The organism is Polaribacter sp. OB-PA-B3 (assembly GCF_054589375.1).
Genome location: NZ_BAAIIX010000003.1, coordinates 230,686 through 288,356, shown reverse-complemented (window position 1 = coordinate 288,356; position 57,671 = coordinate 230,686). Strand labels below are relative to the sequence as shown.

Annotated in this window: 57 protein-coding genes (1 of these 57 running past the window's edge); 40 read left to right on the top strand and 17 right to left on the bottom strand. The window is 30.3% G+C overall.

Going from position 1 to position 57,671, the window contains the following annotated elements:
* From ACYPV9_RS08475 to ACYPV9_RS08460, 4 genes are all read left to right on the top strand, one after another.
* Positions 1–318: the 3' portion of a PadR family transcriptional regulator gene (locus tag ACYPV9_RS08475; protein WP_077809719.1), read on the top strand. It extends 27 nt beyond the left edge of the window; 318 of the gene's 345 nt are visible here — the last part of the coding sequence; its start codon lies beyond the left edge, outside the window; its stop codon occupies positions 316–318.
* Positions 311–1,996, top strand: coding sequence for a PspC domain-containing protein (locus ACYPV9_RS08470; RefSeq protein WP_459742990.1), 1,686 nt, complete (start codon positions 311–313; stop codon positions 1,994–1,996). Before ACYPV9_RS08475 ends, ACYPV9_RS08470 begins: the two co-directional genes overlap by 8 nt.
* A 97-nt stretch (positions 1,997–2,093) precedes the next feature.
* Positions 2,094–2,819 (top strand): head GIN domain-containing protein, encoded by a 726-nt coding sequence (locus ACYPV9_RS08465; RefSeq protein WP_459742988.1) that lies wholly within the window; start codon positions 2,094–2,096, stop codon positions 2,817–2,819.
* A 69-nt stretch (positions 2,820–2,888) separates the two neighbouring features.
* The gene (locus ACYPV9_RS08460) at positions 2,889–3,125 is read left to right on the top strand and encodes a hypothetical protein (RefSeq protein ID WP_299064984.1); all 237 of its coding nucleotides are present in this window, start codon (positions 2,889–2,891) and stop codon (positions 3,123–3,125) included.
* A gap of 102 nt (positions 3,126–3,227) precedes the next feature.
* On the opposite strand, the gene ACYPV9_RS08455 is transcribed toward ACYPV9_RS08460, so the two are convergent.
* Entirely contained in the window at positions 3,228–4,598 is a 1,371-nt protein-coding gene (locus tag ACYPV9_RS08455; RefSeq protein WP_459742986.1) for a tetratricopeptide repeat protein, read from the bottom strand.
* 191 nt (positions 4,599–4,789) lie between these two features.
* On the opposite strand from ACYPV9_RS08455, the gene pyrR reads away from it, so the two are divergent.
* Genes pyrR through ACYPV9_RS08430 form a run of 5 tightly spaced genes read left to right on the top strand, consistent with a single transcriptional unit; the run spans position 4,790 to position 7,894 of the window.
* A complete protein-coding gene (gene pyrR, locus ACYPV9_RS08450; RefSeq protein ID WP_299064982.1) occupies positions 4,790–5,329 on the top strand; it encodes a bifunctional pyr operon transcriptional regulator/uracil phosphoribosyltransferase PyrR in 540 nt (179 codons plus the stop codon).
* A 59-nt stretch (positions 5,330–5,388) separates the two neighbouring features.
* The gene (locus ACYPV9_RS08445; RefSeq protein WP_459742984.1) at positions 5,389–6,318 is read left to right on the top strand and encodes an aspartate carbamoyltransferase catalytic subunit; all 930 of its coding nucleotides are present in this window, start codon (positions 5,389–5,391) and stop codon (positions 6,316–6,318) included.
* Position 6,319: 1 nt separating this feature from the next.
* The gene (locus tag ACYPV9_RS08440; protein ID WP_299064981.1) at positions 6,320–6,652 is read left to right on the top strand and encodes a hypothetical protein; all 333 of its coding nucleotides are present in this window, start codon (positions 6,320–6,322) and stop codon (positions 6,650–6,652) included.
* Positions 6,653–6,662: 10 nt separating this feature from the next.
* Complete coding sequence (locus tag ACYPV9_RS08435; RefSeq protein ID WP_299064980.1) at positions 6,663–6,983, top strand: T9SS type A sorting domain-containing protein; 321 nt, start codon at positions 6,663–6,665, stop codon at positions 6,981–6,983.
* The gene (locus ACYPV9_RS08430) at positions 6,980–7,894 is read left to right on the top strand and encodes a ribonuclease Z (protein ID WP_299064979.1); all 915 of its coding nucleotides are present in this window, start codon (positions 6,980–6,982) and stop codon (positions 7,892–7,894) included. The genes ACYPV9_RS08435 and ACYPV9_RS08430 overlap by 4 nt, the downstream gene beginning before the upstream one ends.
* Here ACYPV9_RS08430 and ACYPV9_RS08425 read toward each other — a convergent pair whose 3' ends face one another.
* The 3 genes from ACYPV9_RS08425 to ACYPV9_RS08415 all read right to left on the bottom strand — a co-directional run bounded on the left by ACYPV9_RS08425 (position 7,895) and on the right by ACYPV9_RS08415 (position 10,584).
* Positions 7,895–8,257, bottom strand: a complete 363-nt coding sequence (locus tag ACYPV9_RS08425) for a CoA-binding protein (RefSeq protein WP_459742982.1) — start codon at positions 8,255–8,257, stop codon at positions 7,895–7,897. It lies immediately after the preceding gene.
* A gap of 360 nt (positions 8,258–8,617) precedes the next feature.
* Positions 8,618–9,430 carry a GLPGLI family protein gene (locus ACYPV9_RS08420; protein ID WP_299064977.1) on the bottom strand — a complete coding sequence of 271 codons (813 nt, stop codon included), beginning with the start codon at positions 9,428–9,430 and terminating at the stop codon, positions 8,618–8,620.
* A gap of 146 nt (positions 9,431–9,576) precedes the next feature.
* Entirely contained in the window at positions 9,577–10,584 is a 1,008-nt protein-coding gene (locus tag ACYPV9_RS08415; protein WP_077809732.1) for a 3-oxoacyl-ACP synthase III family protein, read from the bottom strand.
* 195 nt (positions 10,585–10,779) lie between these two features.
* Between ACYPV9_RS08415 and htpG the strand changes: the two genes are divergently transcribed.
* The 7 genes from htpG (at position 10,780) to ACYPV9_RS08380 (ending at position 16,779) form a co-directional block, all read left to right on the top strand.
* The gene (htpG, locus tag ACYPV9_RS08410) at positions 10,780–12,684 is read left to right on the top strand and encodes a molecular chaperone HtpG (protein WP_299064975.1); all 1,905 of its coding nucleotides are present in this window, start codon (positions 10,780–10,782) and stop codon (positions 12,682–12,684) included.
* 275 nt (positions 12,685–12,959) lie between these two features.
* Complete coding sequence (ypfJ, locus tag ACYPV9_RS08405) at positions 12,960–13,847, top strand: KPN_02809 family neutral zinc metallopeptidase (RefSeq protein ID WP_459742979.1); 888 nt, start codon at positions 12,960–12,962, stop codon at positions 13,845–13,847.
* Positions 13,848–13,854: 7 nt separating this feature from the next.
* Positions 13,855–14,370: a GNAT family N-acetyltransferase gene (locus ACYPV9_RS08400; RefSeq protein ID WP_299064973.1), complete on the top strand. Its 516-nt coding sequence runs from the start codon at positions 13,855–13,857 to the stop codon at positions 14,368–14,370.
* A 76-nt stretch (positions 14,371–14,446) separates the two neighbouring features.
* A complete protein-coding gene (locus ACYPV9_RS08395; protein WP_459742977.1) occupies positions 14,447–15,229 on the top strand; it encodes an SDR family NAD(P)-dependent oxidoreductase in 783 nt (260 codons plus the stop codon).
* 110 nt (positions 15,230–15,339) lie between these two features.
* Positions 15,340–15,666, top strand: a complete 327-nt coding sequence (locus ACYPV9_RS08390; RefSeq protein ID WP_077809736.1) for an ArsR/SmtB family transcription factor — start codon at positions 15,340–15,342, stop codon at positions 15,664–15,666.
* Between the two features lie 11 nt (positions 15,667–15,677).
* Complete coding sequence (locus ACYPV9_RS08385) at positions 15,678–16,301, top strand: arsenate-mycothiol transferase ArsC (protein WP_459742974.1); 624 nt, start codon at positions 15,678–15,680, stop codon at positions 16,299–16,301.
* A gap of 4 nt (positions 16,302–16,305) precedes the next feature.
* Positions 16,306–16,779, top strand: a complete 474-nt coding sequence (locus ACYPV9_RS08380; protein WP_459742972.1) for a DUF6428 family protein — start codon at positions 16,306–16,308, stop codon at positions 16,777–16,779.
* A gap of 70 nt (positions 16,780–16,849) precedes the next feature.
* On the opposite strand, the gene ACYPV9_RS08375 is transcribed toward ACYPV9_RS08380, so the two are convergent.
* Both ACYPV9_RS08375 and ACYPV9_RS08370 read right to left on the bottom strand, forming a co-directional pair.
* Entirely contained in the window at positions 16,850–17,899 is a 1,050-nt protein-coding gene (locus tag ACYPV9_RS08375; RefSeq protein WP_299064969.1) for an RluA family pseudouridine synthase, read from the bottom strand.
* Positions 17,900–17,920: 21 nt separating this feature from the next.
* Entirely contained in the window at positions 17,921–18,478 is a 558-nt protein-coding gene (locus ACYPV9_RS08370) for a PASTA domain-containing protein (protein WP_299064968.1), read from the bottom strand.
* Between the two features lie 91 nt (positions 18,479–18,569).
* Between ACYPV9_RS08370 and ACYPV9_RS08365 the strand changes: the two genes are divergently transcribed.
* The 8 genes from ACYPV9_RS08365 to ACYPV9_RS08330 all read left to right on the top strand — a co-directional run bounded on the left by ACYPV9_RS08365 (position 18,570) and on the right by ACYPV9_RS08330 (position 29,931).
* Complete coding sequence (locus ACYPV9_RS08365; RefSeq protein ID WP_459742969.1) at positions 18,570–19,547, top strand: D-alanine--D-alanine ligase; 978 nt, start codon at positions 18,570–18,572, stop codon at positions 19,545–19,547.
* Positions 19,548–19,588: 41 nt separating this feature from the next.
* Positions 19,589–20,047: a pantetheine-phosphate adenylyltransferase gene (gene coaD / locus ACYPV9_RS08360; protein WP_299064966.1), complete on the top strand. Its 459-nt coding sequence runs from the start codon at positions 19,589–19,591 to the stop codon at positions 20,045–20,047.
* 6 nt (positions 20,048–20,053) lie between these two features.
* Complete coding sequence (locus ACYPV9_RS08355) at positions 20,054–21,799, top strand: M14 family metallopeptidase (protein WP_459742966.1); 1,746 nt, start codon at positions 20,054–20,056, stop codon at positions 21,797–21,799.
* A 3-nt stretch (positions 21,800–21,802) separates the two neighbouring features.
* The gene (locus ACYPV9_RS08350; protein ID WP_459742964.1) at positions 21,803–22,906 is read left to right on the top strand and encodes a lactonase family protein; all 1,104 of its coding nucleotides are present in this window, start codon (positions 21,803–21,805) and stop codon (positions 22,904–22,906) included.
* Between the two features lie 45 nt (positions 22,907–22,951).
* Positions 22,952–23,419 (top strand): (2Fe-2S)-binding protein, encoded by a 468-nt coding sequence (locus ACYPV9_RS08345; RefSeq protein ID WP_459742962.1) that lies wholly within the window; start codon positions 22,952–22,954, stop codon positions 23,417–23,419.
* Positions 23,412–25,628 carry a xanthine dehydrogenase family protein molybdopterin-binding subunit gene (locus ACYPV9_RS08340; RefSeq protein ID WP_459742960.1) on the top strand — a complete coding sequence of 739 codons (2,217 nt, stop codon included), beginning with the start codon at positions 23,412–23,414 and terminating at the stop codon, positions 25,626–25,628. The genes ACYPV9_RS08345 and ACYPV9_RS08340 overlap by 8 nt, the downstream gene beginning before the upstream one ends.
* 468 nt (positions 25,629–26,096) lie before the next feature.
* Positions 26,097–26,495 (top strand): (deoxy)nucleoside triphosphate pyrophosphohydrolase, encoded by a 399-nt coding sequence (locus ACYPV9_RS08335; protein ID WP_459742958.1) that lies wholly within the window; start codon positions 26,097–26,099, stop codon positions 26,493–26,495.
* On the top strand, positions 26,488–29,931 hold the full coding sequence (locus ACYPV9_RS08330; RefSeq protein WP_459742956.1) for a DUF3427 domain-containing protein: 3,444 nt from the start codon (positions 26,488–26,490) through the stop codon (positions 29,929–29,931). Before ACYPV9_RS08335 ends, ACYPV9_RS08330 begins: the two co-directional genes overlap by 8 nt.
* A gap of 66 nt (positions 29,932–29,997) precedes the next feature.
* Here the strand turns inward: ACYPV9_RS08330 and ACYPV9_RS08325 are convergent, their stop codons facing one another.
* Positions 29,998–31,890 carry a SulP family inorganic anion transporter gene (locus tag ACYPV9_RS08325; RefSeq protein ID WP_459742954.1) on the bottom strand — a complete coding sequence of 631 codons (1,893 nt, stop codon included), beginning with the start codon at positions 31,888–31,890 and terminating at the stop codon, positions 29,998–30,000.
* A gap of 51 nt (positions 31,891–31,941) precedes the next feature.
* Positions 31,942–32,538, bottom strand: coding sequence for an NUDIX domain-containing protein (locus ACYPV9_RS08320; RefSeq protein ID WP_299064955.1), 597 nt, complete (start codon positions 32,536–32,538; stop codon positions 31,942–31,944).
* A 7-nt stretch (positions 32,539–32,545) separates the two neighbouring features.
* Between ACYPV9_RS08320 and pyrE the strand changes: the two genes are divergently transcribed.
* Both pyrE and ACYPV9_RS08310 read left to right on the top strand, forming a co-directional pair.
* Positions 32,546–33,187: an orotate phosphoribosyltransferase gene (gene pyrE, locus ACYPV9_RS08315; protein ID WP_299064954.1), complete on the top strand. Its 642-nt coding sequence runs from the start codon at positions 32,546–32,548 to the stop codon at positions 33,185–33,187.
* Between the two features lie 15 nt (positions 33,188–33,202).
* Entirely contained in the window at positions 33,203–33,592 is a 390-nt protein-coding gene (locus tag ACYPV9_RS08310) for an SRPBCC family protein (protein ID WP_299064953.1), read from the top strand.
* Here the strand turns inward: ACYPV9_RS08310 and ACYPV9_RS08305 are convergent.
* A complete protein-coding gene (locus tag ACYPV9_RS08305; RefSeq protein WP_459742951.1) occupies positions 33,589–34,320 on the bottom strand; it encodes a biotin--[acetyl-CoA-carboxylase] ligase in 732 nt (243 codons plus the stop codon). The two genes, ACYPV9_RS08310 and ACYPV9_RS08305, sit on opposite strands and share 4 nt — an antisense overlap.
* 87 nt (positions 34,321–34,407) lie before the next feature.
* On the opposite strand from ACYPV9_RS08305, the gene rsfS reads away from it, so the two are divergent.
* From rsfS to ACYPV9_RS08260, 9 genes are all read left to right on the top strand, one after another.
* Complete coding sequence (gene rsfS / locus ACYPV9_RS08300; protein ID WP_077809750.1) at positions 34,408–34,776, top strand: ribosome silencing factor; 369 nt, start codon at positions 34,408–34,410, stop codon at positions 34,774–34,776.
* A 20-nt stretch (positions 34,777–34,796) separates the two neighbouring features.
* The gene (gene ftsH, locus ACYPV9_RS08295) at positions 34,797–36,782 is read left to right on the top strand and encodes an ATP-dependent zinc metalloprotease FtsH (protein ID WP_299064951.1); all 1,986 of its coding nucleotides are present in this window, start codon (positions 34,797–34,799) and stop codon (positions 36,780–36,782) included.
* A 21-nt stretch (positions 36,783–36,803) separates the two neighbouring features.
* Complete coding sequence (locus ACYPV9_RS08290) at positions 36,804–37,388, top strand: LUD domain-containing protein (protein ID WP_459742948.1); 585 nt, start codon at positions 36,804–36,806, stop codon at positions 37,386–37,388.
* Between the two features lies 1 nt (position 37,389).
* Complete coding sequence (locus tag ACYPV9_RS08285; RefSeq protein ID WP_459742945.1) at positions 37,390–38,184, top strand: phosphatidate cytidylyltransferase; 795 nt, start codon at positions 37,390–37,392, stop codon at positions 38,182–38,184.
* Between the two features lie 2 nt (positions 38,185–38,186).
* Positions 38,187–38,843 (top strand): phosphatidylserine decarboxylase family protein, encoded by a 657-nt coding sequence (locus ACYPV9_RS08280; RefSeq protein ID WP_299064948.1) that lies wholly within the window; start codon positions 38,187–38,189, stop codon positions 38,841–38,843.
* A 4-nt stretch (positions 38,844–38,847) separates the two neighbouring features.
* Positions 38,848–39,120, top strand: a complete 273-nt coding sequence (locus ACYPV9_RS08275; protein ID WP_299064947.1) for an acyl-CoA-binding protein — start codon at positions 38,848–38,850, stop codon at positions 39,118–39,120.
* Positions 39,117–39,731 (top strand): YceI family protein, encoded by a 615-nt coding sequence (locus ACYPV9_RS08270; RefSeq protein ID WP_459742942.1) that lies wholly within the window; start codon positions 39,117–39,119, stop codon positions 39,729–39,731. Before ACYPV9_RS08275 ends, ACYPV9_RS08270 begins: the two co-directional genes overlap by 4 nt.
* Before the next feature lie 112 nt (positions 39,732–39,843).
* Entirely contained in the window at positions 39,844–43,329 is a 3,486-nt protein-coding gene (locus ACYPV9_RS08265) for a T9SS type A sorting domain-containing protein (protein ID WP_459742940.1), read from the top strand.
* A gap of 20 nt (positions 43,330–43,349) precedes the next feature.
* A complete protein-coding gene (locus tag ACYPV9_RS08260) occupies positions 43,350–43,511 on the top strand; it encodes a hypothetical protein (RefSeq protein WP_299064944.1) in 162 nt (53 codons plus the stop codon).
* Between the two features lie 645 nt (positions 43,512–44,156).
* Here ACYPV9_RS08260 and ACYPV9_RS08255 read toward each other — a convergent pair.
* Entirely contained in the window at positions 44,157–45,032 is an 876-nt protein-coding gene (locus ACYPV9_RS08255) for a TIGR01777 family oxidoreductase (protein ID WP_459742938.1), read from the bottom strand.
* Between the two features lie 114 nt (positions 45,033–45,146).
* On the opposite strand from ACYPV9_RS08255, the gene ACYPV9_RS08250 reads away from it, so the two are divergent.
* Both ACYPV9_RS08250 and ACYPV9_RS08245 read left to right on the top strand, forming a co-directional pair.
* A complete protein-coding gene (locus ACYPV9_RS08250; RefSeq protein WP_459743058.1) occupies positions 45,147–46,271 on the top strand; it encodes a vWA domain-containing protein in 1,125 nt (374 codons plus the stop codon).
* Positions 46,272–46,348: 77 nt separating this feature from the next.
* Positions 46,349–47,815 (top strand): MoxR family ATPase, encoded by a 1,467-nt coding sequence (locus tag ACYPV9_RS08245; protein WP_459742936.1) that lies wholly within the window; start codon positions 46,349–46,351, stop codon positions 47,813–47,815.
* 35 nt (positions 47,816–47,850) lie between these two features.
* Here ACYPV9_RS08245 and ACYPV9_RS08240 read toward each other — a convergent pair whose 3' ends face one another.
* From ACYPV9_RS08240 to ACYPV9_RS08220, 5 genes are all read right to left on the bottom strand, one after another.
* The gene (locus tag ACYPV9_RS08240; RefSeq protein ID WP_299064940.1) at positions 47,851–48,339 is read right to left on the bottom strand and encodes a YdeI/OmpD-associated family protein; all 489 of its coding nucleotides are present in this window, start codon (positions 48,337–48,339) and stop codon (positions 47,851–47,853) included.
* A 1-nt stretch (position 48,340) separates the two neighbouring features.
* Positions 48,341–48,922, bottom strand: a complete 582-nt coding sequence (locus tag ACYPV9_RS08235; RefSeq protein WP_459742934.1) for a YdeI/OmpD-associated family protein — start codon at positions 48,920–48,922, stop codon at positions 48,341–48,343.
* A complete protein-coding gene (locus ACYPV9_RS08230) occupies positions 48,906–49,697 on the bottom strand; it encodes a M23 family metallopeptidase (protein ID WP_459742932.1) in 792 nt (263 codons plus the stop codon). Before ACYPV9_RS08230 ends, ACYPV9_RS08235 begins: the two co-directional genes overlap by 17 nt.
* Before the next feature lies 1 nt (position 49,698).
* On the bottom strand, positions 49,699–51,027 hold the full coding sequence (locus ACYPV9_RS08225) for a M28 family peptidase (protein ID WP_459742930.1): 1,329 nt from the start codon (positions 51,025–51,027) through the stop codon (positions 49,699–49,701).
* Positions 51,028–51,147: 120 nt separating this feature from the next.
* Positions 51,148–52,269, bottom strand: coding sequence for a DUF2914 domain-containing protein (locus ACYPV9_RS08220; protein WP_459742928.1), 1,122 nt, complete (start codon positions 52,267–52,269; stop codon positions 51,148–51,150).
* 149 nt (positions 52,270–52,418) lie between these two features.
* Between ACYPV9_RS08220 and yaaA the strand changes: the two genes are divergently transcribed.
* Positions 52,419–53,177, top strand: a complete 759-nt coding sequence (gene yaaA / locus ACYPV9_RS08215; protein WP_459742926.1) for a peroxide stress protein YaaA — start codon at positions 52,419–52,421, stop codon at positions 53,175–53,177.
* The gene (locus ACYPV9_RS08210; protein ID WP_459742924.1) at positions 53,177–53,551 is read left to right on the top strand and encodes a ribosomal maturation YjgA family protein; all 375 of its coding nucleotides are present in this window, start codon (positions 53,177–53,179) and stop codon (positions 53,549–53,551) included. The genes yaaA and ACYPV9_RS08210 overlap by 1 nt, the downstream gene beginning before the upstream one ends.
* On the opposite strand, the gene ACYPV9_RS08205 is transcribed toward ACYPV9_RS08210, so the two are convergent.
* Both ACYPV9_RS08205 and ACYPV9_RS08200 read right to left on the bottom strand, forming a co-directional pair.
* The gene (locus ACYPV9_RS08205) at positions 53,548–54,972 is read right to left on the bottom strand and encodes an L-serine ammonia-lyase (RefSeq protein ID WP_459742922.1); all 1,425 of its coding nucleotides are present in this window, start codon (positions 54,970–54,972) and stop codon (positions 53,548–53,550) included. The two genes, ACYPV9_RS08210 and ACYPV9_RS08205, sit on opposite strands and share 4 nt — an antisense overlap.
* An 89-nt stretch (positions 54,973–55,061) precedes the next feature.
* Positions 55,062–55,403 carry a DUF2853 family protein gene (locus tag ACYPV9_RS08200; RefSeq protein WP_077811369.1) on the bottom strand — a complete coding sequence of 114 codons (342 nt, stop codon included), beginning with the start codon at positions 55,401–55,403 and terminating at the stop codon, positions 55,062–55,064.
* Between the two features lie 239 nt (positions 55,404–55,642).
* Here ACYPV9_RS08200 and dnaK point away from each other — a divergent pair, with 239 nt between their 5' ends.
* Positions 55,643–57,550, top strand: coding sequence for a molecular chaperone DnaK (gene dnaK, locus ACYPV9_RS08195; protein WP_459742919.1), 1,908 nt, complete (start codon positions 55,643–55,645; stop codon positions 57,548–57,550).
* Positions 57,551–57,671 lie beyond the last annotated feature (121 nt).

Sequence of the window (57,671 nt, the reverse complement as noted above, 5' to 3'; positions counted from 1 at the left end):
ATGAGAAAAGGTGTTTTAGAGTATTGTATTTTATCCATTCTAAAAAATGGAGATGCATATACATCAGAAATACTTTCTACGCTTAAAGGTGCAGAAATGATTGTGGTTGAAGGAACCATTTATCCGTTATTAACGCGTTTAAAAAATGCAGGATTATTATCGTATAGATGGGAAGAATCAACCTCTGGACCACCAAGAAAATACTACGTTTTAACAGAAAACGGAGGCATGTTTTTAAAAGAATTAGACAAAACATGGAGTAATTTAGTAAACGCAGTTAACCAAGTAATTAGCACAAAACCAACTTCAGATGAATAAGACAATAAATATAAATTTAGGCGGATTTTTCTTCCATATAGACGAGATTGCCTACCAAAAATTAAGAAGATATCTAGAGTCTATCTCTAAATCCTTAAGTGAAGATCCGCAAGGAAAAAATGAAATCATAGCAGATATAGAAGCGCGTATAAGTGAGCTTTTATCAGAAAAAATTACCGATGCTAGACAAGTTGTTAATGAAGGTGATATAGAAGATATTATTGTAATCATGGGGCAACCAGAAGATTATGCAGAAGCAGAAGAAGCATATTCAGATTCAAGCTACTCGTATAAAAGAAATAACACCTCTGGTAAAAAATTATTTAGAGATGGTGATGATAAATTTTTAGGTGGTGTTGCATCTGGTATTGCTCATTATTTTGATATTGATGCAATATGGATACGTTTAGGTTTGTTGGCTCTTTTCTTTGGAGCAGGATTCGGAATTTTAATCTATATAATTTTATGGATTTTATTACCAGAAGCAAAAACTACAGCAGAAAAATTGCAGATGGAAGGTGAACCTGTAAATATTGATAACATCGAAAAGAAGATTAGAGAAGAGTTTTCTAATGTATCTGAAAATGTTAGAAATGTTGCAAATCAAGCATCAGAAAAATTTAAAGACGGTGCTAATGAGTTCTCTGAAAAAATGAGTCAAACTTTTTCAGCAAAGACAAAAAAAAATAATGGTTTACAAGATTTTTTAGATACAATTGGTAAAATTATACTTGGTTTTTTTAAAATTATAGGAAAATTTATAGGTGTAATATTTGTATTCTTAGGTGCAGCCATTATTTTATCTCTAATTATTGGAGGGTTTTCTGTAGGAAGTTTAGAATTCTTAAATATTGATGGTAATTTTATTAGTTATCCAGAATTCTTTTATGACGCAACTTTACCTCGTTGGTTGTTAACAGTTTCTTTATTTGTTTTAGTTGGTATTCCTTTTTTAGCCTTGTTAATTTTAGGTTTAAGAATGTTATCTAGTAATGTAAAACAAGTTAGTAAAGCAACTTCTTTATCTCTTTTAGGTTTATGGATAATTGCACTGTTAATAATCATTTTTACAGCAATAGAATTTGGAACTACACATGCTAATTATGGTAAAAATGTAGTGAGAAAAAATCTTGCAATTTCTAAACAAGATACTTTAGTTGTAAAAATGAAAAACAACGATGAAATCTATTATAAACACAATTTAAGAAGATCTTCTAGAAGACACGAAGTAGAAGTTGATAATAAGCGTATGGTTTATACAAACGATATTCGTATCGATGTAAATAGAAGTAATACCGATGAAGCTTATGTAATTATTCAGAAAGAATCTTATGGTAAAAGCAGTATTAGAGCAAGCAAAAATGCCGAAAAAATAAAATACAACTATACCTTAAGCAATAATGAGCTTATATTAGACGCTTATTTTTTAACGAACATAAAAAATATTTTTAAAGATGAAGAAATAGTAATTACACTTTTTTTACCAACTACTTCAACTATATATTTTGATAATTCGGTAAAATCATTTTTATACAATGTTAGAAGTGAAAATAATTTAGACGAAGACGAAATGACAAATCACTATTTTAAAATGACAAATATCGCTTTAAAATGTACCGATTGTGTTATCGAGAATAACGATACTGATGATGAAGAAACAGTTGAAGAAACTTTCTAATTACAGTTCAGAAGAAAAAAAATACAACTGGGCAACTTTATATTGGCAATTAGCGTCTTTACTGTGATATTTATCAAATAAATTATAAAACAACATTATGAAAAAATCAACCAACCAACTTTTAGTAATTCTATTTTTATCTACTATACTAACATCTTGTGGTGTAGATTATTTAAATAAAGTAAACGGCAACAGAAATGTTACTACAGAAAACAGAGATGTTAATAATACATTTAACAGTATTCATGTTAGTAACGGTATCGATCTATACATCAACCAAAGTAATGAAACAGAAATTATAGTAGAAGCAGATGAAAACTTACAAGAAATTATTAAAACAGAAATAAACGATGGCGTTTTAAGAATATATACTGATAAAAATATTTGGCAATCAAAATCAAGAAAAGTCTATGTAACAGTAGAAGAATTATCAAACTTAAAAGCCACAAGCGGTGCAGATGTTTATACAGAAAACACAATAAACACTAAAGAAATATCTATTACAGCGACTAGTGGTGCAGATATAAATATAAAAGTTGATGCAGAAAGTGTAGCAACTAAATCTACAAGTGGCTCTGATATTAACATTACAGGTATTACTACAAATCATGCGTCTAGCGCTACAAGCGGAAGTTCTATTGATGCTTACGATTTAGAAAGTAAAAATGTTATTGTGAAGGTAACAAGTGGTGCAGACATTGATATTTATGCATCAGAAAAAATTGAAGCAAAAGCAACAAGTGGTGGCGATGTAGATTTTAAAGGAAACCCGAAAATTGTAAATAAAAAGTCTTCTTCTGGAGGAAGTATTTCTAGAAAATAAAATAAATCAATCAACCAAAAAATGATTTCTTCAGGTTGTAACAAACCTGAGAAATTCTAAAAAACTACTATGATTTCATTATTAGAAACCTTTAAAGATGCTATTATCGTTAAAGTATTAATTGCTATAATTATGTTCTTTTTCACCTGGGTTTCGAACACACAAATAGAAAAAAACTCAAACTTTTATAAATCAACAAAAGTGTATAATATTGATAATTTAGAAAACTGTTTAAAATTGAAACAACCCAAAATAACAAATGAAACTTTAGCTAAAAACAACAAACAGTTTTACGCAAAAAGATAAAGAAATTAGAAAGCTAACTTCTAATATGGTTACTAATACTTGGTTTTATTAGTTTACTTGGTAAGCCGCTGTTTTTAATTAAACAGCGCTTACTTTTTATAATTATTCCGTAGCTTTTTTGTAGTTGTTTAAAAGCTTTTTAACTTCTAAATTATCATAAACCGTAGGATATAACTCTTTTAAGATGATGTGATAATCATAATCAATCTGCATTCCATTAATCAAATGAGAAAAAGCATATTTTTCTTTATTCATAATAAAAAATAAACCTGCAAATCGATATTCTATCTCAGCAAAATCTTTATAAATTTTCTGAGCTTCAAAAATTACTTTTAAAGCATAATTAAATTCACCTAAAAAAGATAAAACATCAATTAAACCAATGTAAATTTCTATTGAATTTTCTCCTAAGCGCAAACAATTATTATAACCAGAAACTGCTTCTTCAAAAAAACTAAGTTTTAGTTTTATTTCAGCATACCTTCGCCAATAAAGGGCATTATCTTCATCTATTTTTAATGCTTTTGATAAATAATAAGAAGCTTTTTGATAGTTTTCTAAATTAAAATAAATATTAGCCAACAAAACCCAACCTTTATCTAGCAAAGGATCTTCGTGTACGGCCTTTTTGTAATAAGAAATTGCAGCTTCTAAATTTTCTAATTTTTGGTAGCACTCACCTACCCTAATATATACATAAGCTGTAGGATCGTCTAACTCTAATGTAATTAAATAGTTATCTATAGCATCTTGATAGTTTTCTAATTGTTCTAAAGTTTTAGCTTTTTCTAAATATCCACCTAAAAAAGATTCGTCTATAAGAACTGAGTAATCAAAAGCTTTTAGAGCTTCTTCAAAATCCTCTAAAACAAAATATTGTCTACCTAATTGATGCCAAGCAACTTCACAATAAGGATTTATTTCTATATATGATTTTAAATATTCTGCGGCCTCATTATGTTCTTCTTGCATATCAAAACAATACACAATGTTGTATAGTGCAGAGTAATCTTCGTAATCTACTTCTATACAATTCACAAAACTTTTTCTAGCATTTGTAAAATCATCTAAATAAAGATATTCCATACCCAATAAAGACCAAACATCTACTTTATCTTCGGTTAAATCTAGGGCTGTTTCTAAATCTTTAATTGCAACTTTATGTAACCCCTTTTTAGAGTTTATGGTTGCTTTTTGTATAAAAACTTCTTCGTTATCTGGTGCAATTACAGCTATTTTCTTAAGAAGAGATTCTGCTTTATCTATCTCATTTTCTGTTAAATGCATTTCTACCATTAACAATTTCAAATCAATAGATTCTGGGTGCTGTTCTAAACCCAACTTTATTGCTTTTTTTGCTAACGATACTTTACCAGAATCTAAATAATGTATTATGATTTCTTCAAACTCAACCAAATCAAAAAAATAAATGTTGTTGGTTTTGAGCATCGATTCAAATTTTAATAGAGACATAACTAAGAGATTTGAATTATGATAATAAAGGTACTACAACTCTAGGAAAACATTTATATATGTGGTTTTTGTTTTCAACAATTTAATTAACAAATAGCCAACTTTATTTAAGCCGTAATAATTTTGTGCATACATAAATTTACATTAATTTTGATTTTCAATAACTATCAACTTAAATTGATAGCCTTCTTATGAGCAAAAAAACCTTACTTAACTCAAAAGATATTGAAATTATTCTTCATCGATTAGCTTGTCAGTTAATTGAAAACCACAATGATTTTTCTAATACTGTGCTTATTGGTTTGCAACCTAGAGGTTCTTTTTTAGCAAACAGATTAGCCAATCTATTAAAAACAGATTACAATATTAAAAATTTAGAGTTAGGCCTTTTAGACATTACTTTTTACAGAGACGATTTTAGAAGAAAAGAAAAACCATTGGCTGCAGAAACTACAGAAATGGATTTTTTAATAGAAGGTAAAAAAGTTGTAATTATAGATGATGTTTTATTTTCTGGAAGAAGTATTAGAGCTGCTCTAACAGCAATTCAGTCTTACGGAAGACCAGAAAACATAGAACTATTGGTTTTAATAGACAGACGATTTAGCAGACATTTACCAATTCAACCAAATTATAGAGGCAGACAAGTAGATGCTATAAATGAAGAGCGAGTTTTGGTTACCTGGAAAGAAACCAGTACTAAAGACGCTGTTTTTATAGAATTAAAATAACCAACTTTACAAGCTACCATGAAGAATAAAAAACAAATATCTAACTTAAATATTTTGATGTGTCAGAATTAAGCGTAGAACATTTATTGGGGATAAAATATTTAAAACCTAATGATATTGATGTTATTTTTAAAACTGCAGATCATTTTAAAGAGGTAATTAATAGACCTATTAAAAAAGTACCCTCTTTAAGAGATATTACTATTGCCAATTTATTTTTTGAAAATAGCACAAGAACTAAATTAAGTTTTGAGCTTGCAGAAAAAAGACTTTCTGCAGATGTGATTAACTTTTCCGCAGGACAATCATCTGTAAAAAAAGGAGAAACCTTAATAGATACGGTTAACAATATTTTAGCCATGAAGGTAGATATTGTGGTGATGAGACATGGTAATGTTGGTGCTGGTGTCTTTTTATCTAAACATGTCAATGCAAAAATAATAAATGCCGGCGATGGTACTCACGAGCATCCAACACAAGCACTACTAGATTCTTATTCTATAAGAGAAAAATTAGGAAGTGTAAAAGGTAAAAAAATAGTTATTGTTGGTGATATTTTACATTCTAGAGTTGCCTTGTCTAACATTTTTGCATTGCAACTTCAAGGTGCTAAAGTAAAAGTATGTGGGCCAACAACTTTAATTCCTAAACATATTACAAGTTTAGGTGTAGAGGTAGAAACAAATTTAAAAAAGGCTTTAGAGTGGTGTGATGTTGCAAACGTTTTACGCGTACAACACGAAAGAATGGATATAAAGTATTTTCCTTCTACGAGAGAATATACACAGTTGTTTGGTATCAATCAACAAATATTAGACGACCTTGGCAAGAAAATTGTTATAATGCATCCAGGACCAATAAACAGAGGTGTAGAAATAACAAGTGATGTCGCAGATTCTAATGATTCTATTATTCTTAATCAGGTAGAAAATGGTGTTGCTGTAAGAATGGCAGTAATTTATTTATTGGCGCAACAAATAAAAAGATAAGATGCTAATTACAAAAAAAGAGAATTATATACTTGTAACTTCTGAAGAAGAAAACTTTACAGAATTTTACAAAAAATTTAAAGACAACTATGGATACATTAAAGACGGACATTTAATTATTCATATTTCTAAAAAAATTAGCATAGAAAATAAAGATTTTTTACTATTTTTGGATATAGCTGAAGAAAAACAACAGAATGGCACATCATTTGTGATAGTTAATTCAGTTATAGATATTGATAATTTTCCAGAAAGCTTAAATATTGTACCTACTTTGCAAGAAGCAGAAGATATTTTAGAAATGGAAGCAATAGAAAGAGAATTAGGATTTTAAAAGATAATAAATGGTAAAAAAAATACTTTTCATTTTACTTTTATCGGTTTCATTTACGGCTTTTTCACAAGAAAAAACTGTAGATAATTTGTCTACTGCACCTAATCCTTTCACAAGTGTTACAAATATATCTTTTAATTCAGTTTCTAATTCTTCTGTTATTTTAACAGTAAGGAATGTATTGGGTAAAACTGTTTTCAAAAAAACATATAAAGTAACTTCTGGTAAAAACAAAATTCCGTTTTACAAGAACGATTTAGCAACAGGTATGTACATTTACAGTATACAGAACAATAAGAAAGTAATTTCTAAACGTTTTGTAATTAAATGATAAACCTTACTATTCTGGGTTGTCATTCTGCAACTCCTCGTGCAAATGCATTTCCAACTTCGCAATATTTAGAAATTAACAATAATCATTTTCTTATAGATTGTGGTGAAGGTACTCAGCGCCAAATGCGTAAATACAAGGTTGGCTTTTCTAAAATAAATCACATATTTATTTCACACTTACACGGCGACCATTATTATGGTTTAGTTGGCTTATTATCTACATATGGTATGTTAAGTAGAGAAAAAGAAATGCATATTTATGGGCCAAAAGGTATTCAAAAAGCAACTATGCAAATGTTAAGAATATCAGAATCCCACGCTAAATTTAACATGGTATTTCATGAGTTAACATCTAAAGAAAGTGAACTAATTTTTGAAGACGATAAGGTTACCGTTACTACAATACCTTTAAACCATAGAGTGTACACCAATGGTTATCTTTTTAAAGAGAAAGAAAAGCCAAGAAAATTAAACATGCTAAACATTAGCGGTTATCCAGAAATAGATAAAGCAGACTATTTAAATATTAAAGCCGGTAGAAATATTACGTTGACTTCTGGCGAAGTTGTTGCTAATAAGAGCTTAACTTTAGATCCGCCAAAACCTTTAAGCTACGCATTTTGCAGTGATACTAGCTATAAACCAGACATCGTACCAATTATAAAGAATGTTGATTTACTATATCATGAATCTACTTTTTTAGCAGACAGACAAGATTTAGCTAAAAAAACAAAACATTCTACTTCTATAGAAGCTGCACAAATTGCAAAAGATGCAAATGCTAAAGAATTAATTTTGGGTCATTTTTCTGGCAGATATCCAGATACAACCGTATTTCAGAAAGAAGCAAAAACCGTTTTTAACAATGTTGCTTTAGCTAAACCTGGTGCAAAATTTACTTTAAAGTAATTAGTATTGATTAGTTCCTAACAACACTAACGTACAAGCAATTTCACTTTCTATATTATTTTCTTTTAACATTTTTATAAATTCAAAATTCTCTGTTCCTGGATTAAAAATTACTCTCTTAGGATTTAAACTCACAATATAGTTGTAATACTGTTCTTGCCTCTTAGGATTTAAATATAATGTAACTGTATCAATATTATCATATTGTATTTTTTCTATATCAATATTTACATCTGCAACAATATCATTTCTTAAACCAATAGCAACTGTTTCTATTTGGTGAGCTCTTAATTTTTGTATTGCACGGTTAGAATACCTTTCTTCTTTTAAAGAGGCTCCTATTACCAAAGTTTTTTTACTCATTTTTTCTATAAAATTGAAACAAATAGCGATTAAAATCGTCTATAAGTTAATTACTTTGTTTTCATTAAAGTAATTGATTTGATTTAATAACATCAATCCGAAGTAATACTACTACTCCGGATTTTTTTTATTTACTATTTTTTGTAGCCTCAATAGAACCTTTAATAGCTATAAAAACATTTACAATACAGAAGATAAAAATTAGTATCGAATTAGTTTTTGTACCCTCGAAAATAATAAATTTCACAAATGCATTTAAAACAAAAATAAATAGAAAGATGTTTGATAGTAATAAAAGTATTTTTAATTTTTTACTCATAAATAATTTCTAAAAATATAAATCAAAACTATAAAAAAAAATTAACCTCTTCTACCTCTTCCCATTCTATTATTTCTCATCTGTAACATTTTATTCTTTACCGTTTCTGCATATTCTTTTTTAGTTATTATTTTTCCTTTTTCTGGCGGAGAAACCTCTAAATTATTTTGCTTATCTATAACTATTTCTGTGCATAAAAGCGTTGTATTTTGGGCACTTACTTCTAATATTAACCCTGGTAAACCCCAATACTCTGCAGGTCCTTGGGCAATTGGTATTGTTGGCGTATACCACGCCTCTACAACAATCATTTTTTCTTCTTGCTCTTCTTTATTAGATGTGTTCAAATCACTCCAAGAAAAATCAAACCATTTTAACTCTTCATACGGCACAAATGCCTTTGCTTTAAAGCAAGTATAATTCCCAATTTGTTTGGTTTCCGAACTTAATGTCCAATTAATTTTATACAAATCGTCTTTTACCAAAAACCTTTTACCATAAAACTCTTGTGACTGAATTAACTTGTTATCTGAAATACTTTTATATTGATCTCCTCTAGAAAAATAAGCTCCCCAAGAATCTGTTGCACCAGATATAGCATCTATTTTTTCATCTTCTTTAAAAAAAGATTCTTGTTTATTAAATTTTAGAATATATGTTTTTTCTAACCTGTTTTTAAGTCTACTCGCAATTTGCTTTTTTTGAGCTTCACTCATTTTTGCTCCCCATTTTCCTAAATCCATTTTAGATTTAGAGACATACGTTACTTTACCACTAAAACTTTGAGCGAAAAAGCTTGAAGAAATTGAGAACAAAAAAACAATAACAACATACTTTATATAATTGACTTTCATAATAACTTATTTATTGTTTAACAAATATACTAAAATATTAAACAATAAGATATAAGTACGATGTTTTGCTTATTCTATAAAAATTAAAGACAAAAAAAAGACTTGTTTAAACAAGTCTTTTCAAATTATATACAAGAATGTAATGTTTACCAACGTATAATTACAGAACCCCAAGTAAACCCACTACCAAAAGCAGCTAAAACTACAAGATCATTATCTTTTATTTTTCCTTTTTCCCAAGCTTCTGTTAAAGCAATAATTACAGATGCTGCGGTTGTATTTCCATATTTCATGATATTATTGTACACTTTATCATCAGAAAGTTGAAATTTCTTTTGAATAAATTGAGCAATACGTAAATTCGCTTGATGCGGAATTAGCATATCAATATCTTCTTTTTGTAATTTATTTGCTTCTAAACCTTCTACGATTGCTTCAGAAAAACGACCTATTGCATGTTTAAATACAAATTGTCCGTTCATATAAGGATAATAAGAAACATCATCAGGGTCGTTTGCTTCAATAATTTCTGGAACCCATCTTTTAGTTGAAGGACCTATTAAAGCCAATTCTTTTGCATGTTTTCCTTCTGAATGTAAATGAGAAGATAAAATACCTTTACCAGCCTCTTCACTTCTAGAAAGTACCGCTGCTCCTGCCCCATCACCAAAAATTACAGATACATTTCTACCTCTAGTAGATTTTTCTAAACCACCAGAATGATTTTCTGCACCAATAACTAAAATGTTTTTGTACATACCCGTTTTAATAAACTGGTCTGCTACAGACATTGCATAAATAAAACCAGAACATTGGTTACGTACATCTAAAGCTCCAATTGTTGGCATCTCTAGCATTTCTTGAATTTGTACACCACCACCAGGAAAATACATGTCTGGGCTTAAAGTTGCAAATACTATAAAATCGATATCATCTTTAGTTAAACCAGCTCTTTCTATAGCTATTCTAGATGCTTTTGCACCCATTACTGCTGTTGTATCTCCAGATTTTGGGTCTATCCATCTTCTTTCTTTTATACCCGTTCTTTCCTGAATCCATTCATCAGAAGTTTCCATAAACTCCTTCAAATCATCATTTTTTACGACATTATCAGGAACATAATATCCAAGACCTGTTATTTTTGAATTATACATAATTTAATGGTCAATATTTTAATTATTCGTTTGTTTGTAATTAGCAAAAATAGTGATTTTTGTTTTTATATCAGAAATTGTTTTAATTGACATTAAAAACTTCTTTCTGTCATCTTGTCAGAATCTTCTTTTTGGTATTTTTTTTGACTATTGATATATCAAAATAATAAAGTCAAATTTTAAACTATATACAAAATGGCAAAAGGAAATATTAATGTATCGGTAGAGAATATCTTTCCGTTAATTAAAAAGTTCTTATACTCAGATCACGAAATCTTTTTACGTGAATTAATCTCTAACGGAACCGATGCTACTTCTAAATTAAAGCATTTAATTGCTATTGGTGAAGCAGATACAGAATTAGGAGATGCAAAAATTGAGGTTAGCATTAACAAAGATGCTAAAACAATTACAATTAAAGATCAAGGTCTTGGTATGACTGCCGATGAAGTTGAGAAATACATCAATCAAATTGCTTTTTCTGGCGCAGAAGAGTTTTTAGATAAATATAAAGATAACGAAGCTGGCATTATTGGGCATTTTGGTTTAGGTTTTTACTCTGCTTTTATGGTTGCAGACAAAGTAGAAATTATTACAAAATCGTTTAAAGATGCACCTGCAGCACATTGGACTTGTGACGGCTCTCCTGAATATACTTTAGTAGAACACGATAAATCTGATAGAGGAACAGAAATTGTTTTACATGTTGCAGAAGATTCTTTAGAGTTTTTAGAAGAAAGTAAAATTGAAGGTTTACTAACAAAATACAATCGTTTTAACCAAGTGCCAATTAAATTTGGAACTAAAGAAATTAACGATCCAGAGTTTACACCAAAAACTACAAAAGATAAAGACGGTAAAGAAACTACAGAACCACACAAACAAATAACTGTAGATAAAATTATTAATAATACAGAACCTGCATGGACTAAGAAACCTGCAGATTTAGAAAAAGAAGATTATGATAATTTTTACAGAGAATTGTACCCAATGCAATTTGAAGAGTCTTTATTTCACATTCACTTAAATGTAGATTATCCGTTTAATTTAACAGGTATATTATTCTTCCCTAAGTTGTCTCAAAACATGGATATGCAAAAGGATAAAATCCAATTGTACCAAAACCAAGTTTTTGTAACAGATAATGTAGAAGGAATTGTACCAGACTTTTTACAAATGCTAAAAGGTGTAATCGACTCACCAGATATTCCATTAAATGTTTCTCGTTCTTATTTACAAGCAGACGGTGCAGTTAAAAAGATTTCTGGTTACATTACTAAAAAAGTAGCAGACAAATTATCTTCATTATTCAAAAAAGATAGAGCAGATTTTGAAACAAAATGGAACGATATTAAAGTAATTATCGAATACGGAATGTTGTCTGAAGATAAATTCTTTGACAAAGCTAAAAAGTTTGCTTTATACCCAACCGTTTCAGATTCTTTTTTCACTTTTGATGAGTTAATCGAAAAGACAAAAGACAATCAAACAGATAAAGATGGTAACCATGTAATTTTATATGCTGCTAACAAAGATGCACAACACAGTTACATACAAGAAGCTACAGCTAAAGGTTACGAGGTATTAATCTTAGACTCGCCAATTATATCTCACTTAATGCAAAAATTAGAAGGTGGAGATGGTAAAGTTAAATTTACAAGAGTAGATGCTGATCATGTAGATAATCTAATTAAAAAAGACGATAACGTTATTTCTAAATTAACAGATGAAGAAAAAGAAAAATTAAAGCCAATTATAGAAAGTGCTGTAAACTCTAAATCTTATACTGTTCAATTAGAAGCGATGGATTCTAACTCTTCGCCATTTATCATTACCGTACCAGAATTTATGCGTAGAATGAAAGAAATGCAGGCTACTGGTGGTGGTGGAATGATGGGAATGGGTAATTTCCCAGACATGTACAACTTAGTTGTAAACACAAATAGTCCATTGGTTTCAGAAATTTTAAATAATAAAGATGAAGAAGCTCAAAAAGGATTAATTTCTCAGGCTTTTGATTTGGCAAAATTATCTCAAAACCTATTACATGGTGAAGAATTAACAAACTTTATCAAACGTTCTTACGAGTTAATCAAGTAAAACAAAAGTGTTTTTCGTATATACGAAAACTGCACATACAAACCTCTCTGTTTCTTCAGAGAGGTTTTTTTATGCGACAATTTTAAGTTTCTAAAATCGCAACATTACCTTATCTTTTTATCAATCAATTATTTAGGGTTGTGTTTTAAGGATATTTTTTTACAGCTTTTAGATTTCTTCGTTTAAACTTTTATAATAAAATTACATTTTGAACATCAATCTATTTTAACACTTTAAAAATAAACTGTAATTTTATGTTTTTAAACTTATAAGACATGAAGTGGAGAAGTAATAGAAGAAGTACAAATGTTGATGATAGAAGAGGCGCTTCTTCTGGTAGAAGTTCTGGTGGCGGATTAAACCCAATGCTAATAGGCTTATTGTTAAAATTAGTTACTTCTAAAAAAGGATTAATTATTGTGGCAATAGTAGCTGGTGTAATGTATTTTACAGGAAACAATCCTCTAAACTTTTTAACCGGAAACACTAATAATCAAATACAAAATACCACGTATAAAGGTACTGCTAAAGAAAATGAATTGGCAGCGTTTAGTAATCGAGTTTTAAGAAGTACAGAAGACGTTTGGAATAAAATTATTCCGAATTACAAAGAGCCAACACTAGTTCTTTTTACTGGTTCTGTTACTTCTGCTTGTGGTGGTGCGTCTAGTGCTACTGGTCCTTTTTATTGCCCCGGTGATGATAAATTATATATCGATTTAAGTTTTTTCGAAGAAATGGCAAGAAAACTAAATGCTCCAGGAGATTTTGCACAAGCCTATGTTATTGCTCATGAAGTTGGGCATCATATTCAAAACTTAACGGGTATGAATAGAAAAGTACAATCGATGCGTGGTAAAATTAGTCAAACAGAATACAATAAACTTTCTGTAATGTTAGAATTACAAGCAGATTTTTATGCTGGTGTTTGGGCGCACCACGCCAAAAACATGGAATTAATTTTAGACGCTGGAGATCTTAAAGAAGCGCTAAACGCTGCACATGCAATTGGTGATGATCGTTTACAAAAACAATCTACAGGAAGAGTTGTACCAGATTCTTTTACACATGGTACTTCTGCACAAAGAATGCGTTGGTTTAAAAAAGGTTTCGAAACTGGCGATGTAAACCAAGGTGATACCTTTAATGCACGTTCCTTATAAATACAATATGTTTACTATTAGAAAAGCGACCAGCAAAGACGTTAAAAAATTAACCGAAGTTGGTAAAAAAGCATTTTACTTACCTCATAAAGACGCAATTCCTAAACATATAATGGATGCTTATCTTACAGAGAATTTTAGTGAAGAAAACATTCTTAAAGAAATACATAACAATAATTTCGAATATCGCTTGTTGTATGTTGGTGATACTTTAGCCGGATTTTCTAAAATTATCTTAAACCATAAAAATGAAAATATCAATCTAGATAACGTAACCAAAATGGAACGTTTATACTTAATCGAAGATTTTTTTGGTAAAGGTTTAGGAAAAGAATTATTTGAATACAATTTAAACTTTATTCAAAAAGAAAATCAAAAAGGAATTTGGCTTTACGTTTGGATTAAAAACTATAGAGCCATCGATTTCTATAAAAAAGTTGGCTTTAAAAAAATTGCTTCTTATGATTTTCCGATATCAGCAACAGAAACTAGACCCAACTATTTGTTATTTCTAGAATTTTAAAAACGTTAATTTTTAAACTGTTTGCGTTAAACCGCTCTGTAAGTTTATAATATCTTTGATTAGAAATTCAGATATTATGAAAAAAACAGCATTAATTACAGGAGCAAGTAGCGGAATTGGAAAAGAATTTGCAAAAATTCACGCAAAATCTGGCGGTGATTTAGTTATTGTTGCAAGAAGCAAAGACAAGCTATTAGCGTTAAAAGAAGAGTTAGAAAAAGCATACAAAATTCATGTATCTGTTATTGAAAAAGATTTAACAGAAAAAGATGCACCGCAAGAGGTTTTCAATTTTGTTAAATACAGTAAGATTGATGTAGATTATTTAATTAATAATGCAGGTTTTGGCGGAATTGGGAAATTTTACGAAAGAAAGCTAAAAGAAGACCTTAACATGATACAATTAAATGTAATTGCTCTTACAGCATTAACAAGACTGTTTTTACCCACTTTTGTAGAAAAAAATAGTGGTAAAATATTAAATGTATCTTCTACTGCTAGTTTAATGGCAGGTCCTATGCAAGCTGTTTATTTTGCTACAAAGGCTTATGTAACTTCATTTAGCAATGCTATTGCAGAAGAATTATCTGAAACAAATGTAACTGTTACAACACTAATGCCAGGTGCAACAGAAACCGATTTTGGTAAAACTTCTGGTATGGATAAAACTTCTTTATTTAAAAGTACTGCAGATGCTAACACGGTAGCTAAAGATGGTTATAATGCAATGCTTAATGGCGATTTAGATGTTATTTCTGGCGTTAGTTTATCTCAAAAGCTAATGCTCAAAGCAATACCAATTACTCCAAAAAAGATATTATTAAAACAAGTAAAAAAAATGCAAGACCCTAATCCATAATACCCAGTAAACTATTTACAACTGAAAACAACTATGTTATTTTTAAAAAAATGAGATAGTTGTTTTTTTATCAACTATATTAATCGTAATATTGCAATAAACAAATACGAATGGGATTAACAAAGTCAGAAATCTTTACAGCGCAACAAAACGAAATTGCTGCAATAGCAAAAGTACTAGGGCACCCTGCAAGAATTGCTATTTTAGAACATATAATAAAACTAAACACTTGTGTTTGCGGAGATTTAGTAAAAGAAATAGGACTTGCACAACCTACAATTTCACAACATTTAAAAGAATTGAAAAAAGTAGGTATTATAAAAGGTACTATAGAAGGCACAAGCGTTTGCTATTGCATAAATGAAGATAACTGGAATAGAATTACGACCATATTAAATCAATTTTTAAATAAAACACCAACAAACAACTGTTGTTAATTTTTAGTCTAATGGAAAACAAAGTGTACGAAAAAATAGAAAAAACTATTTTAAACCTAGATGTAGAAACTATTTCTAATGATAGAAAAGAAGTTTTACAACCGCTAATAGATTTTGTACAAAGTAAAGTTACAAGCAACAAAGATGTTAATATTAACTTTATATGTACACACAATTCTAGAAGAAGCCATTTAACTCAAATATGGGCACAAACAATTGCCAACTATTTTAATTTAAAAAATGTTACAACTTATTCTGGTGGTACAGAAGCTACTGCAATGTTTCCTATGGTTGCCGAGACTTTAAAAAATACAGGTTTCGAAATTTTAGAATTGTCTGAAAGTAAAAACCCTGTTTATGCAATAAAGTTTAACGACAACACAAACCCTATAATTGGTTTTTCTAAAAAATACGATGCTAAATTTAATCCTGCATCTGGTTTTGCCGCAATTATGACGTGTTCTCAAGCAGATGGTGGTTGTCCTTTTATTGCTGGTGCAGAAAAAAGAATACCAATTACTTACGAAGATCCTAAAATGTTTGACAATACACCTCAACAAGCAGAAAAATACCAAGAAAGAAGTTTACAAATAGCTACAGAAATGTATTTTATATTTTCTAACATAAAAAAATAATCTTATGAAATTATCAGAAATTAAAAAGCACTTAAAAAGTTTAGATAAAATAGGTTTTCAATTACCAAACGGAGAGTTGGTAGCAAGTCATTTTCATGTTACAGAAGTTGGTAAAATTACCAAAGATTTTATTGATTGTGGTGGCAAGGTTAGAAATGAAACAGTTATCAATTTTCAATTATGGGAAGAAAATGATTACGACCATCGATTGCATCCAGAAAAACTGATAAATATTATTGAGTTATCAGAAAAAAAGTTTCAGTTTGATGATTTAGAAATCGAAGTAGAATATCAAGGTAAAGAAACCATTGGTAAATACGGATTGGATTTTGACGGAACAAACTTTTTATTAACCTCTAAAGTTACAGCTTGTTTGGCCTTAGATGCTTGCGGAATAACACCTTCGAAACCGAAATTGCAATTTTCAGAATTAAATAGCGGTGCAACTAGTTGCAGCCCTAACTCTGGTTGTTGTTAAGCAACAATTATAAAAAGCAAAAAACTGTTATCTACCATAGATAACAGTTTTTTTTATATCATAATTGCGATTATAACAAATCGTCTGAATCTACATCCTTAGAGTTTTCAGAATACGTTCTCCATTTTTCTAAACACTCTGTAATATCTTTAGGTATTTCAGAATTAAACTGCATAAACTCACCCGTTGTTGGGTGCGTAAAACCTAAGGTTTTTGCATGTAATGCTTGTCTTGGCAATACCTGAAAACAGTTATTTACAAATTGCTTGTATTTTGTAAAGGTGGTTCCTTTTAAAATAGCATCTCCGCCGTAACGTTCGTCGTTAAAAAGTGTATGCCCAATATGTTTAAAATGCGCTCTAATTTGATGCGTTCTACCTGTTTCTAATTTGCATTGCACCAATGTTACGTATGTTAGTCTTTCTAAAACTTTAAAATGTGTAACAGCATGTTTACCAAATTCTCCATCAGGAAAAACAGCCATTTGCAATCGGTTTTTTAAACTTCTACCAATATTACCTTCAATTCTTCCTTCATCTTCATCTATATTTCCCCAAACTAAAGCATAGTATAAACGCTCTGTTGTTCTGTCATAAAATTGTTTAGACAAATGTGCCATTGCAAACTCTGTCTTAGCAACAACCAACAAACCACTAGTGTCTTTATCTATTCGATGCACCAAACCTGGTCTCTCATTAGAATTGGTTGGTAAGTTTTCTATATGATGTATTAAACCGTTTACTAAAGTTCCAGAATAGTTTCCGTGCCCAGGATGCACAACCATACCTGCAGGTTTATTTACTACAATAACCGCATCATCTTCATAGACAATATCAATAGGAATGTCTTCTGCAACCAATAAATTTTCTGCTGGCGGATATGCCAACACAACACGAACAACATCGTGAGGTTTTACTTTATGATTCGATTTTACCGCAACATCATTCACCAAAACATTACCTGCTTTTGCTGCTTGTTGTATTTTATTACGTGTAGCATTTTCGATAAAATTCATTAAAAATTTATCTACTCTTAAAGGCACTTGCCCTTCACTAGCTGTAAATCGATGATGCTCGTACAACTCTTCTTTTTCTAAATCTTGATTCTGATTTTCTTGCAAACCGATTTTCTTTATTTCTAATTAATTACCATTACCGTCACCTAACACCAAATCTACAATAGAGTTTAGCGGTAACTTATCGCCTTCATTTAAAACTTTGCCTTTATAACGCAAACCTCTTACAACATCTTTACCAATATCGTTTACATACGTGTAATTTGTACCAACTATTAAACCCATTGCTCTTAATTGAGAAGATGCTTGTCTTTTGGTTCTTCCGTTTAAATTCTGAATGGTAACATCTCTGTATTTAGACGGATTTAATGTTAAATATATTTTACGCTTTTCTTTAACAAATTCGCCTGCTAAAGGAGATTGTTCTATCACAGATTTTTTTGGATAATCTGGATTAAAACTAGCACTATCAATAATCTTATAAGCTAAATCTAATTCTTTTAATTTTCTTTCTACTTCTTCTAAAGATAGTTTTTGTAAATCTGGCACTTGTATTTTCTGATTATGATTTGTTGTTACACCCAACCAAAATTTTAAGGCAAATACAAATACTAATAAACCAACTACAACAATTGCTATTTGTGTAAAAAAAGTTTTACTTTTTAAAAATTGAACTAAACTCATAATCATTTTTTTAATCACGCAAAGATATAAAAAGTAAACGTTGCTGTTTCTATTTATATTTTGATAAATTTGTTTTATTATTTTTTATAAAATGAAGAAAAACATTGCCATAGTAATGGGTGGTTACTCATCTGAAGTTAACATTTCTATAAAAAGCGGAAATGTAGTGTACAAGCACTTAAACAAAGAGAAATACAACTCTTTTAGAGTGCTAATTTTAAAAGAAAAATGGGTTGTATTAGACAACAATAATACCGAATACAATATCGATAAAAATGATTTTTCTTTTATATTAGACAATAAAAAAATAATATTTGATTGTGTTTTTAACGCAATTCACGGCGCTCCCGGAGAAAACGGACAATTATTAGCGTATTTTAATCTTATCAATTTAAAGCATACCTCTGCCCCATTTTATCAAATGGCGCTAACTTTTAACAAAAGAGATACTTTAAGTGCTGTAAAAGCATATGATATAAAAACAGCTACTTCTATTTATTTAAATAAAGGTGATGTTATCAATTTAGATTTAATTGTAGAAAAAGTAGGCTTGCCATGTTTTATAAAACCAAACAATGCAGGTTCTAGTTACGGAATTTCGAAAGCTCATAAAAAGGAAGATATTTTACCAGCAATAGAAATCGCATATAAAGAAGATTCAGAAATATTAATAGAATCGTTTTTAAATGGTACAGAAGTTTCTGTAGGTGTTATTGATTATAAAGGAAAAACAAAAGTTTTACCAATTACAGAAATTGTTTCTGAAAATGATTTCTTTGATTATGAGGCTAAATATGAAGGGAAATCACAAGAAATTACACCCGCAAGAATTAGTAAAACACAACAAGAAAAAGTAGAAAAAACAGCCAAAAAAGTTTATGAAATCTTAAATATGTCTGGTTTTTCTAGATCGGAGTATATTTTTGTGAACGATGAGCCTTACTTTTTAGAAATGAATACAGTACCTGGTTTAACAGAAGAAAGTATTCTGCCACAACAAGCACAAGCAGCAGGTATTTCTTTAGCAGAATTATTTGACAACGCAATAACTGCTACCCTAAACAATTAAAAAATGCAATAGTTATACTATTGCTAGCAAAAAACACAAATATGAAAAGAGCAATTTTTCCGGGATCTTTCGACCCAATTACACTAGGTCATTTCGATATTATAGAAAGAGGTGTTACCCTTTTTGATGAATTGATTATTGCCATTGGTGTAAATGCCGATAAAAAATATATGTTTTCATTAGAAGAGCGTAAAAACTTTATTGAAGAGTGTTTTAAAGACAATCCTAAAATAAAAGTGGTTACTTATAAAGGGTTAACTGTAGATTTTTGCGAGCAAAATGATGTTGATTTTATTTTAAGAGGTTTAAGAAATCCTGCAGATTTCGAATTCGAAAAAGCCATTGCACATACCAATAGAGATTTAGCTGCTATAGAAACAGTCTTTTTATTAACTGCGGCAAGTACTTCTTATATTTCTTCTTCTATTGTAAGAGATGTGATTAGAAATAATGGAGATTATACCAAATTAGTTCCGAAACCTGTAAGAGTTAAAAAATAAATTACCATGAAAAAACTACTACTACTTACCCTAACTGTTCTTGTACTTTCTTGCAGTAAGAATACAAAAGATTCTATCGATTTTACAACTCAATTCGAAAAATCAGCAGGAAAAGAAACTCCAGAATACAAAGATGTAATTTCTTATTATGAAAATTTAGCAGATGCTTATTCAGAAATTTCTGTATTTACCTTTGGACAAACAGATGCAGGTGAACCCTTACATTTAGTTACTTACAATAGAGAAGGTATTTATAATGTTGATGAAATTACCAATTCTTCTAAAAACAGAATTCTGATAAACAATGGTATTCATCCAGGAGAATCAGACGGAATTGATGCATCGATGATGCTTCTAAGAGACATCGTTCAAAATGATTCTTTGCAAAAAAAATACGAAAACTCAATAATCGCTGTAATACCGGTTTATAATGTTGGTGGTTCTTTAAATAGAAATTCGCACACAAGAACCAATCAAAATGGTCCTGTAGCCTATGGTTTTAGGGGCAATGCTAGAAACTTCGATTTAAATAGAGACTTTATAAAACAAGACACTAAAAATGCGGCGGCTTTTGCAGAAATTTTTCATACTGTAAATCCTGATGTTTTTATAGACAATCACGTTAGCAACGGTGCAGATTATCAATATGCAATAACACACTTATTTACGCAGCACAATAAATTAGGCGGAAAACTGGGGCGCTTTTTAGAAGCTACCATGAGACCAGAAATAGAACAATCCTTAGAAGAAAAAAACATTATTATTACGCCATATGTAAATGTTTGGGGTAATACGCCAGAAGCAGGTTTTTCTCAATTTTTCGATTCGCCAAGATACTCTACAGGCTACACAACTTTATTTCATACCCTGGGTTTAATGGTAGAAACACATATGCTAAAACCTTATAAAATAAGAGTAGAACAAACCTATGAATTAATGCTTTCTGCTTTTGATTTTACTGAGAAAAATTCAGTAAAAATTAAAGAATTAAGAGCAAATGCTTTAGAAGAAATTCTTGCTAAAAAAACATATCCTATTGCATTTGGTGTAGATGTTAACAATCCTACAACACTAAATTTTAAAGGGTACGAAGCAAGCTATATAGATAGTAAAGTTACAACAGGTAAAAGGTTGTTTTATGACACAACCAAACCTTTCGAAAAAGAAACAAAATACTATAACAACTTTAACATCAAAAAAGAAATCAACATACCAAATGCCTACATTTTAAAACAAGGTTGGCATAAAGTTGTAGATCGATTAGAAAATAATGCAATAGAGTTTTCTCGTTTTAAAAACGATACAACAATTACTGTAGAGGTTTCTCATATTAAAGATTTTAAAAGTAGAAACGCTCCATACGAAGGACATTATTTACATTATGGTACAGAAACTATAAAAACCGTAAAAGAAGTAAAATTTAGTGCTGGCGATATATTTATTCCTACAAACCAAAACGGCCTTCGATATATTATAGAAACTTTAGAAGCAGAAGCAACAGATTCGTTTTTTAATTGGAACTTTTTTGATACAATTCTTCAACAAAAAGAAGGGTATTCTGCTTATGTTTTTGAGGATATTGCAGAAAAATATCTTGCAGAAAATTCTAAATTAAAACAAGAACTAGAAGAAAAAATGAATACTGATGAAACATTCGCAAAAGACCCAAGAGCTCAGTTAAACTTTATTCATAAAAACTCACCACATTACGAACCAGCGCATTTACTATTACCTGTTTTTAAGCTTTATTAAACTATGAAAAATTTATATGTATTCTTCTGTTTTTTTGCTATTGTTGGTTGCAAAACTTCTAAATTAAAAAATAATAAGAATTTAGATTTCTATGTTGGTACTTTTACAGATAAAGAAAGCAAAGGTATTTATAAATACAGTTTAACAAATACCGGTAAATTAACAAGCTTGGGCTTGGTAGCAGCAGTTAAAAACCCTAATTTTATTACAAAATCGAAAGACAATAAAACATTGTTTGCTGTTGGCGAAACCACAAAAGAAGGTAAAGGTGTTATTAGATCTTACAACATTAAAGAAAGCTCTTTAGAATTTATAAATAGTGCAGAAACTGGCGGAGCAGTTCCTTGTTACGTAACAGCCAATCATCAAAACTATATTTTAACAGCCAATTATGTGGGTGGCAATGTTGGTTTGTTAAGTTTTAAAGATTCTGGCCAGTTAAATCCGCTACACTATGTGCAACAACACACCGGTAAAGGATCTACAAATAGACAGAAAAAACCACATGCACATTCTGTTTGGTTTCATCCAACTAAAAACGAAGTTATTTCTGCAAACCTTGGCACAAATGAGTTGTGGTTTTCTAAAATAGATAAAGCACAAAATAAACTTATGTACACCCATCAGAAAAAATTAAAAATGGCTGTAGGTGCAGGACCTAGACATTTAGTGTTTCATCCCAACAATAAATGGTTTTATGTTTTAAACGAATTAAATAATACTGTTTCTCTTATCAAAGAAAAAAACAATATGTATTATGTAGATTTCTCTATAAGTACTTTGCCAAAAGATTTTAAAGCCTTTAGCAAAGCTGCAGATATTCATATTTCTAAAGATGGTAAATTTTTATATGCCTCTAATCGTGGGCACGAATCTATTGTTATTTATAACGTAAATTCTAAAAACGGAAAATTAAATGTTATAGATTATCAAAATGTTTTAGGAGAACATCCAAGAAACTTTTCTTTATCTCCAGACAACAAGCACTTATTAGTTGCCAATCAAGACACTAATACCATCATTTCTTTTAAGCGAAATACAGCCAATGGCAAATTAACTTTTACAGATAAAATTAATGCACCAACCCCTGTTTGCATTTTATTTTAAAATATAGTTTGGTTTATGTAACTTGTAGACTTAAAACTTCTATAAGTGAATATCAATATATCTATAAACGGAAAACCGCATACTATAAACACGCAAGAAGATACGCCACTTCTTTGGGTAATTCGAGACATTGTTGGCTTAACAGGTACTAAGTTTGGTTGCGGTGTTAGCCAATGCGGTGCTTGTTCTGTACTATTAGATGGTAAATTAACCAAATCTTGCAGTGTACCGGTTTCTTACGCTCTAGACAAACAAGTGTTTACAATCGAAGGGAGTTCTAAAAATCTAGAAATTTTAAGACAAACTTGGTCAGAAATTAATGTACCACAATGTGGTTATTGCCAATCAGGGCAATTAATTGCAGCTACTGCTCTACTCGATACTATTACAAACCCTACAGACCAAGATATAGACAAAGCCATGAGCGGTAATATTTGTAGATGTGGCACTTATACTCGAATTAAAAAAGCGATACACCAAGCAGTAGCTCTTAAAAACAAAGCAGATGAGTAACATACAAAAAATAGATAGAAGAAATTTTGTAAAGCTATTTGGTTTGGCCTCTGGCGGAATAATTTTAGGATGCACAGCTACTACAGTAGAAAAAAAATTTAAACCAGCTATCGATTCAGATTTTTTTGAGCCGAATTTATTTGTACAAATTGATACATCTGGGACTGTTACTTTAATTGCTTCTAGATCTGAAATGGGACAAGGAATAAGAACTTCTTTAGCATCTGCAATTGCTGATGAGTTGGAAGCAGATTGGCAATACGTAAAAGTAAAACAAGCCACAGGACATGAAAAATACGGAAACCAGAACACTGATGGTTCTAGAAGTGTAAGAACAAGATTAGAACCTATGCGTAAAATGGGTGCCGCAGCAAAAATGATGCTAATATCTGCCGCAGCCCAAAAATGGAAAATCGCTGAAAAAGATTGTAAAGCAGAAAATCATTTTATTGTAAATACCTTAAATAATGACAAGTTATTTTATGGTGATTTGGTGGCATTGGCCTCAGAACTTGAAGTACCTAATCAGACAAAAATTGAATTAAAAAAAGTAGCCGATTTTAAATATATTGGTAAAACCTTAAAAAGCGTAGATTTAAAAGAATTTACCACCGGAACCGCTACTTATGGTATCGATATACGAATACCCAATATGCAATTTGCAGCCGTTGCCAGATGTCCGGTAGCTTTTGGTTCTGTAAAAAGTTTCAAAAAAAATAAGGCAGCACAAGTTTCGGGTGTTTCACAGATTATAGAACTACAAAGACTTACTCCACCTATTGGTAAGTTTTTTGGTATGTTAGGTGGTGTTGCGGTAGTTGCCAATACTACTTGGGCGGCTTTTCAAGGAAAATTAGCTTTAGATATCGATTGGAATCTAGGAGACAATGTTTCTTTTGATACAGAAAAATTTAAACAAACACTTACAGAACGTGTGCGCAAAAGAGGTAAATTGGTACCTGGTGGCAACGGAAACGTAAATAGTGTATTTAAACAAGCCAACCAAATCGTAGAAGCTACTTATCATGTGCCTTTTTTAGCACATGCACCTATGGAGGTACCCAATGCCACCGCATGGTTTCAAAAAGATAAAATTGAAGTTTGGGCACCTGTGCAAGACCCACAAACTGCTAGAAGTGAATTAGCTCACTTTTTTGAAATTCCGATTGAAAACATCACCATTCATATTACTTTTTTAGGTGGCGGTTTTGGGAGAAAATCAAAATCTGACTTTGTAGTGGAAGCCGTTGCTATTTCAAAAAAAATAAATGCACCTGTACAAGTTGTATGGACTCGTGAAGACGACATACAACACAGTTTTTATCACGCAACAAGTGCACAATATTTAAAAGGAAGTTTAGACAAACAAGGCAATGTAACCGGCTGGTTGCAAAGAGTTGGATTTCCTTCTATTGTTTCTTCTTTCAAACCTTTGTCTGATTATGCCTCTGGTTTCGAACTTGGTCAAGGTTTTACCAAACCCATATATCAACTACCAAATTTTAGATTAGAAAATGTAAAAGCAGAAGCAAATCTTAGAATTGGTTGGTTGCGTTCTGTAGTGCACATACATAGTGGCTTTGGTAACAACTCTTTTGTAGACGAATTGGCTTATGCTGCAAAAAAAGATCCGGTACAGTTTCATTTAGATTTATTAAAAAAAGAATCGAATAATGTAAAATTAGCGCCATTACAATTTAATAGCAACAGAATGATGGACGTATTAAATCAAACTGCTAAAATGGCCAATTGGGGTAAAAAACTTCCTAAAAACCACGGATTGGGTGTTGCCATACATTATAGTTTTTACAGTTATGTTGCCACAATTGTAGAGGTTTCTGTTATTGATAAAAAAGTAAAATTAGAAAACGTATTTACCACAATAGATTGTGGTTTGGCTTTAAATAAAGACAATATCAAAAATCAATTAGAAGGTGCAACTATGTTTGGCATGTCTTTAGCTATGCATGGTAAAATTTCTACTAAAGATGGTGCTGTAGAACAACACAATTTTTTCGATTACCAAATGGCGCGTATGCAAGATGCACCAAATATAAACATTCATATTATGGACAAAATGCACGAACCACCAACAGGAGTTGGCGAACCTGGTGTACCTGTAATGGCACCTGCTATTTGCAACGCTATTTTTAATGCTACTGGGCAACGTGTAAGAAGTTTGCCTTTAACAGATGTAGGCTTTTTATAAACTATTATAATGTTTTTAAAAGTAGTTCCTTTTTAAAATCTTTACATTTCCATGAAAAAAATAATCTTAAAAAGGACTTTTTAAGTTTTAAAAACGTATATTGTTAAATGTGCATACACACCTATAAAACAAGCACATACAAGCAACTCTTGTAAAAAACTACAATTTCCTAAAATTTATTCTAGTATAATTTCAAAAATATTCTAGTATATTTTCAAATATATTCTACAACTTTTACAAACAAGCTCCTGTGCGATGTAACAATTGCTCAGTAGCTATGTTGTATTAGCTACTGAGCTGTGTAGTGATTGGTTAGTACTAATTAATTACTGAACTTATCTTTCTTTTTTAAACCTTAAAATTTCACGATTCTTTACAAAAGAAATTGCGAATTCTTTTTTACTTTAGTCATCTTTAATTTTTAAGAAATTAAAACGAATAAGTACAATATTTTATCTTGATAAAAACATGAAAAAAATAGAGGTTGTGGCTGGAATAATTTATCATAAAGAAGAAATTTTATGTGTACAAAGACCTGAAAATAAGTTAGACTATATTTCTAAAAAATTCGAATTTCCTGGTGGAAAAATAGAAAAAGGAGAATCAAAAAAAGAAGCTTTAAGAAGGGAATTAATTGAAGAGTTAAATTTCATACCAACTAAAATTGATGATTTGTTTTTTACAATAGTTCATCAATATCCTGATTTTGAATTAACAATGCATACCTTTAAATGCTATTCAAGAAATAAAAACATACAATTAAATGAGCATATTGCGTCTGAATGGCTTACAGTAAAAAATATTAATATCCTTGATTGGGCTGAAGCAGATATCCCAATAGTAAAAAGATTAATTGATAATGAATAAAGTTTTTGATGATAATTTTAAAGACAGTTTACTAACTGGATTCATTGACAAAACATTAGACTCTGATGCTCTTTATCAACCAGAGTTACTTGTAAACAGAAAAATCCCAAGAAAGAAAGTTTTATCTACAATAATAAAAGAACTTGAAAAATGTGAAAGCTTTTATATATCTGTTGCTTTTGTAACGACAAGTGGAGTTTCTGCTTTAATAAATACTTTCCAAAAACTTGAAAACAAAGGAATAAAAGGAAAAATTCTTGTTTCTCAATACTTGAACTTCACACAACCTGAAGCTTTAAAGAGACTTTGTAAATTCAAAAACATTGAATTAAAAATAATAACTAAAGAAAACTCACATTCAAAAGGTTACATTTTTAAACATTCCGATTATTACAATTTAGTAATTGGTAGCAGCAATCTAACCTCTTCTGCTTTATCAACTAATAAGGAGTGGAATATGAAAGTTTCTGCAAGAAACTCAAGCTCAATCGTAGACAAAGTATTAACCGAATTTCAAGATGATTTTGAAATAGGTGAAATTGTTAATGAAACTTATATTGAAATATACGAGGAGATTTATAAAAAGCAATTTCTAGTTTATAAAAAAAGTGAAGCAGAATTATCAAACGAAATTGAAGTAAAAATTACTCCAAATTCGATGCAAACTGAAGCATTAGATAATTTAAAAAAGCTTAGAAAAGATAAAAACAAAGCTTTAATAATTTCAGCAACAGGAACGGGAAAAACATATTTAGCAGCTTTCGACGCCAAAGCATTTAATCCTAAAAAACTATTATTCGTAGTTCATAGGCGAAATATTGCAGAAAAAGCAATGAAGACTTTCAAAACAATTTTTGGAAAGTCTAAAACCATGGGATTATATTCAGGCAACAAAAGAGAATTAGATAAAGATTTTGTATTTTCAACTGTACAAACAATTTCAAAATCTAATCATTTAGAACAATTCGAAAGCGATTTTTTCGACTACATTATCATTGATGAATCACATCGTTCCGGAGCAGACTCATACATTAGGTTAATAGAATATTTCAATCCAAGTTTCCTTCTTGGAATGACAGCTACACCAGATAGAACAGACGATAAAGATATTTATAGTCTTTTTGACCATAACATAGCTTACGAAATTAGGCTTAATCAGGCTATGGAAGAAAATATGCTCATTCCATTTCATTATTTTGGTGTAACTGATTTGTCTGTAAATGATGAAATCTTGGAAAACGAATCAGATTTCAGACTCTTGACAGCAGACGAAAGAGTTACCAAAATTATTTCTAAAATAGAGTTTTACGGTTCAGATAATGGCATAACAAGAGGCTTAGTTTTTTGTTCATTAAAGAAAGAAGCAAAAGAATTATCTGAAAAATTTAATCAAAGAGGCTATAAAACTGTAGCTTTAACTGGTGATAATTCAGAAGACGACAGAATAAACGCAATAGAGCTACTAGAAAGTGATGACCTTTCAATAAAAATAGATTACATCTTTACAGTTGATATTTTTAATGAAGGCATAGATATTCCTAAAATAAATCAAGTAGTCATGATTCGACCTACACAATCTGCTATAATTTTTATACAGCAACTAGGACGAGGTTTAAGAAAAACAGATAATAAGTATTATTTGACTATTATAGATTTTATTGGTAATTATAAAAACAACTACTTAATACCAATAGCTTTATACGGAGACACTTCTTATAATAAAGATAAAATTCGAAAGTTAATTTCAGAAGGCAGCAGTATGATTCCTGGAGAATCTACAATCAATTTTGATGAAATTACTAAAGAAAAAATTTATGCTTCAATTGATTCTGCAAAGATGCAATTGCTTACTGATTTAAAAATAGACTATAATAATTTAAAAAGTAGAATTGGTCAAATTCCAATGATGATGGATTTTATAAAGAATGACTCTAGAGACCCTTTTCTTTATGTTAATCACTCAAAGTCTTATTTTAATTTCCTAAATAAAGTTGAAAAGAATTTTGATGCGACCTTAAACCCAAAGCAAATAAAATTATTAGAACTATTTTCAAAAGAAATTAACAATTCAAAACGAATCGAGGAATCCTTAATCCTAAAAGAATCAATTAATTACGGTAATTATAATATTAAAAAATTAAGAACAAAAATTAAAGAAAAATATAACTATAGTGTTTCTGAAGAAACTATTAATTCTTGTGTTTCAAATATTAATTTTGAATTTATACGTGAAAAAAAGGATGGAAAACTTATTCCTGCCAAAGATATTTACAACTTAAACATTATTAAATTAGAAAATAGTGAATTTTTAATAGAAGATGAATTTAAATTACTTTTAGAAAACTCTAATTTTAAAGAGTTTTTATTAGACACTGTAGAATATTCTATACACAATTTTAATAAAAACTTTGATTCAACCAAATGGAATGAAGGTTTTCATTTATATAGAAAGTATTCCAGAAAAGATGTCTTTAGAATTTTAAATTTTTCAGAAAATCCAGTTGCACAAAATGTTGGTGGATATTTAGTGAGTCCAGATAATAAGTATTGTCCAATTTTTGTTAATTATCATAAAGAAGAAGATATATCTGAGTCAACTAAATATGAGGACGAATTTGTAAATCAAAGAGAGTTTGATTGGATGTCAAAATCCAATCGAAAATTAGCAAGTAAAGATGTTCAATCTATTTTGGGTAAAAATGGCGAAATCCGACTTCCACTTTTTATCAAAAAAAACAACGACGAAGGAACAGATTTCTACTACATGGGAAACATTAAGCCTCAAAAAAACAATGTTGAACAAACCAAAATGAATAGTGATAGTGGTAAACAAGTTTCTGTTGTCAAAATTCGTTTTGATTTAGAAAACCCAGTTTCAGATTCGATGTATCAATATTTAGAAGAGAATTCAAATATCAAGACTAAAACTGATAAAAAAGCTACTAAAAGCGAAACTATTCAACTTAAAATGGATATTTCAGAAACTGTTGAACCAGCTTATTCAATCCCGCTTTATAATTTTTATGCAGCAGCAGGAAGTTTCAGTGAAATGCAAGACGGCAAAGAACATAGTTTAATAGAAGTTCCAGAAAGATTTTCTTCTGAAGATTATTTTGCATGCAAAGTAATAGGTGAATCCATGAATAAAATTATTCCAAACAATTCAATTTGCATATTCAAAAAGAATGTTACAGGTTCACGAAGCGGAAAAATTCTATTAATTGAAAATAGAGATTCATTTGACCCTGATTTTAATTCAGCATTTACAGTAAAAACTTATTCAAGTGAAAAAACAATAAGTGAAGAAGGTTGGCAACATAATTCAATTTTATTAAAACCAAATTCTTTTGACAATAGCTTTAAAAACATAATCATTGATGAAAATAATAGTAATGAAATGAGAATTATTGGCGAATTTGTAAAAGTATTAATTTAAAATAAAAAAAGCTCAACCAATTACAGTTGAGCTTTTTTATTATAGTGTATTCAAAAATAATATTTTTTAAAACTTATACTCACCAAGAGGTTTCGGAAACTTCTCTGGGTTGGCAGCTAAGTGGTAACGAGGATCGTCGATACCCTCTTCTATAACTCCGTCAAAAATTGGCGATGCTTTGTATAAAAGTACTTTACAATCTTCACTTAAATGCTTTAACGTAACTTTTTTACCCGCTGCTTGGTATTTTTCTACCAAAGCAAATATTGCTTCGATGGCAGAGTGGTCTGAAACTCTAGATTCTACAAAATCAATTTCAATGTTTTCTGGATCTGTTTTAATATCAAACTTATCATTAAAAGCAGTAATACTTCCAAAAAACAAAGGTCCCCAAATTTCGTAAATCTTTGTACCATCTGCTTTAAAACGTTTTCTTGCTCTAATTTTCTTAGCACTTGTCCATGCAAAAGACAAAGCAGAAATAATAACCCCTACAAATACTGCAATGGCCAAATCGAAAAACACAGTTACTGCAGATACAATAATTAATACGGCAGCATCTGATATTGGTATTTTCTTTAAAATTCTAAAACTAGACCAAGCAAAGGTTTCTATAACCATCATAAACATAACCCCAACCAAAGCTGCTATAGGCACTTGTTCTATGTATTTGTCTGCAAATAAAATAAAAGTTAATAAGGTTAATGCCATCATAACACCAGACAAACGGCCTCTACCTCCTGCATTGATATTAATTACAGTTTGCCCAATCATACCACAACCACCTGTACCACCAAACATACCGCTTAAGATGTTACCAGCACCTTGTGCTACACATTCTTTATTACCATTACCTCTAGATTCTGTTAACTCGTCTACCAAGTTCATTGTCATTAAAGTTTCTATCAAACCTACAGAAGCAGCTAAAAAGGCATACGGCGCAATAAATTTTAAAGTATCTAAATTAAAAGGCAGGTTACTCCATAACTCTAATACATTTAAGTTTTTAGAAAGTTCTGCGATTCCGTTTAAGCCAGCTCCTCCTCCATCTCTAATAAAATCACCTACATTTATAGAACCTAAACCACTAAATATAGACACCAATGTAACGATTAAAATAGCGGTTAAAGCTGCAGGTATTTTGGTTGTTAATTTAGGCAAGCCCCAAACAATAAACATGGTTAGCAAAACCAAACCAATCATAACATACAGTGTTTTACTTTGCATGGTTGTTTTTACCACACCACTATCTTTTACAGTGTAAAAACCTTCTTTATCTGCATTGTAAAGTACTTTTTTTGTATTGATATCAAAAACCTGACCTTCTGAAATTAAAAATGCGTCTTGATTAGTGTTTGCATTTTTTATTGCATTTCCTTCTATTGTAAACAATACGGTACCAGAAGCGAGGTCTTTTACTTGGTTACCCTCTACTTGATATACCAATTCTTTGGCAGTTGTTTTACGCATGTTTTGCCCGTAAACATCTTTTTTGTTTTCGGTAAACATACCCAATTGTGCCATAAAAATAACAATGGCCAAACCGTTTACAAATCCCATCATTACAGGGTGCGGAATTAACCTTACAAACTTACCAAGTTTAAACAAACCAGCAATTACCTGTATTACTCCCATTAAAACCACTGCCGCTAACAGGTAGAAATACCCCATATTTTCTACAGGTGTATCAAAAAGCAATCCTTTAGCGTGCCCTTCTTGTATCATATTTACAAAAATAACGGCTACTGCACCAGCTGCACCAGAAATTAAACCTGGTCTACCACCAAAAACAGCCGAAATTAATCCAATAACAAAAGCACCAAACAAAGCCACAATAGGGCTAATTTGTGCCACAAAAGCAAAGGCTACTACTTCTGGTATCATAGCCAAAGAAACGGTTATACCTGCTAATGCATCATCTTTTGCATTTGGCATTATTTTTTTAATAAATCCTGTCATTTTATTGTAGCTTTTTAGAAGTCGGCAAAGATAGAATGTTTTTTGAGAATATTACATATTTAGGTAAGTATCATAAACTAAAGCAATGTTTTTATAAGAATTTGCAAGGGCTACTGTTATCTCCTTTTGATTCATAAAAACAACTTTTGTAATACCTTCTTCTAATTGCGGAGTTAAGCTACCTGAGTAATCTGTTGTCATTAAGTACCAAAAGGTTTCTTTTAGTTTCATTCCTTTGTCAAAATAAACATGGTAAGTAGTAATTAGAGGTTGCACTAATTGTAGGCTATTGATACCACATTCTTCTTCTACTTCTCTTACTGCTGCCTCTTCTATAGACTCTCCTTTTTCGATTCTTCCTTTAGGTAAATCCCATTTATCAAATCTGTAAATACATAAAATTTCTTTGTGTGCATTTAAAACCAAACCACCCGCTGCAGAAATAATATTAAAAGTTTTTAAAAAAGCACGCCAACCTTCTTCTAAATTGGGTGTATAAAGCGTTATACCCTTAACACTGTTACCTTTAAGTTTATGTATAATTTCTTCCGTTACAGAATTTTTTAAAATATACAAAGGAAAATCATTCTCTTTTTTTTGAGAAGATGTTACAATTATTGGCTTATCATTTACAAAAACTTTATACATTTGCGGTATGATTTTAAACAAAGATACGGCAAAAAAAACAGCTGAACTTTTACTGCAAGTAAAAGCGATAAAGCTAAACCCAAATGACCCTTTTAATTGGGCGTCAGGTTGGAAATCGCCAATTTATTGCGATAACAGAGTAACACTTTCTTATCCTCCGGTTCGTATTTTCTTAAAAGAAGAAATTGCAAAAATTGTAGAAAAAGAATACGGCAAACCAGATGTTATAGCAGGTGTTGCCACGGGCGCAATAGCAATTGGTATTTTAGTTGCACAAGAATTAGGTGTACCTTTTATTTATGTAAGACCAGAGCCAAAAAAACATGGTAGAAAAAACCAAATTGAAGGGCACTTAGAAAGAGGTCAAAACGTTGTAGTGATAGAAGATTTAATAAGTACTGGTAAAAGTAGCTTAAATGCTGTAGATGCTTTAAAAGAAGCAGGTGCAGTTGTTAAAGGTATGGTTGCCATTTTTTCTTATGGTTTTGATGTTGCTACAAACAACTTTAAAGAGAAAAACGTAGCTCTATCTACTTTAAGTAATTATGAAAATTTATTAGAACAAGCTTTAGATAGCAACTACATTTCTGAAAAAGAATTGATAACTTTACACGAATGGAGAAGAGAACCTAGTACTTGGAATCAATAATAAAAGATTAACAACATGAATATTACAGGAAACAAAGTTGTGATTGACAAATCGCAAGAAGAATTATTTAACTTTTTTAGCGATTTAAATAATTTCGAAAAAATTATGCCAGAAAACACGCAAAAGTTTGAGGTTGACGGCGATTCTTTTCTATTTAGCCTACCAGGAATGCCAGAAATAAGGCTGGTTTTAAAAGAAAAAACTGAATTTTCTAACATTACTCTTGGTGCTGCTAGTAGCAAATTATCTTTTGCTTTGGCTGCAGATATTGTTAAAATTGAAGACAATAAAAGTGAGGTTTCTTTAAATTTTAACGGAGATTTTAATCCAATGATGGCAATGATGGTAAAAAAACCATTATCTAAATTTGTAGATACTTTAACAGAAAATATTTCGAAGCTTTAAAGTAAAGAAATTTCTTTAATACCAAATTCTAAAATGGTTTCATCTTCTACTTCTACTTGAAGTTTGCCATCTATAGAAATGCCTCGAATAACACCCATAAATAAAGCATTTTTACTATCTTTAAACATAGTAGGAATGTTTTTTTTATGCAACACTTGTAAATAATCTTTTTCTAGAGTCTCAAAATTATCAGACTCTAAAATTGCAATCTTTTCTTTCAACTTTGCAACAAGTAAATCTAAAATTTCTTCTAAATTATAAGGTTTGGGTCTTATCAGTTTTAAAGAACTCGCTTTTTCTAAGTACGCAGGAAAATCAGTTTGGTTTACATTTAGCCCAATTCCGATGACAGAGGATGCAATTTTTGCTCCTTTTAAGCTATTTTCAACTAAAACTCCGCAAATTTTCTTGTTTACTGCCAAAATGTCGTTAGGCCATTTAATGGTTACTTTCGGAATTTCTAAGCCTGTTAAAACTTGGTAAATAGCTAAAGAAACTGCAAAATTTAAGTACCTTCTTTTCGAAATATCTAAATCAGAAAAACGAACAAAAACACTAAATATCAAGTTCTTATAAGGCTCTGAAACCCAAATACTGCCTTGTTGCCCGCGACCATTTACTTGGCTATCTGTAACAACAATTGTATAATTTTCTAAGACAGAATTAGATGCCATTTCTTTTAAAAAAGAATTGGTAGAATCGATGGCACTAAGTTTGATTCTTTTCAAGTGTTAAATAAAGTGTAAACAAGTTCAATATTACATAAAATAGTCGCAAAAAAATAATAACTTTGCGTTTAAATTAGAAAAAAATTAATGACAAATAAACAAGTAAGTACAGATGATTTAATATCTGTAATAATTCAGGGAATTGAGGAAGTTAAAGGAGAAGATATTCAATTACTTGACTTACGCGAAATTGAAAATACCGTTTGCGATTATTTTATAATTTGCTCTGGTAACTCTAACACACAAGTAAAAGCAATTTCTGGTTCGGTTCAAAAAATGGTGAGTAAACAGCTAAAAGATAAACCTTGGCATATAGAAGGTGAAAATATTGCTGAATGGATTCTAATGGACTACGTAAACGTTGCAGTACATATCTTTCAAAAACAAACAAGAGATTTTTATGACATTGAAGGTCTTTGGGGAGATGCAAAAATTACAGAAATAAAACCAGCTTAAATTTTTAGATTTTATAAAAAATGAACGAAAATAAAAAAGACAACAACACAAATGTACCAAAATTTAAGTTTAACGCTTATTGGATTTACGGTGCAATTTTAGTATTACTAATTGGATTTCAATTTTTTAGTAGCGGAGATTTAGCTACTAAAAGCATTTCTAAAAACGAATTTAATGAAGTTTTAAGAGATAACGATATTTCTAAAATTATTGTAGTTAATAACAACGTCGCTCAGGTTTTTATAAAAGAAGAAGCAATTAAGAAAGAAAAATATCAGAAATTAATAAATTCTACATTTTATAGAAAAGGATCTTCTTTGTATGAATATAATTTTGGTGATTTACAAAATTTCGAAAACAATTTACAAGAAGCAAAAAAAGAAAACAATTTAACTTTCGATTTAAAAAACGAAAGTAGAACAAGCATGATAGATACCTTAATTGGTTTTTTACCTTTTATTATCTTAATTGCTATTTGGTTATTCTTTATGCGTAGAATGTCTGGCGGTGGCGCTGGTTCTGGCGGTGGTGGCCAAATATTTAACATTGGTAAATCGAAAGCCAAGTTATTTGATAAAGACACGAAAGTAAAAACAACTTTCGAAAATGTAGCAGGTTTAGAAGGTGCTAAAGAAGAAGTACAAGAAATTGTAGACTTCTTAAAAAACCCAGAGAAATATACTTCTCTTGGTGGTAAAATACCAAAAGGTGCTTTATTAGTAGGACCTCCGGGAACTGGTAAAACTTTATTAGCAAAAGCCGTTGCAGGTGAAGCTGGTGTACCTTTCTTCTCTCTATCAGGATCAGACTTTGTAGAGATGTTTGTTGGGGTTGGTGCTTCTAGAGTTAGAGACTTGTTTAAACAAGCTGCACAAAAATCACCTTCAATTATTTTTATTGATGAGATTGATGCTATTGGTAGAGCTCGTGGTAAAAATAGCATGACAGGTGGTAACGATGAAAGAGAAAATACATTAAACCAACTGTTAACAGAAATGGATGGTTTTGGTACAGATACAAACGTAATTGTTATTGCTGCAACTAACAGAGCAGATGTTTTAGATAGTGCACTTATGCGTGCTGGTAGATTCGATAGACAAATTTATGTAGACCTACCAAATATAAACGAACGTAAAGCAATTTTTGAGGTTCATATCAAACCTTTAAAATTAGCAGACGATGTTAATGTTGAGTTTTTAGCGCAACAAACACCTGGTTTTTCTGGTGCAGATATTGCTAACATGTGTAACGAATCTGCTTTAATTGCTGCCAGAAATGGTAAAACTGCAATTCATCATCAAGACTTTTTAGATGCTGTAGATAGAATTGTTGGTGGTTTAGAAAAGAAAAACAAGGTAATTACACCTAAAGAGAAAAAAGTAATTGCTTATCACGAAGCAGGTCACGCAACGGTAAGTTGGATGTTAGAACATGCTGCACCATTAGTTAAAGTAACTATTGTACCTAGAGGACAATCTTTAGGAGCTGCATGGTACCTACCAGCAGAAAGATTAATTGTGCAGACCGAGCAAATGTTAGACGAAATGTGTGCTACACTTGGTGGTAGAGCAGCAGAAAAAATAATTTTTGATAAAATATCTACAGGTGCTTTAAGTGATTTAGAAAAAGTGACGAAGCAAGCAAGAGCAATGATAACTGTTTATGGTTTAAATGAAGAGGTTGGTAATGTTACATATTACGATTCTTCTGGAAATGATTCTTTTGTGAAACCATACAGTGATGACACAGCTAAAAGAATAGACCAAGAAATTTCTAAGTTGATCGAAAATCAGTACCAAAGAGCTATTGAGTTATTAGACAACAATAAGGAAAAATTAACAGTTTTAGCAGAGTTACTTTTAGAGAAAGAAGTTATCTTTAAAGACGATTTAGAAAAAGTATTTGGTAAAAGACCATTTGAAGCATTAGATGCTGAAGTAAAAGTAGAAAAATTGATTGAAGAAGAAGTGAGTGTTCCCCCAGCAGCAGAAAGCACTGAGGAATAATCTAATATTCGACAATTAAGAATGAATTTTTTAAAAAAGATATTTAACATACCGGTTAAAGAAGATAAAGAAATCCAAAGACAGGAAGTAAACCTGTCTTTGGATGATCTTTTTGTACATAACTTTATCGAAAAAGGAGGTAAATTTTTATATTGTTTAAAGAAAGAAGAAGTTTTAGAAAACCTTAAGCGTATTCTTTCTGAAAATAATTGGAAAGAAATTTTACTTACAAATGATAATTTACGCAGGTTTATAGACGAAGATAAAATTGCAATACACAGTAATTTAAAAAAATCTGTGCCATTTTTTACTTCTTGCGAACATTTAATTGCAGATAAAGGAGAAGTTTTATTTTCTTCTAATCAATTAAAGAGTACCAAATTATCAGAATTATCAGAAAACTTTATTGTTTACGCCACAACTAGTCAGCTAGTTAGAAATACTGGCGAAGGCTTGACAGGTATCAAAACAAACTCTAAAGAAACTTTACCTACAAATATATCTTCAGTAAAAAATTATGAGATTAATAAAAAAGATGATAATTTTTTAAATTATGGCAACAGTAATACAAAAAACTTATATTTGCTGCTGTTAGAAGATTTATAATATGCGCAACCTTTTAAGAAGGAGTTTTTCTGGAATCATTTATGTTTTAATTTTTATATCTGCTATTCTTTTTTCTAAAGAATCTTATATGGCTTTAATTGCATTTTTTGGTTTTGTTGCCATTTGGGAACTTTCAAAAATGATTAATTTAAAAAGTTTAGGTGCTTATTTACTTTTTGCTCTTTCTCTTTTTCTTATTATCAAAAGACCTTACAATTACGCCATCAATATTATTTTAGCTATAAATATTGCGTCTTCATTGTTTCTAATTTTTCAATTATTTAAAAAGAACGAAATTAAATTTAAGACAGAAAGAGACAAACTTGGATTAACAATTAGATATCTTATTTTTTCTTTTTGTTTTTTAATTCTGTTGCCTTTTGTAAATGAAGTCTACACACCTTATATAATGATATCTATCTTAATACTAATTTGGGTAAACGATAGTTTCGCTTTCTTGGTGGGTAAAAATTTTGGTAAAACAAAATTGTTTGTTTCTGTTTCTCCTAAAAAAACCATCGAAGGCTTTATAGGTGGCTTTGTATTTTCTTTAGTAGCAGCATATTTTATTAGTAGATTAAATAATGATTTAACTTTGCTAAATTGGTTTATAATTGCCACAATTGTTTCTGTTATTGGAACTATTGGAGATTTGGTAGAATCTAAATTGAAAAGACAAGCAAAAATTAAAGACAGTGGTAACATTATGCCAGGTCATGGAGGTATTTTAGATAGGCTTGATAGTTTATTATTTGCGGCTCCGTTTGTATATTTGTATATTAACTTTATTATTTAAGTATGATTCGTTTTCATAAAGAAGGGTATAAAATTATTGTAATTGCTTTTATTTTATCTATAGCTGGTATTTTATTAGCAGATAGATTTATAGAAATTATTTGGCTTGTAAAAGTAATTCAAGTAGCCATTTTAATACTACTTTTTACAGTATTGCAATTTTTTAGAAACCCTAAGAGGGTTACAACTTTAGATGAAAGAACAATAATTGCACCTGTTGATGGTAAAGTGGTTGTGATAGAAGAAGTTGAAGAGCCAGAATATTTTAAAGATAAAAGATTACAAGTATCAATCTTTATGTCTCCAATAAATGTACATGTTACTAGGTATGCGATGAGCGGTATTATTAAATACAGCAAATATCATCCGGGTAAATACTTAGTTGCATGGCACCCAAAAGCTTCTACAGAAAATGAAAGAACAACTGTAGTTATAGAAAACGGCGTAATGGGTGAGGTTTTATACAGACAGATTGCCGGTGCACTAGCTAAAAGAATTGTAAACTACGCCAAAGAAGGTGAAGAAGTTATACAAGGTACAGATGCAGGTTTTATTAAATTTGGATCTAGAGTAGATTTATATTTACCGCTAGGTACAGAATTGGCTGTAAAGTTAGGCGATAAAGTAAAGGGAGGTACACAAATTGTAGCTAGAAAATAAATATATGAATACTGATTTAGACATAGCGTTTAAAGAAGCTTTCATTAAAATATCTGAGCTTAAAGAAGCAGTTACACCAGACATTATGCTTAAATTTTATGCATATTACAAACAAGCTAATTATGGCAGTAATTTACCTTATGAAAACGATTTAAATGTAAGAAACGCATTTAAACTAAATGCTTGGATGCAATTAAAAGATATGTCTTCTGAAGAAGCAAAAAAAGAGTATATAAAATTAGCAAATACAGTATTAAATAAACAACAATCAAAATGAAAAAAGCATTTATTTTATTATTATTAGTTGCAACTAACATCAGTTTTATCTCTTGTAAATCAGATAAAACTGCATCTAAAACAGAACAAAAAGAAGACAATGCTAAGTTTTCACTAAAAAAAGCTGAAAGTGAAATTAACTTTACTGCTTATAAATTTACAGAAAAAACACCAGTTGGTGGGCAATTTAGACAAGTAGATATCATTTCTGGTGGTTCTGGAGAAACGATTAAAGAAGCAATTAATAATACCGAATTTTCGATTCCTGTAAGTAGTATTTTTACGAAAGATTCTAGTAGAGATTATAAAATTCAGAAGTTCTTTTTCGGAGTAATGTCTGATACAAAATTACTATCAGGAAAACTAAACATAGAAAATGATTCTATTGGTGCTGCAACGATAAAGATGAATGGAGTATCTAAAAAAGTACCTTTCAAATACACAATTGTAAACAATACTTTTGCCATGAGTGGTAAAATGGACGTTAGTAATTGGAATGCATTAGATGCTTTAGCTTCTTTAAATAAAGTTTGTGAAGCTTTACATACTGGTTCTGACGGAATTTCTAAAACTTGGAGCGAAGTTGCTTTAAATATCACCACAAAATTCTAGAATTATATTACAATAATTCAAAAAAAATATTATATTTGGCTGTTAAAATTATGTTAACAGCCTTTTTTTTGCTCTGACATTAGTTTTAATTAACCTTTTTTACCCCTAATAAATGACTAAAAAAATTACCCCTAATTTTTTAAGACATCTTCTTGTCTTAATTATTTTTTCACAAGCATTAAATTTCTTTTCGCAAAACAGTGTTTACTTAAACGTAAACTGGCCAAGTTATTCAGGCGAAAATAAAATGGAGATTATCAATTCATCTAATCAAGTTGTTTTATCAATTGATGATAATTTTGGCAATGGAGCAAACACAAGTTTTCTAAATCAAAACTCATCTGTTGTAAACCTTCCTAACGGAAATTATACTATAAGAGTTTATGACCAATATGGTGATGATTGGAACGGAACCGGACCCTACGGTAAAGTTTTTGTAAACGGTAGCGAAGCTTTTAATTTCAATGGAGATTTCTCTAATAATGCTTCTGCTAACACACCTATTCAATTTGACTTTTCGTTCGATATTGGTTTAGATAATGCATCATTTACATATGCAAATAGTAGTTATTCAATTTCAGATGCCGACCCTACTCCAACAATTACAGGAGAAACAGGTGGTACTTTTACAGGAACAGCTGGTTTGGTAATCAATGCTACAACTGGTGTTATCGATTTATCAGAATCTACTATAGACACCCACACGATTACATATACTACCACAAATCCAGATCAAAGTAGTTCGCAACAAAATATTACAATTAATTTTGCTACATCACAATACCATAATACTTCTAAGAAATATATAGAATACATTCCGGGTACAATGCCTGTAATAATTTCGGCTCCTCATGGTGGTAGACTTACCGGCGGAGAATTAACTACTAGAAGTTGTGGTACAGGTGAAATGGATGATAATACAGACATTTTAATAAGAGAAATACAAAAGAAATGTTTTGATGAATTTGGAGTTTATCCTTATATCATCATCAATAATCTTAGAAGAAATAAACTAGATCCTAACAGAACAAAAAGTGTTGCAACGTGTGGTAACAGCAGTGCAGATGAGTATTTTGATGCTTATCATGGTTTTATTGACCAAGCTAGTGCAGATGTCAATACTAAGTTTGGTAAAGGTTTGTATATAGATTTACACGGACAAAGTCACTCGATACCTAGAATAGAAGCAGGTTATAATTTACCTAGTAGTTCTTTTGATGAGAATTTAAACAACACATCAACAAATGCTGCAGAATTAGCAAGAGTTACTATTAAAAACTTAATTGAAAACAATTTACAAAATTTAACTTTTGAAGATCTAATCAGAGGATCTGAAAGTTTTGGAGGTTTAATGCAAGTTACCGGAGGTTCTGAATATGCTTCTCTAGGACACGCTGGATGCGGAAGAACAGAAGGTTATAGAACTGTACCAAGTCATATTGGTGATGGTGGGCAAGGTTCTTGTGATGATACAAATCCTGGTAATAATTCTTATTTCGCAGGAGATTATTATAGTAATATTAGACACGGATCTGGTAGTACAAGTAATGCAAACACCGTTGTAGGTGGTGGCGGAACTGTAAATGGCGGTGGTGGTACTATTGATGGTATTATGACTGAAGTTAATAGAAGAGTTAGAGACTTAGGAAGTGCATATACTTCTACATACGGTGTCTCAGATTCTAGAAGCGCTACAATTCCTTATTTTTCTAGAGATTACGCTAAAGTGTTAGAAAAATTCATCAATTTACATTATAATGATTTTTCTGATTTTTCTTATGATAACACAAGCTACTCTATCAACGGAGTTAATACAACCCCAACCATACAAGGAATTTCGGGTGGAGAATTTTCTTCTACTTCTGGTTTAGCCTTAAACACTACTACCGGAGAGATTAATGTTGCTACTTCGACACCAGGAACATACACAATTGCATATACTGCGCCAAACGTAGGTAGTTTTTATAAAAAAGAAACAGAAATTACCATTAATACAGATGAAGTTACTAACGAGTTCACAGGTACTTCTGGTAATTGGTCTATAGCTTCTAATTGGAGCTTAAATAGAGAACCTTTAGCTACAGACAATGTTTTGATTCCTTCTGGAAATACAGCTTATTTAGATGGTAATCAAAAATCTATTAAAGACCTTAGTGTGGAAGGTAACCTTATTATAAACTCTAGCAAATCTTTAACAGTAGGAGGTAATTTAATAAATACAGGTAATTTTACTTTAGAAACAGGAGCATCTTTAATTGTAAATGGTACAGCTACAGGTAACTTAGTTTACAACAGAAATATTGATGGAAATAAGTGGTTTTTAATAGGGTCTCCTCTATCTGGGCAAACAGTTGTAAATTTTGTAAATAATCATCCAAGTATCGCAAAAGGGTCTGGTTCTGGAACTGATAGAAATATAGCTTTAGCTCCTTTTGATAATTCAAGACCTAACTCTTTAAGATGGGCTTATTATAAAGTTGGTCAAGTAGATGAAATTAATGGTGATGATACTGTAGATGTATTAGAATCAGGAAAAGGTTTTACCACTAGATTAACATCAAATGGCACGCTAGCATTTACAGGAACATTAAATACAGGAAATGTTGTAAAACAGGTAACGCAAGGCACAAACTCTTTCAACTTAATGGCAAACCCTTATACTTCTTATTTAAACAGTGCAGACTTTTTAACTCAAAACTCTGGTGTAGGTAAAAGTTTAAAAACACAAACTTTATGGGTATGGAATCAAAACTTAAATGGAGGTTTAGGTGACTATGACACAAGAGTAACTGTACAAAATTTCGAAATTGCACCAGGGCAAGCATTTTTTGTTGAGGTAGAAAATACAAATGATATTAATTTTTCTGCAGCTTCACAAAGCCACCAAAATACAGATACTTTCTTAAAGTCTGATAGACCAGAAATTAAACTGAATATTACAGATGGTACTAACATCAAATTTACTGAAATCTATTATATTGATGGTACAACTACAGGTTTTGATAATGGATATGACGGAGAAATATTTAGTGGAGTTAGTTCTAATTTTCAAGTTTTTAGTGGATTAGTTTCTAAATCAAACGAGAAGAAATTAAGTATTCAATCGCTACCAAATAGTAATCATGAAGCTATGATTATACCTATAGGAATTAATGCAAAATCTGGTTCTGAAATTGAATTTTCTACAGAGATTAAAAACTTACCTACAGGTTTAAATGTTTATTTAGAAGATAAATCTAAAAATACATTTACAAAATTAAGTGATAGTAATAACAACTATAAAATTGTTTTAGAAGAAGATTTAAACGGAACTGGAAATTTTTACTTACACACAAGAGCTAAAGTATTGGCTACAGAAATAGAAGCTATAGATAATGTATCTATTTATAGTTCTAAAAGTAAAGTAATTATAAAAGGTATTGTTAATACTGATATTAATTTATCTATAGTTTCTATTCTTGGTAGTAAAGTATTCAAAACAAACTTTGCTTCTAACGGTACATCAGAAATTAAACTACCTAAGTTATCTAAAGGAGTTTATCTTTTACAGATAAAGAGTAGCACAAATAATATTACAAAAAAAATAATTTTAGAATAATCCCTATACATTCAATAATAATGGAAAGTAACAAAGACATTACAAGAAAAGAAGCCATAAAAAAAATTGGTAATTACGGTAAATATGCAGCTTTAACTGCTCTAGGAACCTATATGATTCTTAATCCACAAAAAGCACAAGCTCAATCGCCACCACCAGAATCTCCTGGTTCTAACTTTTAATACAATTTTATACATGATTTTTTAAAAGTCTAATTAACCCCAGATACTTTTAAAATCATAAAAAGAAAGACGAACTATTTAGTTCGTCTTTTTTATTGTTTGATAATTTAAAATATTTAATACAATCAAATTAGTAAAATATTGATAAGAAAATTTAAATATTCTTTTAACAAATACTTATTACTGAAAAAAACACAAATTTCAGGGTGTTTTTCCTGTATAAAATACTTAGAACAAATTAAAAATCACCTACTTAAGTACCATAAAATAGAAAACGAAAACGTTTTTGATAAGACGAAAACGTTTTCGTTTATCATAATTTTTTTTTCATTGAAGAATCTGTAATAATTTTACACCATAGAAAAACAATATACATATAATCAATAAATTAATACAAAAAAACTCTATACCCCCATGTTTGACTAGAGGTTTAAACGAAGCCCTAACTTCGTTATTCTCAATTCCCCTAGATTTTATAGTTTATAAAGTAAGCCCCCAATTATTTTATAAGTTATTAAAAACAAATAAAGACGAACCCCTAAGTTCGTCTTTATCATTTTTAAACTACAACATTCAAAGCATTCCCCCAAACACTTTAAATATGATAGCACTTACTTAATACCAATAAATATTAAGTACTTTTTATTAAATTTTATGTAATGCTTTTTCTAAACTTTCAAATTGATATCTAAAACCATATTTTAAAACTTTATTAGAAGATAATCGACTACCTTTTAAAAGAATCACAGCCAATTCACCAAAAATTAATTTTAATAAAAAACCAGGTACGGCAATAGGTAAATAAGGTCTATTCACAGACTTTGCCAATATTTTTGAAAAAGATTTACTTGTGTGAGATTCTGGTGAAACTGCATTAAAGACACCTGAAAAACCTTGTTCTACTGCTTTTATATATAAATAACATAAATCTTCTATATGAATCCATGGCATGTACTGGTTTCCCGATCCTAATGGAGAAATTATAGGCGTTTTCATTTTTTCTAATGCACCACCTTTGCTGGATAATACAATACCTGTTCTTAAAATTGTAACAGATACATTTAATTCTTTAAATTTATTTGCAGCATTTTCCCAATGTAAACAAACCTTTCCTAAAAAATCATTGCCGGCAGAGTCTTCTTCTTTAAATATTTTATCTACAGTTTTGGCTCCGTAATAATTACTACCAGAAGCAGAAATGAATCCTTTTAATTGAATATCTAATTTTTTTACTTTATCAAAAAGTAAATTTGCAGTCTCTACCCTACTATCAATAATAATCTGTTTTCTTTCATCTGTCCATCTTTTATCTGCAATACCAGCACCTGCTAAATGTATAATATAATCTACACCAGTTAATGCGTTTTCATCAATATACTTATTCGATACATCCCACTTATATTCATTATTTGCAGAAGGCTTTCTACTAAGAATCCTAACTTCATGCTTGTTCGCTAACAATAACTCTGTTAACTTACTACCAACTAAACCTGTTCCTCCTGTAATTAATATTGTAGACATACGACAAATATATATAATTTTGTTTAATCTTTTTGTATTTTTGTAAAACAATGATGTTTTTATATTAACTTTTTAGAAAGAATTACAAAAACTTAATGTTGTATTTTTATGATGATGAAAAAAAATAAAATAAGAAAAGGATTTGTTTTTAAATCTTACGAAGCAGAAAACATTTCTCCTTTTGAAAAACTTTTCGAAATATTTAAAGAACTAATTACACATACTTCTGGTGATTTTGAAGAAGCCATCGATTGGTTAAGATCTTTGGATATAGAGTATAAATTAACTGATGAAAATTATACTATAGATGATTTTGTTGAAGACTTAAAAAAGAAAGGCTATATCAAAGAAGAAATTGATGGTAACGGAGTTGGTGGCACAAAAATTACTGCCAAAACAGAACGTGCTATTCGTCAACAAGCATTAAATCATATTTTTGGTAAAATTAAAAGAAGTGGTTCAGGTAATCATAAAAGTAAATCACCTGGTATTGGAGATGAACATACTGGAGACTTTAGAGCATACCAATTTGGAGACGCCCTTGACAAAGTTTCTATGACAGAGAGTATTAGAAACGCTCAAGTAAATAACGGAATTAGCGATTTTAATTTAACAGAAAATGATTTGGTGGTTGAAGAAACACTGCATAAAAGTCAAATGAGTACGGTTTTAATGATAGACATTAGCCATTCGATGATTTTATATGGTGAAGACAGAATTACGCCTGCAAAGAAAGTTGCCATGGCTTTGGCTGAATTAATTACAACAAGATACCCAAAAGATACTTTAGATATTATCGTTTTTGGTAATGATGCTTGGTCTATTAAAATAAAAGATTTACCCTACTTACAGGTTGGTCCTTATCACACAAATACTGTTGCAGGATTAAATTTAGCTATGGATTTGTTAAGGAGAAAAAGAAACACCAACAAACAAATATTTATGATTACAGACGGTAAACCAAGTTGCTTGCGTTTACCCGATGGTCAATATTATAAAAACAGTAATGGTTTAGATAAATACATTGTAAACAAATGTTATGCAATGGCGCAACAAGCTAGAAAATTACATATTCCTATTACAACCTTTATGATTGCACAAGACCCTTATTTAATGCAGTTTGTTAGAGCATTTACGCAAGCAAATCAAGGAAAAGCATTTTATACAGGTTTGAAAGGTTTAGGAGAAATGATTTTTGAAGACTACGAAACCAATAGAAAAAAACGAATTAAAGGATAAATAACACAAGTAGTAAAAACAGAAACATAAAAGTTTTATTACTGCAAGCGAAAGAGAATAGCTAAAAGAAAAATCAAATGGATATAAGCGGCATAAATACATTAGGAGATTTAAAAAAATCTGGATACGAATCTAAATCAATAAAAGACGAATTAAGAGAAAACCTCATCAGTAAAATGATGAATAAAGAAACGGTTTTTAAAGGCGTACATGGTTACGAGAATACTGTAATACCAGAATTAGAAAGAGCTATCTTAAGTAAACATAACATCAATTTATTAGGTTTACGTGGGCAAGCAAAAACAAGATTGGCAAGATTGATGTTAACATTGTTAGACGAATACATTCCGGTTGTAAAAGGTTCTGAAATTAATGACGATCCCTTAAATCCAATATCGAGATTTGCAATAGAATTAATTAAAGATAAAGGAGATGACACCCCTATATTTTGGTTGCATAGAAACGAACGTTTTGCAGAAAAATTAGCAACGCCAGATGTTACTGTAGCCGATATTATTGGTGATGTAGACCCTATAAAAGCGGCAAATTTAAAATTGAGTTATGCTGATGACAGAGTAATTCATTACGGAATGATACCAAGAGCAAACAGATGTATTTTTGTAATTAATGAATTGCCAGATTTACAAGCAAGAATACAAGTGGCTTTGTTTAATATTTTACAAGAGGGAGATATTCAAATTCGTGGTTTTAAATTAAGATTGCCTTTAGATATGCAATTTGTATTTACTGCAAATCCAGAAGATTATACAAACAGAGGTAGTATTGTTACACCTTTAAAAGATAGAATTGGCTCTCAAATTCTTACACATTATCCTGCAGATATAGAAACAGCTAAAATAATTACTGCGCAAGAAGCAAATAAAGTTGCATCGCAAAAAGAATTTATAGAAGTGCCTGAGTTGGCAAAGGATTTATTAGAACAAATTGTTTTCGAAGCTAGAGATAGTGAATACATCGATGCCAAAAGTGGTGTAAGTGCTAGGTTAAGTATTTCTGCTTTTGAAAACTTACTAAGTACAGCCGAAAGAAGAGCAATTATATCTGGCGACTCTAAAACAATGATTCGTTTAAGTGATTTTGACGGAATAATACCTGCTATTACTGGTAAAGTAGAATTGGTTTATGAAGGTGAACAAGAGGGCGCACATGTGGTTGCAGAAAAATTAATAAAAACTGCTATCAAAAATCTCTTTCCTGATTATTTTCCTGAAATTAAAAAATTGGAAAAACAAGAAGAAGAATCTCCTTATGACACCATTGTTTCTTGGTTTTTTAATGTTGATACTGATTTTGAATTATTAGATGATTATACTGATAAGCAATATAAAAAAGAATTAGATAAAATAGAACCGTTGCAAAAGTTGATTACAAAGTATCAACCAAACATAAATGAAACAGACACTTATTTTATGAAAGAATTTGTGCTGTGGGCTTTGGTAGAATATAATAAACTTAGCAAACACAGATTTACTGAAGGTACACAATTTAAAGATCCTTACGGTAACTTTATAAGTGGTTTGTAAAAATTAAAAGAAGCGAGAAATCGCTTCTTTTTTTTTTAATCTAACTTAAACATTTTAATTGGCTCATGATTTCCGCGCTTTAAATTTTCGCACATAATCAAAGATTTATCAATTTTTTGTTGACTCGTTTTATAACGAAGCACTCCGTAGATTATACTTCTTTTTTTACCAGCTGTAAAACTTTCAAAAATTTGATTAGCATCAAAATCACTCATTAAAACAGCTTCTAGTTCTTCTGGCATTTCTACACCATATTTAGAAGTATCTTGAAAAAGTTGAATGTAAAACTCATCTCCTAAAGACAATCCCAATTCTTTTTGTTTCTGTTTACTAAGCATCATTTTATAATCCCCAGAAATTTTGTCTTTTTTTATTGCAGCGTAAAAATTAAGTTGAATATTATTAAAAACTAATGCAACCTTAACACGATTCTTTAATTTATCTACAAAGGGTTTATAAACCGAATTAGGTATAATTATGTTACGAATATTTGTGTGTACTAACTTAAGTTTTTCAGTTTGCATATTACCAATTTCCTCTAGATTTAATATTTTTTTCGCAAAGAGATATTATTTCTGCAATTCTTTTTTCTTTAGTATTCTTTCTTTTTGCTTGGTTTAACCAATACAAAAAGCTTTTTCTATAACTTGGTGCAAAATTATTAAAGTTATCAAAAGCTGTTTTATTTTTATTAAACTCAATTTGTAAATCATCTGGAATAATACCTTTTTCAACTTCATCTAAAACATTCCAAGAACCATTTTTCTTTCCAATATCAATTATTTCTAAACCACTTTTATGCATTAAGTTATTAGAAATTAACTCTTTTACATATTTTTTGTTTAAAGCACTCCAAACACTTTTAAGGTTTCGTTTACAAAAATATTGTCTTCTTTTTCCGTTTCCTAAGCTTTTAATAGTAGAATCTATCCAACCAAAACATATCGCTACTTTTACCGCTTCTTCCCATCGCATAGATGCTTCTTCATTTTCAATTTTATAAAAAATTAAATAAACACCTTGCTGTTTTTGATGATTATCTGCAAGCCAATTCCTCCACTCTACATCGTTTTTAAAATATAATTCTGGCTTAGTTGTTTTTTGCATACATACCTTTTTTATAATTAACAGAAGGAACAGCGTTTAAGGTAAAAGGAATTGAAACCAAACCATTTTTTGTTGGCTTATAAATAGTGAAATGCAAATGCGGTTCTGAAGAAAAACCTGTATTACCAGAATAACCAATAATTTGACCTTTTTTAATCGAATCCCCTTTTTTAACCAACACTCCATTTTTCTTAAAGTGCGCATATTGAACATAAGTACCATCATTATGCATACCAAAAACAATATTTGCTTTGTTTAAATACTTTTTACTTGTACCATTTTTTTCGAAATGATTTTTTACATCTACTACAATAGCGTCTCTAATTGCACAAATTTCTTCACCAATGTTCATCTTAAAATCTAAAGCATATTTAGAAGTAATTTTATAATGTGAAAAACTACCAAAATTTGCCTGAAGTACTCTATATCGTTTACCCTTTAAAAATGGCAATTGATAATTATAGAGTGTATCATATCTCTTTAAATTAGAAACACCATAATAACCATAAAATTTATAATTCTCTAATATATAATTTGTATCAACAATAGACTTATTAAATTTTAATAGAACTTTTTCGTCCAATTTATCTATATCTACAAACCGTTCAGTAGTATTATTATCTATTATTTTAATAAATATATTAGAAACATTTTTATTTTTAGTAGTAACAAATATTGAATCTGAAGTTATATTGAATTTAACATAGTTCGGTTTTTTATATGCTTCTGAACAAGAAACAAATAGGAAACTGATAACTAAAATTCTTAAAATCACTTTATCTCCATATTTTATTCGGAAAAACAACAACACTTTCGTGCCCGTTTTCGCTTACGGCAGATACACCAAAAAAGAAATTATCTATAACAATACCGTCTAAAGTAAATTCTGTTGTTTCTACATATCTAGAATAATCCCAAGTTGGCGATGTTGTGTCTCTCCAATAAATTTTGTAGCCTTTAGCCCCTTCTACTTTGCTCCATTTTAATTTTGCACTAGCTTGAACTATTCCGCCAATGGCAACTTCTTTGGGTGCTTCTGGAGCCCAAGCTAAACTTGCTAAATTAATTGCATTTACAGCGGTTAATTTTTTTGCATACGGAAAATTAACGTGCTCAAAAGTATCACCGTAATTAATTCCGTTTTCGGTTCTAATATCTTGGTGCTGTTGTGTATAATTTTCATGAGCTTCCATAATTCTAATTCCGGCAAAACCTAAATCGTTAAAAGGTCTATGATGTCCACCTCTTCCAAATCTATCTAATCTGTAAATCATCATCGGATTCATTTCTGGCATATATGTTTTTACATTTTTATGAATATATCTTGCTAATTGTCTAGAAATACCGTCTACTTCTCCACCATAAAAACGCCTCATTCTTCTTTTTCTTTCTGATTCATTTGCTGGTACTGGTTCAGAAAAAATTCTAAAAGACCTGTTGTCAATTACTCCATCAACTCCTTCGATATTACCAATCATATCATTATTTAAAACCCCAATAATATCCCAATTATTTTCTTTTGCATATTTGGCCAAACCTGCACCTCCAAAAAGACCTTGTTCTTCGCCAGAAAGACCAACATAAATAATACTACTTTCAAATTTATATTTACTTAAAACCCTTGCCGCTTCAATAGTTCCTGCCATTCCAGATGCGTTGTCATTTGCTCCGGGTGCATCCGTTGTAAAATCCATTGTATTGCTAGCTCTAGAATCGATATCACCACTCATAATTACATATTTGTTTGGATATTTTGTTCCTTTTTGAACTGCAACAACATTTACAACCCAAGCATCATGTGGTACTCTTCCGTTTCCTTTTTTTGTTACAAAATCTTTCTGATAAAACACATCAATGCAATTGTTACAATCTTTAGAAATAGATTCAAATTCAGATTTTATCCATCTTCTTGCGGCTCCGATACCTCGTGTATTAGAAATAGTATCAGAAAATGTGTTACGAGTACCAAACTCTGTTAACCTTTTAACATCAGCTTTAATTCTATCCGCAGAAACAGCATTAATAATATCGTAAATTTTGGCATCTGTTTGTGCTGAAAGTGCTACTGAAACAAATAAGAATAATAGTGTTGTAATTTTTTTCATGATTGAAGTATTTCAAGATTTAAAAGCATTTGTTTTAAATCTATAAAGTTGAATGAATTTGAATGATTTGTTAAAAATAAGAATTTCTAAATAGATATAAAATCTACAACCTAGATCGTTTTAAAATTCTCTAACTTTTAAGTTGGTTTTTCTTGAAGATTTATCTGTCTTTATATTAAAATCTACCACACCTAAAACCAAATCTTCTTCTGTAACTACCTCTACCTTCCACATACCATCATTTACGTTATTTTTATAACTATAACCTCTATAACCACTGTCTCTTCCTCCGGTAATTTCAAAACCTATTTTATCTAGGTTCTGCCAACTATTGGTAGTTTCATTATACCTTTTCCATTGATGGTATATTTTCTTTTTTAGATCTGTAGGTGCAAATATTGAAGTAAAAATATAAACGGGTTTATTAATAGTTCTATTAAAATCTATTTTATGATCTCGCCAAAAAATATACCAATCATCTACTTCGTAAGAAACCTTGTACTTACCCGACTCTATTTTAATATTATGAGCTACCACACCTTTATCTAATGCTAAAGGAACAGGCGGAATCAGTCTGAAATAATAAAAAGTATTGATTAATAGATAAATACTAAAAATTAACCCAATCATTTTCCATTTTACCATTTCTACTCTTGTAGAATAACTATTTCGGTAAACAAGAATTATTAATAAAAATGTAGAAACTAAACTTATTAAACCAGAAATTAAAAATATTTCTGTGCTCATTTCCTTTAAAACTACCGGAATAAAAAAACTTAAAAAAGTAAAATTCACAAAATAATAAGCGCCAAACTGCAAGTATTTATTAGAAACTCTTTTCTTAAAAAATTCGTTTGCAAATAATAAAAAGAGTAAAATGAGAAAGAAAGATGCCGTTTTTGATAAGGAAACACTTCTAGAGAAATATATAACATAAGCACTTGTTAATCCTCCCAGAAAAAACTGAATCGCTAACGGTAAATAAGCTTCATATTTTCTAAAAAAGGTGTTATTCCATTTTTCTCCATCAACTAAGTTGTAAACATAAATACTTACTGTTAAAAGTGTAATATATGTACATAAGATTACAATATCATACAATCTATCAATTCTTCCCAGCGTTAAAGAATCCCAAATAAATCCACCCATAAAAAAAAATACCGGAGCATATTTTTGGTGGCTTTTTACATACTTATAAAAGCGTGATTCTCTGTATTGAAATTTCTCTCTAATTTTTATCATTAAAAATCATAAATTTTCTTTGTGAAGATAAATAAATTTTATCGATACAAACATCAAAATTTACTACATATTTAGTACTATTTTATAGACAATCATTTGTATTTTTATCAAACAAAATTACAAGTCTAATTTTTCAATTTTAAATAAAAATGAAAATCATAATATCACCAGCAAAGTCTCTAGATTTTGAAAGCAAAGCATCTACAGAAATCTTTACACAACCACGTTTTTTAGATAAATCTGAAAAATTGAACAAAAAATTAAAATCAATTTCTAAAAATAAATTATCAGAATTAATGAAAATTTCTGATGATTTAGCTGCACTTAATTATGATAGAAATCAAGCCTGGAGCACTCCTTTTACAAAAGAGAATGCCAAACAAGCTATTTATTCTTTTACCGGAGCCGTTTTTCAAGGAATTGATGTAACAACTTTAAAAGAAGATAAAATACCTGTAATGCAAGAAAAACTTAGAATTCTTTCTGGCTTGTATGGTTTACTAAAACCTTTAGATTTAATTCAACCATATCGCTTAGAAATGGGAACAAGATTAAAAGTAGGCAAAACAGAAAATTTGTATAAGTTTTGGGGTAATGATTTAGCAGATTCTCTTAATAACGAATTAACTGATGACGAATTACTTGTAAATTTGGCAAGCTCAGAATATTTTAAAGCATTACCAAAAAAGACATTAAAACTGCCAATGATAACGCCTGTTTTTAAAGACTTTAAAAACGGACAGTATAAAACAATTATGACGTATGCCAAAAAAGCCCGTGGTTTAATGGTACGTTATATTATAGAAAACGATGTTAAAACTATAGAAGGTTTAAAAGGCTTTAATGTTGATAAATATCGTTTTTCGGAAGAGATGTCTTCTGGTAACGATTTGGTATTTACAAGATAATGCAAGTCAATAAAAAATATCTTTTAATCTTTTTACTGATACTTTTTATAGAGGTCTTTATTGCTTTATTTGTAAGAGACCAATTTATAAGACCTTTTATAGGCGATGCATTGGTAACTGTTTTACTGTTTGCTTTTTGTAGAATATTTTATAAGGGCAGCTCAATAAAATTAGCTATGGCCGTTTTAATATTCTCATTTACCATAGAGTTTTTCCAATTCTTAAAATTGATAGAAATTATTGGTTTACAAAATAACAAAATAGCGGTTACTGTTTTAGGCGCAACTTTTGATTGGTTAGACCTTTTAGCTTACTTTTTAGGAGTTTTAATTTCTTATTTTATTGATAAAAAATTAAATACTCCTAAAAATTAACAATCTACCATTCTAACTGTTACAGCCAAACCACCTTCAGATGTTTCTTTGTAGTTCTTATTCATATCTTTTGCAGTTTCCCACATGGTATCGATTACTTTATCTAAATGTACTAAAGATTCTTTAGGATTGGTTTCTAGGGCAATTTCTGCTGCATGAATCGCTTTTATTGCGCCCATCGAATTACGTTCTATGCAAGGTACTTGTACCAAACCACCAATAGGATCGCATGTTAAACCCAAGTGATGCTCCATTGCTATTTCTGCTGCAGATAGAGATTGAGCAGGTGTACCACCCAATAATTCTGTTAATGCACCGGCTGCCATTGCAGATGAAACGCCAATTTCTGCCTGACAACCACCCATTGCCGCAGAAATTGTAGCATTTTTCTTAAAAATACTACCAATTTCACCAGCAGTTAATAAGAATTGTTTAATTTGTTTAAAATCTGCTTCATGATTTTCTATAACCAAATAATACATCAATACTGCCGGAATAACACCTGCGCTTCCGTTTGTTGGCGCTGTAACTACCCTTCCTAAAGAAGCATTTACTTCGTTAACAGATAATGCAAAACAGCTTACCCATTTTAAGATTTCTCTAAATTTTACTTCTGTACTTCTAATTGCCTTAATCCATTCTTTCGGGTTTTTGTAGGTTGCATCTTTTATTAATTTTTGATGCGTACCAAAGGCTCTTCTCTTTACATTTAAACCTCCAGGTAAGGTACCTTCTGTATGACAACCAATATACATGCACTCTAGCATTGTATCCCAAATTCTAGACAATTCTGCATCAATTTTTTCTGCGGAATTTATTTCTAATTCATTTTTAAAAACAATATCAGAAATTAATAAATTTTCTTTTTCACAATATTCTTCTAACTGTATTGCTCTATTTATTGGATACGGAAAATTCTTTTTATTGATTTCTATTTCTTCTTCTAAATGATCATTTTCTTGAACAATAAAACCGCCACCAATAGAAAAATAAGTTTCTGTTGAAATTTCTTCACCTTTACAAAAACCTCGAAAAGTTAAACCATTTGAATGAAATGGTAAGAAATCTCTATTAAAAACAATAGAATCTTTATAAAAAGGTATTGTTTTTCCTCCTTTAAAATAGAGTTCTTCTTGCGTGTTAATTCTATCAACAATTATAAAAACGTCTTCTATTGGTATATACTCAGGGTCTGCTTCACTTAAACCTAATAAAATTGCCAAATCTGTAGCATGCCCTTTACCTGTTAAAGATAAAGAACCGTACAAATCTACTTTTACAGCATCTAACTTTTCTAAAAGATTATGCTCTCTTAACGTTTTAACCCACTGTTCTGCAGCACGCCAAGGACCCAATGTATGTGAACTAGATGGGCCAACGCCAATCTTTAACATATCAAAAACACTAATAAATTGCGACATTCGTAAAAATGATTAATAAATATGCTGTAAATGTAAAAAATCCAACTCAATGAGTTGGATTTTTTTATATAATTTAAAAAGATATATTTCTACATTCCGTAAACAGACTCTTTATTAAACTCTTTAGCTAACATATAGTAAACAACTGCTCTGTATTTATTTCTTTCAGATTTACCAATTGCATCTACAACTTTAGCAATAGCTTCGTCCAATTTTGGTCCATCTTCTAAACCTAACTTCTTCATTAAGAAATTTTTCTTAACAGTTAATAATTCTTTTGCATCAGAACCAGAGACAGTTTCTGCATCTCTTTTATAAATAGATGGTCCTAAACCTTTAGTTACCGCTTTTAATAAATCAGCATCATAACTTAGACCTTTTTCGTCCATAAACTTAGAATACTGTGCTACTTTCTCGTCAAATTTACTCATGATTTTTTGTTTATTTTTTAAAAAATTAATTGAACTATCCAAATATAAGGAATTTAAAATTGTATTCAAATATTCTTTGTGTTCAATAAATTAGACGCAATTTATGTCATAATGTCACATAAATAATTCGTCATTTTTAAAAAAAACTGACATTTAACAAGAAAAAACTAGTTGGCACACCCTTTGACTGTAGTGTGAATGTAAAATTGAATTTAAAAAATTAATATAAAATAATTATTATGAGTAAAATAATTGGAATCGATTTAGGAACAACAAACTCTTGTGTTTCTGTAATGGAAGGAAATGAGCCAGTTGTAATTCCTAATGCCGAAGGAAAAAGAACTACACCATCTATTGTTGCCTTTGTAGAAGGAGGAGAACGTAAAATTGGTGACCCTGCAAAAAGACAAGCAGTAACAAACCCAACTAAAACTGTTTCTTCTATCAAACGTTTTATGGGTAATAAATTTTCTGAATCTTCTAACGAAGTTAAAAGAGTACCTTATAAAGTAGTAAAAGGTGATAATGATACACCTAGAGTAGATATTGATGGTCGTTTATATACACCTCAAGAAATTTCTGCAATGGTGCTTCAAAAAATGAAAAAAACTGCTGAAGATTATTTAGGATCTGATGTAACTTCTGCTGTAATTACAGTACCTGCATATTTTAACGATGCACAAAGACAAGCTACTAAAGAAGCAGGAGAAATTGCTGGTTTAAAAGTAGAAAGAATTATTAACGAGCCTACCGCTGCTGCATTAGCTTATGGTATGGACAAAGCAAATGATGATAAAAAAATTGTTGTTTTTGATTTTGGTGGTGGTACACATGATGTATCTATCTTAGAATTAGGAGACGGAGTTTTTGAAGTTTTAGCTACTGATGGTGATACTCACTTAGGTGGTGATGATGTTGATGCTAAAATTATAGATTGGTTAGCTGCAGAATTTAAAGCTGATGAAAACATGGATTTAACTACAGATCCGATGGCTTTACAGCGTTTAAAAGAAGCTGCAGAAAAAGCGAAGATTGAATTATCTTCTTCTGCTTCAACAGAAATTAACTTACCGTATATTACAGCAACAGCAAGCGGACCAAAACACTTAGTTAGAACTTTAAGCAGATCTAAATTTGAGCAGTTAATTGATGATTTAATTAAAAGAACTATTGAGCCATGTAAAACTGCATTAAAAAATGCTGATTTATCAACTTCTGAAATAGATGAAATTATTTTAGTTGGTGGTTCTACTAGAATACCTGCAATACAAGAAGCTGTAGAAAAATTCTTTGGTAAAGCGCCAAGTAAAGGTGTAAACCCAGATGAGGTTGTTTCTTTAGGAGCAGCAATACAAGGTGGAGTTTTATCTGGAGATGTTAAAGATGTATTATTATTAGATGTTACACCTTTATCTTTAGGTATCGAAACAATGGGGAATGTTTTCACTAAATTAATAGATGCAAACACAACTATTCCTACAAAAAAATCTCAAGTATTCTCTACTGCTGTAGATAATCAACCATCTGTAGAAATTCACGTTTTACAAGGTGAAAGAGCAATGGCAGCAGATAACAATACAATTGGTCGTTTCCATTTAGATGGTTTACCACCAGCGCAAAGAGGTGTACCGCAAATTGAAGTTACTTTTGACATTGATGCCAATGGTATTATTAAAGTTTCTGCTTTAGATAAAGGAACAAACAAATCTCACGAAATTAGAATCGAAGCTTCTTCTGGTTTATCTGAAGAAGAAATCGAGAAAATGAGACAAGACGCAGAAGCAAATGCAGAGGCTGATAAAGCTGCTAAAGAAACTGCAGAAAAAGTAAATGGAGCTGACTCTATGATCTTTCAAACAGAAAAGCAATTAAAAGAATTTGGTGATAAATTATCTGATGATAAAAAAGGACCAATTGAAGCTGCTTTAGTAGAATTAAAAGCTGCTCATGAATCTAAAGACTTAGCACAAATTGACGCTGCTATGGAAAAGATTAATGAAGCTTGGAAAGTTGCCTCTGAAGAAATGTATGCTGCAGAACAAGCTGCAGGTGGCGCAGATGCAGGTGCACAACAAGGTCAACCAGAAGCTAGTAATGCAGATCAAGGTGACAACGTAGAAGATGTAGACTTCGAAGAAGTTAAGTAAGCTGATAAAATAAAACGCTTATGCTAATTTAATTTTAGCATCTTTAAAAAAAGAAAATTATATTTTTAAATATATGAAAACGCAATCATTAATTTGATTGCGTTTTTTCTTTGTGATAAAC

Excerpts from the sequence above, each read along its gene's own strand:
- ACYPV9_RS08235 (WP_459742934.1), bottom strand. The coding sequence starts at position 48,922 with ATGCAAAAAACAACTAAGCCAGAATTATATTTTAAAAACGATGTAGAG.
- ACYPV9_RS08220 (WP_459742928.1), bottom strand. The coding sequence starts at position 52,269 with ATGATAAAAATTAGAGAGAAATTTCAATACAGAGAATCACGCTTTTAT.
- ACYPV9_RS08370 (WP_299064968.1), bottom strand. The coding sequence starts at position 18,478 with ATGAGTTTAGTTCAATTTTTAAAAAGTAAAACTTTTTTTACACAAATA.
- htpG (WP_299064975.1), top strand. The coding sequence starts at position 10,780 with ATGGCAAAAGGAAATATTAATGTATCGGTAGAGAATATCTTTCCGTTA.
- ACYPV9_RS08325 (WP_459742954.1), bottom strand. The coding sequence starts at position 31,890 with ATGACAGGATTTATTAAAAAAATAATGCCAAATGCAAAAGATGATGCA.
- ACYPV9_RS08425 (WP_459742982.1), bottom strand. The coding sequence starts at position 8,257 with ATGAGTAAAAAAACTTTGGTAATAGGAGCCTCTTTAAAAGAAGAAAGG.
- ACYPV9_RS08395 (WP_459742977.1), top strand. The coding sequence starts at position 14,447 with ATGAAAAAAACAGCATTAATTACAGGAGCAAGTAGCGGAATTGGAAAA.
- ACYPV9_RS08270 (WP_459742942.1), top strand. The coding sequence starts at position 39,117 with ATGAAAAAAGCATTTATTTTATTATTATTAGTTGCAACTAACATCAGT.
- ACYPV9_RS08435 (WP_299064980.1), top strand. The coding sequence starts at position 6,663 with ATGGTAAAAAAAATACTTTTCATTTTACTTTTATCGGTTTCATTTACG.
- ACYPV9_RS08280 (WP_299064948.1), top strand. The coding sequence starts at position 38,187 with ATGATTCGTTTTCATAAAGAAGGGTATAAAATTATTGTAATTGCTTTT.
- ACYPV9_RS08440 (WP_299064981.1), top strand. The coding sequence starts at position 6,320 with ATGCTAATTACAAAAAAAGAGAATTATATACTTGTAACTTCTGAAGAA.
- ACYPV9_RS08265 (WP_459742940.1), top strand. The coding sequence starts at position 39,844 with ATGACTAAAAAAATTACCCCTAATTTTTTAAGACATCTTCTTGTCTTA.
- rsfS (WP_077809750.1), top strand. The coding sequence starts at position 34,408 with ATGACAAATAAACAAGTAAGTACAGATGATTTAATATCTGTAATAATT.
- ACYPV9_RS08255 (WP_459742938.1), bottom strand. The coding sequence starts at position 45,032 with ATGTCTACAATATTAATTACAGGAGGAACAGGTTTAGTTGGTAGTAAG.
- ACYPV9_RS08350 (WP_459742964.1), top strand. The coding sequence starts at position 21,803 with ATGAAAAATTTATATGTATTCTTCTGTTTTTTTGCTATTGTTGGTTGC.
- ACYPV9_RS08455 (WP_459742986.1), bottom strand. The coding sequence starts at position 4,598 with ATGTCTCTATTAAAATTTGAATCGATGCTCAAAACCAACAACATTTAT.
- ACYPV9_RS08245 (WP_459742936.1), top strand. The coding sequence starts at position 46,349 with ATGGATATAAGCGGCATAAATACATTAGGAGATTTAAAAAAATCTGGA.
- ACYPV9_RS08210 (WP_459742924.1), top strand. The coding sequence starts at position 53,177 with ATGCAAGTCAATAAAAAATATCTTTTAATCTTTTTACTGATACTTTTT.
- ACYPV9_RS08400 (WP_299064973.1), top strand. The coding sequence starts at position 13,855 with ATGTTTACTATTAGAAAAGCGACCAGCAAAGACGTTAAAAAATTAACC.
- dnaK (WP_459742919.1), top strand. The coding sequence starts at position 55,643 with ATGAGTAAAATAATTGGAATCGATTTAGGAACAACAAACTCTTGTGTT.
- ACYPV9_RS08240 (WP_299064940.1), bottom strand. The coding sequence starts at position 48,339 with ATGCAAACTGAAAAACTTAAGTTAGTACACACAAATATTCGTAACATA.
- ACYPV9_RS08275 (WP_299064947.1), top strand. The coding sequence starts at position 38,848 with ATGAATACTGATTTAGACATAGCGTTTAAAGAAGCTTTCATTAAAATA.
- pyrE (WP_299064954.1), top strand. The coding sequence starts at position 32,546 with ATGATTTTAAACAAAGATACGGCAAAAAAAACAGCTGAACTTTTACTG.
- ACYPV9_RS08465 (WP_459742988.1), top strand. The coding sequence starts at position 2,094 with ATGAAAAAATCAACCAACCAACTTTTAGTAATTCTATTTTTATCTACT.
- ACYPV9_RS08310 (WP_299064953.1), top strand. The coding sequence starts at position 33,203 with ATGAATATTACAGGAAACAAAGTTGTGATTGACAAATCGCAAGAAGAA.
- coaD (WP_299064966.1), top strand. The coding sequence starts at position 19,589 with ATGAAAAGAGCAATTTTTCCGGGATCTTTCGACCCAATTACACTAGGT.
- ACYPV9_RS08415 (WP_077809732.1), bottom strand. The coding sequence starts at position 10,584 with ATGTATAATTCAAAAATAACAGGTCTTGGATATTATGTTCCTGATAAT.
- ACYPV9_RS08355 (WP_459742966.1), top strand. The coding sequence starts at position 20,054 with ATGAAAAAACTACTACTACTTACCCTAACTGTTCTTGTACTTTCTTGC.
- ACYPV9_RS08320 (WP_299064955.1), bottom strand. The coding sequence starts at position 32,538 with ATGTATAAAGTTTTTGTAAATGATAAGCCAATAATTGTAACATCTTCT.
- ypfJ (WP_459742979.1), top strand. The coding sequence starts at position 12,960 with ATGAAGTGGAGAAGTAATAGAAGAAGTACAAATGTTGATGATAGAAGA.
- ACYPV9_RS08380 (WP_459742972.1), top strand. The coding sequence starts at position 16,306 with ATGAAATTATCAGAAATTAAAAAGCACTTAAAAAGTTTAGATAAAATA.
- ACYPV9_RS08385 (WP_459742974.1), top strand. The coding sequence starts at position 15,678 with ATGGAAAACAAAGTGTACGAAAAAATAGAAAAAACTATTTTAAACCTA.
- ACYPV9_RS08430 (WP_299064979.1), top strand. The coding sequence starts at position 6,980 with ATGATAAACCTTACTATTCTGGGTTGTCATTCTGCAACTCCTCGTGCA.
- ACYPV9_RS08470 (WP_459742990.1), top strand. The coding sequence starts at position 311 with ATGAATAAGACAATAAATATAAATTTAGGCGGATTTTTCTTCCATATA.
- ACYPV9_RS08460 (WP_299064984.1), top strand. The coding sequence starts at position 2,889 with ATGATTTCATTATTAGAAACCTTTAAAGATGCTATTATCGTTAAAGTA.
- yaaA (WP_459742926.1), top strand. The coding sequence starts at position 52,419 with ATGAAAATCATAATATCACCAGCAAAGTCTCTAGATTTTGAAAGCAAA.
- ACYPV9_RS08365 (WP_459742969.1), top strand. The coding sequence starts at position 18,570 with ATGAAGAAAAACATTGCCATAGTAATGGGTGGTTACTCATCTGAAGTT.
- ACYPV9_RS08205 (WP_459742922.1), bottom strand. The coding sequence starts at position 54,972 with ATGTCGCAATTTATTAGTGTTTTTGATATGTTAAAGATTGGCGTTGGC.
- ACYPV9_RS08390 (WP_077809736.1), top strand. The coding sequence starts at position 15,340 with ATGGGATTAACAAAGTCAGAAATCTTTACAGCGCAACAAAACGAAATT.
- ACYPV9_RS08200 (WP_077811369.1), bottom strand. The coding sequence starts at position 55,403 with ATGAGTAAATTTGACGAGAAAGTAGCACAGTATTCTAAGTTTATGGAC.
- ACYPV9_RS08260 (WP_299064944.1), top strand. The coding sequence starts at position 43,350 with ATGGAAAGTAACAAAGACATTACAAGAAAAGAAGCCATAAAAAAAATT.
- ACYPV9_RS08335 (WP_459742958.1), top strand. The coding sequence starts at position 26,097 with ATGAAAAAAATAGAGGTTGTGGCTGGAATAATTTATCATAAAGAAGAA.
- ftsH (WP_299064951.1), top strand. The coding sequence starts at position 34,797 with ATGAACGAAAATAAAAAAGACAACAACACAAATGTACCAAAATTTAAG.
- ACYPV9_RS08225 (WP_459742930.1), bottom strand. The coding sequence starts at position 51,027 with ATGAAAAAAATTACAACACTATTATTCTTATTTGTTTCAGTAGCACTT.
- ACYPV9_RS08340 (WP_459742960.1), top strand. The coding sequence starts at position 23,412 with ATGAGTAACATACAAAAAATAGATAGAAGAAATTTTGTAAAGCTATTT.
- ACYPV9_RS08420 (WP_299064977.1), bottom strand. The coding sequence starts at position 9,430 with ATGAAAGTCAATTATATAAAGTATGTTGTTATTGTTTTTTTGTTCTCA.
- ACYPV9_RS08285 (WP_459742945.1), top strand. The coding sequence starts at position 37,390 with ATGCGCAACCTTTTAAGAAGGAGTTTTTCTGGAATCATTTATGTTTTA.
- ACYPV9_RS08290 (WP_459742948.1), top strand. The coding sequence starts at position 36,804 with ATGAATTTTTTAAAAAAGATATTTAACATACCGGTTAAAGAAGATAAA.
- pyrR (WP_299064982.1), top strand. The coding sequence starts at position 4,790 with ATGAGCAAAAAAACCTTACTTAACTCAAAAGATATTGAAATTATTCTT.
- ACYPV9_RS08330 (WP_459742956.1), top strand. The coding sequence starts at position 26,488 with ATGAATAAAGTTTTTGATGATAATTTTAAAGACAGTTTACTAACTGGA.
- ACYPV9_RS08250 (WP_459743058.1), top strand. The coding sequence starts at position 45,147 with ATGAAAAAAAATAAAATAAGAAAAGGATTTGTTTTTAAATCTTACGAA.